General features: G+C 29.3%; 56 protein-coding genes, 1 tRNA gene and 1 pseudogene (1 of these 58 running past the window's edge). 44 read left to right on the top strand and 14 right to left on the bottom strand.

What is annotated here, in order from left to right; translation table 11 throughout:
- From L1S46_RS18955 to L1S46_RS18935, 5 genes are all read left to right on the top strand, one after another.
- Window positions 1–730: the 3' portion of a hypothetical protein gene (locus L1S46_RS18955; RefSeq protein ID WP_238900720.1), read on the top strand. The gene continues 344 nt to the left of window position 1, outside the view; only the last 730 of its 1,074 coding nucleotides appear in the window; its start codon lies off the left edge, out of view; the stop codon is at window positions 728–730.
- Window positions 723–938, top strand: a complete 216-nt coding sequence (locus L1S46_RS18950) for a hypothetical protein (protein WP_238900719.1) — start codon at window positions 723–725, stop codon at window positions 936–938. The genes L1S46_RS18955 and L1S46_RS18950 overlap by 8 nt, the downstream gene beginning before the upstream one ends.
- Window positions 939–1,215: 277 nt before the next feature.
- Window positions 1,216–2,238 carry a hypothetical protein gene (locus L1S46_RS18945; protein ID WP_238900718.1) on the top strand — a complete coding sequence of 341 codons (1,023 nt, stop codon included), beginning with the start codon at window positions 1,216–1,218 and terminating at the stop codon, window positions 2,236–2,238.
- A 650-nt stretch (window positions 2,239–2,888) separates the two neighbouring features.
- Window positions 2,889–3,779, top strand: coding sequence for a hypothetical protein (locus tag L1S46_RS18940; protein WP_238900717.1), 891 nt, complete (start codon window positions 2,889–2,891; stop codon window positions 3,777–3,779).
- A gap of 252 nt (window positions 3,780–4,031) precedes the next feature.
- A complete protein-coding gene (locus L1S46_RS18935; protein ID WP_174775803.1) occupies window positions 4,032–4,979 on the top strand; it encodes an IS982 family transposase in 948 nt (315 codons plus the stop codon).
- Window positions 4,980–5,154: 175 nt separating this feature from the next.
- Here the strand turns inward: L1S46_RS18935 and L1S46_RS18930 are convergent, their stop codons facing one another.
- Together L1S46_RS18930 and L1S46_RS18925 are read right to left on the bottom strand one after the other, a co-directional pair.
- On the bottom strand, window positions 5,155–5,355 hold the full coding sequence (locus tag L1S46_RS18930) for a YvrJ family protein (RefSeq protein WP_238900716.1): 201 nt from the start codon (window positions 5,353–5,355) through the stop codon (window positions 5,155–5,157).
- A gap of 94 nt (window positions 5,356–5,449) precedes the next feature.
- Window positions 5,450–5,941, bottom strand: coding sequence for a hypothetical protein (locus tag L1S46_RS18925; RefSeq protein ID WP_238900715.1), 492 nt, complete (start codon window positions 5,939–5,941; stop codon window positions 5,450–5,452).
- Between the two features lie 489 nt (window positions 5,942–6,430).
- Between L1S46_RS18925 and L1S46_RS18920 the strand changes: the two genes are divergently transcribed.
- Window positions 6,431–6,673: a hypothetical protein gene (locus L1S46_RS18920; RefSeq protein WP_238900747.1), complete on the top strand. Its 243-nt coding sequence runs from the start codon at window positions 6,431–6,433 to the stop codon at window positions 6,671–6,673.
- 59 nt (window positions 6,674–6,732) lie between these two features.
- Here the strand turns inward: L1S46_RS18920 and L1S46_RS18915 are convergent, their stop codons facing one another.
- Window positions 6,733–7,320, bottom strand: coding sequence for a sigma-70 family RNA polymerase sigma factor (locus L1S46_RS18915; protein WP_238900714.1), 588 nt, complete (start codon window positions 7,318–7,320; stop codon window positions 6,733–6,735).
- A 335-nt stretch (window positions 7,321–7,655) separates the two neighbouring features.
- Between L1S46_RS18915 and L1S46_RS18910 the strand changes: the two genes are divergently transcribed.
- From L1S46_RS18910 to L1S46_RS26405, 11 genes and pseudogenes are all read left to right on the top strand, one after another.
- Entirely contained in the window at window positions 7,656–8,552 is an 897-nt protein-coding gene (locus tag L1S46_RS18910) for an N-acetylmuramoyl-L-alanine amidase (protein WP_238900713.1), read from the top strand.
- 431 nt (window positions 8,553–8,983) lie between these two features.
- Entirely contained in the window at window positions 8,984–10,156 is a 1,173-nt protein-coding gene (locus L1S46_RS18905; RefSeq protein ID WP_238900712.1) for an AAA family ATPase, read from the top strand.
- Window positions 10,157–10,158: 2 nt separating this feature from the next.
- Window positions 10,159–10,686 carry a hypothetical protein gene (locus L1S46_RS18900; RefSeq protein WP_238900711.1) on the top strand — a complete coding sequence of 176 codons (528 nt, stop codon included), beginning with the start codon at window positions 10,159–10,161 and terminating at the stop codon, window positions 10,684–10,686.
- 346 nt (window positions 10,687–11,032) lie between these two features.
- Window positions 11,033–11,605, top strand: a complete 573-nt coding sequence (locus L1S46_RS18895; RefSeq protein WP_238900710.1) for a restriction endonuclease subunit S — start codon at window positions 11,033–11,035, stop codon at window positions 11,603–11,605.
- On the top strand, window positions 11,605–14,814 hold the full coding sequence (locus L1S46_RS18890; protein ID WP_238900709.1) for an HsdR family type I site-specific deoxyribonuclease: 3,210 nt from the start codon (window positions 11,605–11,607) through the stop codon (window positions 14,812–14,814). Before L1S46_RS18895 ends, L1S46_RS18890 begins: the two co-directional genes overlap by 1 nt.
- Window positions 14,815–14,932: 118 nt before the next feature.
- The gene (locus L1S46_RS18885; protein ID WP_238900708.1) at window positions 14,933–16,126 is read left to right on the top strand and encodes a restriction endonuclease subunit S; all 1,194 of its coding nucleotides are present in this window, start codon (window positions 14,933–14,935) and stop codon (window positions 16,124–16,126) included.
- Window positions 16,127–16,285: 159 nt separating this feature from the next.
- Entirely contained in the window at window positions 16,286–17,875 is a 1,590-nt protein-coding gene (locus tag L1S46_RS18880) for a type I restriction-modification system subunit M (RefSeq protein WP_238900707.1), read from the top strand.
- A 138-nt stretch (window positions 17,876–18,013) separates the two neighbouring features.
- Window positions 18,014–18,178: pseudogene (locus L1S46_RS18875) on the top strand (PC4/YdbC family ssDNA-binding protein); the annotation flags it as partial.
- Between the two features lie 241 nt (window positions 18,179–18,419).
- The gene (locus L1S46_RS18870) at window positions 18,420–20,240 is read left to right on the top strand and encodes an N-6 DNA methylase (RefSeq protein ID WP_238900706.1); all 1,821 of its coding nucleotides are present in this window, start codon (window positions 18,420–18,422) and stop codon (window positions 20,238–20,240) included.
- A 402-nt stretch (window positions 20,241–20,642) separates the two neighbouring features.
- The gene (locus L1S46_RS18865; RefSeq protein WP_238900705.1) at window positions 20,643–22,226 is read left to right on the top strand and encodes a DUF6119 family protein; all 1,584 of its coding nucleotides are present in this window, start codon (window positions 20,643–20,645) and stop codon (window positions 22,224–22,226) included.
- 791 nt (window positions 22,227–23,017) lie between these two features.
- Complete coding sequence (locus L1S46_RS26405; protein WP_275299029.1) at window positions 23,018–23,149, top strand: hypothetical protein; 132 nt, start codon at window positions 23,018–23,020, stop codon at window positions 23,147–23,149.
- 31 nt (window positions 23,150–23,180) lie between these two features.
- On the opposite strand, the gene L1S46_RS18860 is transcribed toward L1S46_RS26405, so the two are convergent.
- Window positions 23,181–23,267, bottom strand: a tRNA-Leu gene (locus L1S46_RS18860).
- Window positions 23,268–23,638: 371 nt separating this feature from the next.
- Between L1S46_RS18860 and L1S46_RS18855 the strand changes: the two genes are divergently transcribed.
- The 19 genes from L1S46_RS18855 (at window position 23,639) to L1S46_RS18765 (ending at window position 38,498) form a co-directional block, all read left to right on the top strand.
- Window positions 23,639–24,331, top strand: a complete 693-nt coding sequence (locus tag L1S46_RS18855) for a nitrogen-fixing protein NifU (RefSeq protein WP_011968823.1) — start codon at window positions 23,639–23,641, stop codon at window positions 24,329–24,331.
- A gap of 25 nt (window positions 24,332–24,356) precedes the next feature.
- Entirely contained in the window at window positions 24,357–25,358 is a 1,002-nt protein-coding gene (locus L1S46_RS18850; RefSeq protein WP_238900704.1) for a GGGtGRT protein, read from the top strand.
- A 229-nt stretch (window positions 25,359–25,587) separates the two neighbouring features.
- Window positions 25,588–25,869, top strand: a complete 282-nt coding sequence (locus tag L1S46_RS18845; RefSeq protein WP_238900703.1) for a tyrosine-type recombinase/integrase — start codon at window positions 25,588–25,590, stop codon at window positions 25,867–25,869.
- Window positions 25,870–27,682: 1,813 nt separating this feature from the next.
- Window positions 27,683–28,015: a TfoX/Sxy family protein gene (locus L1S46_RS18840; protein WP_011968825.1), complete on the top strand. Its 333-nt coding sequence runs from the start codon at window positions 27,683–27,685 to the stop codon at window positions 28,013–28,015.
- 14 nt (window positions 28,016–28,029) lie between these two features.
- A complete protein-coding gene (locus L1S46_RS18835; RefSeq protein ID WP_011968826.1) occupies window positions 28,030–28,446 on the top strand; it encodes a hypothetical protein in 417 nt (138 codons plus the stop codon).
- Window positions 28,446–28,820, top strand: a complete 375-nt coding sequence (locus tag L1S46_RS18830) for a nuclear transport factor 2 family protein (RefSeq protein WP_087701479.1) — start codon at window positions 28,446–28,448, stop codon at window positions 28,818–28,820. Before L1S46_RS18835 ends, L1S46_RS18830 begins: the two co-directional genes overlap by 1 nt.
- Window positions 28,821–29,056: 236 nt before the next feature.
- Window positions 29,057–29,581, top strand: a complete 525-nt coding sequence (locus L1S46_RS18825) for a PadR family transcriptional regulator (protein ID WP_105412198.1) — start codon at window positions 29,057–29,059, stop codon at window positions 29,579–29,581.
- A gap of 23 nt (window positions 29,582–29,604) precedes the next feature.
- Window positions 29,605–29,889: a nucleotide disphospho-sugar-binding domain-containing protein gene (locus tag L1S46_RS18820; protein WP_039769023.1), complete on the top strand. Its 285-nt coding sequence runs from the start codon at window positions 29,605–29,607 to the stop codon at window positions 29,887–29,889.
- A 41-nt stretch (window positions 29,890–29,930) separates the two neighbouring features.
- Window positions 29,931–30,251 carry a carboxymuconolactone decarboxylase family protein gene (locus L1S46_RS18815; protein WP_039769022.1) on the top strand — a complete coding sequence of 107 codons (321 nt, stop codon included), beginning with the start codon at window positions 29,931–29,933 and terminating at the stop codon, window positions 30,249–30,251.
- 808 nt (window positions 30,252–31,059) lie between these two features.
- Complete coding sequence (locus L1S46_RS18810) at window positions 31,060–31,263, top strand: hypothetical protein (protein WP_039772891.1); 204 nt, start codon at window positions 31,060–31,062, stop codon at window positions 31,261–31,263.
- Between the two features lie 257 nt (window positions 31,264–31,520).
- On the top strand, window positions 31,521–31,730 hold the full coding sequence (locus L1S46_RS18805; protein WP_017208797.1) for a hypothetical protein: 210 nt from the start codon (window positions 31,521–31,523) through the stop codon (window positions 31,728–31,730).
- Window positions 31,731–31,785: 55 nt separating this feature from the next.
- Window positions 31,786–32,148, top strand: coding sequence for a spore coat protein (locus L1S46_RS18800; protein WP_023976371.1), 363 nt, complete (start codon window positions 31,786–31,788; stop codon window positions 32,146–32,148).
- Between the two features lie 19 nt (window positions 32,149–32,167).
- On the top strand, window positions 32,168–33,304 hold the full coding sequence (locus tag L1S46_RS18795; RefSeq protein WP_023976370.1) for a zinc-dependent alcohol dehydrogenase: 1,137 nt from the start codon (window positions 32,168–32,170) through the stop codon (window positions 33,302–33,304).
- A gap of 31 nt (window positions 33,305–33,335) precedes the next feature.
- Complete coding sequence (locus tag L1S46_RS18790) at window positions 33,336–33,554, top strand: spore coat protein (RefSeq protein ID WP_023976369.1); 219 nt, start codon at window positions 33,336–33,338, stop codon at window positions 33,552–33,554.
- A gap of 29 nt (window positions 33,555–33,583) precedes the next feature.
- On the top strand, window positions 33,584–33,889 hold the full coding sequence (locus L1S46_RS18785) for a spore coat protein (RefSeq protein ID WP_017208801.1): 306 nt from the start codon (window positions 33,584–33,586) through the stop codon (window positions 33,887–33,889).
- A 260-nt stretch (window positions 33,890–34,149) separates the two neighbouring features.
- The gene (locus L1S46_RS18780; protein WP_039772887.1) at window positions 34,150–34,947 is read left to right on the top strand and encodes a TIGR00266 family protein; all 798 of its coding nucleotides are present in this window, start codon (window positions 34,150–34,152) and stop codon (window positions 34,945–34,947) included.
- Window positions 34,948–35,208: 261 nt separating this feature from the next.
- Window positions 35,209–36,453 carry an Nramp family divalent metal transporter gene (locus tag L1S46_RS18775; protein ID WP_023976367.1) on the top strand — a complete coding sequence of 415 codons (1,245 nt, stop codon included), beginning with the start codon at window positions 35,209–35,211 and terminating at the stop codon, window positions 36,451–36,453.
- Window positions 36,454–36,807: 354 nt separating this feature from the next.
- On the top strand, window positions 36,808–37,791 hold the full coding sequence (locus L1S46_RS18770; RefSeq protein WP_087701477.1) for a D-isomer specific 2-hydroxyacid dehydrogenase family protein: 984 nt from the start codon (window positions 36,808–36,810) through the stop codon (window positions 37,789–37,791).
- A 92-nt stretch (window positions 37,792–37,883) separates the two neighbouring features.
- Window positions 37,884–38,498: a superoxide dismutase gene (locus tag L1S46_RS18765; RefSeq protein WP_011968835.1), complete on the top strand. Its 615-nt coding sequence runs from the start codon at window positions 37,884–37,886 to the stop codon at window positions 38,496–38,498.
- 92 nt (window positions 38,499–38,590) lie between these two features.
- Here L1S46_RS18765 and L1S46_RS18760 read toward each other — a convergent pair whose 3' ends face one another.
- The 9 genes from L1S46_RS18760 to L1S46_RS18720 all read right to left on the bottom strand — a co-directional run bounded on the left by L1S46_RS18760 (window position 38,591) and on the right by L1S46_RS18720 (window position 46,879).
- Window positions 38,591–39,691: a hypothetical protein gene (locus L1S46_RS18760; protein WP_011968836.1), complete on the bottom strand. Its 1,101-nt coding sequence runs from the start codon at window positions 39,689–39,691 to the stop codon at window positions 38,591–38,593.
- 129 nt (window positions 39,692–39,820) lie between these two features.
- Window positions 39,821–40,537 carry a DUF434 domain-containing protein gene (locus L1S46_RS18755; RefSeq protein ID WP_171780311.1) on the bottom strand — a complete coding sequence of 239 codons (717 nt, stop codon included), beginning with the start codon at window positions 40,535–40,537 and terminating at the stop codon, window positions 39,821–39,823.
- Between the two features lie 656 nt (window positions 40,538–41,193).
- The gene (gene ilvD / locus L1S46_RS18750) at window positions 41,194–42,864 is read right to left on the bottom strand and encodes a dihydroxy-acid dehydratase (protein WP_077869684.1); all 1,671 of its coding nucleotides are present in this window, start codon (window positions 42,862–42,864) and stop codon (window positions 41,194–41,196) included.
- Window positions 42,865–43,005: 141 nt separating this feature from the next.
- Complete coding sequence (locus tag L1S46_RS18745; protein WP_011968839.1) at window positions 43,006–43,692, bottom strand: FadR/GntR family transcriptional regulator; 687 nt, start codon at window positions 43,690–43,692, stop codon at window positions 43,006–43,008.
- 146 nt (window positions 43,693–43,838) lie between these two features.
- Window positions 43,839–44,015: a DUF1540 domain-containing protein gene (locus tag L1S46_RS18740; RefSeq protein ID WP_017208809.1), complete on the bottom strand. Its 177-nt coding sequence runs from the start codon at window positions 44,013–44,015 to the stop codon at window positions 43,839–43,841.
- A 489-nt stretch (window positions 44,016–44,504) separates the two neighbouring features.
- The gene (locus L1S46_RS18735; RefSeq protein ID WP_238900702.1) at window positions 44,505–45,443 is read right to left on the bottom strand and encodes an AEC family transporter; all 939 of its coding nucleotides are present in this window, start codon (window positions 45,441–45,443) and stop codon (window positions 44,505–44,507) included.
- 64 nt (window positions 45,444–45,507) lie between these two features.
- Window positions 45,508–46,188, bottom strand: a complete 681-nt coding sequence (locus L1S46_RS18730; protein ID WP_077869686.1) for a GntR family transcriptional regulator — start codon at window positions 46,186–46,188, stop codon at window positions 45,508–45,510.
- Between the two features lie 205 nt (window positions 46,189–46,393).
- Window positions 46,394–46,579: an asparagine synthase gene (locus tag L1S46_RS18725; protein WP_041895663.1), complete on the bottom strand. Its 186-nt coding sequence runs from the start codon at window positions 46,577–46,579 to the stop codon at window positions 46,394–46,396.
- A 147-nt stretch (window positions 46,580–46,726) separates the two neighbouring features.
- Window positions 46,727–46,879 carry a hypothetical protein gene (locus L1S46_RS18720; protein WP_238900701.1) on the bottom strand — a complete coding sequence of 51 codons (153 nt, stop codon included), beginning with the start codon at window positions 46,877–46,879 and terminating at the stop codon, window positions 46,727–46,729.
- 160 nt (window positions 46,880–47,039) lie between these two features.
- On the opposite strand from L1S46_RS18720, the gene L1S46_RS18715 reads away from it, so the two are divergent.
- The 6 genes from L1S46_RS18715 to thiH all read left to right on the top strand — a co-directional run bounded on the left by L1S46_RS18715 (window position 47,040) and on the right by thiH (window position 54,240).
- Window positions 47,040–49,082, top strand: coding sequence for a thioredoxin domain-containing protein (locus L1S46_RS18715; RefSeq protein WP_238900700.1), 2,043 nt, complete (start codon window positions 47,040–47,042; stop codon window positions 49,080–49,082).
- A gap of 255 nt (window positions 49,083–49,337) precedes the next feature.
- The gene (locus L1S46_RS18710) at window positions 49,338–50,063 is read left to right on the top strand and encodes an ABC transporter ATP-binding protein (protein WP_011968844.1); all 726 of its coding nucleotides are present in this window, start codon (window positions 49,338–49,340) and stop codon (window positions 50,061–50,063) included.
- Complete coding sequence (locus L1S46_RS18705; RefSeq protein ID WP_238900699.1) at window positions 50,056–51,693, top strand: hypothetical protein; 1,638 nt, start codon at window positions 50,056–50,058, stop codon at window positions 51,691–51,693. Before L1S46_RS18710 ends, L1S46_RS18705 begins: the two co-directional genes overlap by 8 nt.
- 202 nt (window positions 51,694–51,895) lie before the next feature.
- Window positions 51,896–52,093 carry a sulfur carrier protein ThiS gene (gene thiS / locus L1S46_RS18700; RefSeq protein ID WP_065416310.1) on the top strand — a complete coding sequence of 66 codons (198 nt, stop codon included), beginning with the start codon at window positions 51,896–51,898 and terminating at the stop codon, window positions 52,091–52,093.
- A 205-nt stretch (window positions 52,094–52,298) separates the two neighbouring features.
- Window positions 52,299–53,069, top strand: a complete 771-nt coding sequence (locus tag L1S46_RS18695) for a thiazole synthase (RefSeq protein WP_011968847.1) — start codon at window positions 52,299–52,301, stop codon at window positions 53,067–53,069.
- 10 nt (window positions 53,070–53,079) lie between these two features.
- Window positions 53,080–54,240 carry a 2-iminoacetate synthase ThiH gene (gene thiH, locus L1S46_RS18690; protein ID WP_077828792.1) on the top strand — a complete coding sequence of 387 codons (1,161 nt, stop codon included), beginning with the start codon at window positions 53,080–53,082 and terminating at the stop codon, window positions 54,238–54,240.
- A gap of 175 nt (window positions 54,241–54,415) precedes the next feature.
- Here the strand turns inward: thiH and L1S46_RS18685 are convergent, their stop codons facing one another.
- On the bottom strand, window positions 54,416–55,066 hold the full coding sequence (locus L1S46_RS18685) for a TetR/AcrR family transcriptional regulator (protein ID WP_017208818.1): 651 nt from the start codon (window positions 55,064–55,066) through the stop codon (window positions 54,416–54,418).
- A 286-nt stretch (window positions 55,067–55,352) separates the two neighbouring features.
- Here L1S46_RS18685 and L1S46_RS18680 point away from each other — a divergent pair, with 286 nt between their 5' ends.
- Window positions 55,353–56,876, top strand: coding sequence for a DHA2 family efflux MFS transporter permease subunit (locus L1S46_RS18680; RefSeq protein WP_238900698.1), 1,524 nt, complete (start codon window positions 55,353–55,355; stop codon window positions 56,874–56,876).
- A 160-nt stretch (window positions 56,877–57,036) separates the two neighbouring features.
- Window positions 57,037–57,501, top strand: a complete 465-nt coding sequence (locus tag L1S46_RS18675; protein ID WP_238900697.1) for a CBS domain-containing protein — start codon at window positions 57,037–57,039, stop codon at window positions 57,499–57,501.
- The last annotated feature ends 170 nt before the right edge of the window (window positions 57,502–57,671 follow it).

Raw genomic sequence — 57,671 nt, 5'->3', positions numbered from 1 at the left:
GATAGGCGGAAAAGAGTATGGTAAGAGCAAGAAAATTAAGGATATCCCTTTAGGCACTAAAACTATTCCAACTGATATTGCTGGAGCGATGCAATGCCTATCTATGCAAAATCAGTTAAACCAAATCGCTAATGGACTTAAGGAAATTTCAGAAGCTTGTGAATTTAATTTTGGCAGAATAATTCAAGGGCAACGCGATGACCGTCTCGCGAAACTATTAAGTAGCAGAAGTTGTTTCATTCAGGCACTTGCAATGTCAGATGAATCTCTACAACGGCAAATGCTAATACAAGCTGTTCGTGATACCAATTCTGCTCGTGCTGAACTTGCGTTTCAAATTAAATCCGATATCTCTTTGCTCGGCAGTGATAAAACACCTAAAGCCAAAGATATGGAAAAGATGGTCTGTGACATAAATACCGCCATAGTTGCAATGAATAATGCCGTTCAAATCTCCCTGTATTCGTATCAGGTTCTTGGCGAGCGTAATGCACAACTTGCGGTAGTTAAAGAACACGAGACTTTTATAAAGCAGGTATTGCTTAAAGAAATCAAATACAAGGGAAATAAACATCGTGCTTGGAAGTTAATTTGCTCCTCTGGAAATAGTGTGTTAACTTCTCAAGATTTCAGTTTACTTCCAAATAAATTACTTGTTAGCTGCAATGCTTTTATTGAAAATAAAAATAAAAATTCAGAAAATTACTTGGAGGGCAAATCTAATGACTAACGAAAAATCTAAACAATGCAAAAGCAAGGGGTGTTATAATCCTGTGCTCGACGGAAAGTATTGCGCGCGTTGCAAGCAAAAAAGAAAAGAAAAAAGAGATAAGATTTTGGCAGGAGTAGGAGGTGCTGTTGTTTTGGGGTGTGGTGTAGCAATAAAAAAAGGGCCTAAGATTGCAGCAAAAGTTATAAAAGTAATTTTGAAGAAATAACTATAAGGCTTGGAAACAACTATGCTCTGATTATCAGAAGCCAAGAAGAAAATGGTGAGCAGATTCGTTATTAGTGATATGGAGATTACTTGAGTTGATGGGAGATTATTTAAATGTTAGAGAATAATCAAAGAAGTTAATGTTTTTTCTACAAATTAGGTTTTAAATAAAGCTATAGTTTAACATAGATAAATAATATAATTCTAAATTAAAATTTAGAATTATATTATAGAGTTTATAACTAAACAGAACTAGATTAGTGATTGGAGAAGAATTTATGGGATTAAAAAATATGTTAAAAAATCCAGAACTAAAAAGTATTATAAAACCAATTTTACCTACTAAATTTACATTTACTACAAATTTAGGTTGGGATGTGGAGGCATTTTCTAAATACTATAAGCTACTTGTACCTAATGAATTGACTAATAAAAGTGATGCTAGATTAGTTGGTATAGCATTTGATTATATGGCGAGATTTATTATTGCTAATTATATTGAAAATGATAAAGAAAGTGTTTTACAAGATATGGTATGCGAAAAAGCTTTTGGTGTATTGAAAAATGTATTAAAAGATGAACTATTTATTAGACAAAAAGAAATATATGAAAATAAAAAAAAGAATATAGAGAATTATATATTTAATTGTTCTGTTGATGATTATTATACTATTATTTTAGATGTATTAACACTTGCTAGGTTAGAACAGATATATAGAACAGGAATAACAAATATTAGATCTATTATTAAAGATGCTCGTGTAAAAAATTTAGAGCTGGAAAAAGATTTAAAAAAGAATTGTGAAATTTTTAAAAAGGTTTTTATTGACTTTGGACTTGTAAGCGAAAATAGCGTTGTTGTATTTAATCCACATTTTGGAGTTTGGTCGTATAAATGCTTTGGTGCAGATGCAGATATATTTATTGATGGTGTACTTTATGATTTTAAATGTGTTAGTAAAAATAACTATAAAATTGACGATATAGCGCAAATATGTGGTTACTATTTACTCCATAGGCTAACTCAGATGAAAGACAATACAGAGGAAATTGAAGATGAAGTCAAGGTATCAGCACCATTAAAAAATATGAGTATTAAAGGTATTGCATTATATAAATCTAGATTTGGAGCTATTGAAAAATTTGATATAAATAAATTTGATAAAGAAGAGCTTGATTTAGTATTAGAAAAAGTAAGAAAATTTATAAATAAATACTATGATTATAATAGCAATATAAATCTTAATGATTTATGGCAAGAATATTTAAAAAGTAAAACTGATGAAAGTTTAAGTAATTAATGATTAATTTGTAAATATAGATTTATAAGTTAATCATATATTTTTTAAAAGAAAATATATTGGTTTGATTAATAAAGAAGGTAAAAATTATGTTTGAAAATATAGAAATAAAAAAATATTTATTATCCATATAATTAGAAATAAATCAGAATAATTATTGTGTTTATACTTTCTATTACGGATATTCTAAAGTAAAGTGTAGATAGTGAATTAAAGTTAAAGGAAGTAATAGACAAGCTTAAATTATTACATCTTTTATCTTGCGAAAAATATGTTAATATATCATAAATTAAAGTTACGTGGTAGCAGAAAACATTAAAGTCCGAGCAAGGCGAGCGTTAATTAAAAGATATTACTACTTCAAGCTGAAGATATAATCTGTGAATATGGAACGTTATATTTTAAAATTCTAGAAATCGTGCGTGTACTATTGCTTAAATAGTATTAATATTGTCCTTTTTATAAAATAAATTGCTGTAGCTGAATAGTTACTAAAAAATAATGATATAAAGAATTTTGTAGAAAAGGGAATAAACGCTAATCTTGATTATCGGTACCATAGTGTAGTTGAAATGCAAGTGGCTTTTGAAAAAGCGTTCCCAAAGCATTTAGATTAAAGAATATGATGATTTTTAGAAGGTGAGGGTACAATGAAGAATAAAAAGAAGATTGTAAATACAATGCTTAAAATAATAATTGTGTACACAGTGGTTGGAGTTATACTTCCATTTTTATTTAAATATGCAATTTTCGAGAGTGCAGCTTTTTCTAATTTGTCTAATAATGAATGGGCTGGCTTTTTAGGAAGCTATGTTGGTGGTATTCTAGGAGGTTTGGGAACTCTGATATCCGTATTTGTAACAGTGAAAGAGAGTCGTGATATACAGGCAGAAAATAAGGCAGATACAGATAAGAAAATTTTGAAGGATAAAGAGGAAAGGGAGAAAGAGAGAAAAGAGGAAAAAGAATTAGAGGAACAAAAAGAAAGAAAACAATTTGCTGATGATATATCTGTTTATGTTGGTAAGTATATCACTCATATTTCAAAATACTATTATGCAGCAAGACGGGCTGAAGATTTAGACTCTGCCTATAGAGATGCCAATGACAAGTTGAAGAAAATTGAAAATAAACTTGTTAATTTGAATAAAGAAATAGATAAAGTTAGGATTGATTCTGACGAATTTATTCAGTTGGAAAGCAAACGAGAGCGTTTGTGTGATAGTAAGGGCATTGCTGAAAGGGAGTATAGTGAAAGGATAAAAGAGAAGGAAAGAAATTCAAGGGATGGAGATCGTTTAGAAGCAAATGAGTGTTATTTCATTTTAAGAACAAAGTTATATAATATTGCGGAAGCAAACGAATTTTTAAAACAGCTGGATGTATTGCATAAAGATATATTTAAACATTTGAATCAAATAGGCATGAACGAAGACTGGCTTCAAATCAACAGCAATTTGCTTATAAAAAAATATTATGTTTTCAAAACAAAATATACTATAGAATCAACAAATAATATCCCTATACCTTTAATGATTTAATAGTTTAAATTTTGTGAAATCAATAATGTATATTAAAGTGTTTAATTTATCTTTTTTATAAATTAAAACAATACAGGGCTAATTCAAATTGTATTAACATTTAATTATCAATGAATTTAAATAGCAATATAGAAATGTAATTTATATAAATTAACGCGTTGTGCTAGTTAAAATTTAATAAAGAAAAACTCTAACAAAATTTAATCATCCCAATTATAATTAAATTAACACTAAAAGTATAATAAGGAGATGATTAAAATGTTAGAGTTCACTTATTATAATACTGAAAAAATTGCTAATTTAAAAGATTTTTTTACAGTTTCTTTTGTGTTAATCGATGATGTTTACAATGAAGTAATTCCTGAATCCATCAAAAATAGAAGAAATATTTCTGAATCTAAGCTCTCAGACTCAGAAATAATAACAATTAGTATCGTAGGCGAAGCCCTTACAATTGATTCTGAAAAAGCTTGGTTCTATTTTGTTAAAAAGAATTATTCAGATTTATTTCCTAATATTTGCGATAGAACAAGATTTAACAGAACCAAAAGAAATTTATACAAAGTAATTTTAGAAATCCAAAGATACTTTTCAAGTCTGGCAATATTTAGTGATGAAGATACTAGAATTATTGACAGTATGCCTATCCCAGTATGCAAATTCGGAAGAGCCTACTTTAGTAAATTATTCAAGGACATATCAACTTATAGTTATTGCGCTTCAAAAAAGGAAACTTATTTTGGATTGAAACTTCACGCTTTAATTACTACTGATGGTTTCATAACAGATTTTCTTTTAACGACTGCTAATACTGATGATAGAGATGCTGTATTCGAACTCATTCAAACAAACGCCAATATAAAGATACTCGCTGATAAAGGATACATCGGTAATGAGCTTAAAGTATCATTAGCTAAAGAAAAAGAAATCTTGTTTTTATCGCTGAAGAGAAAAAATAGTAAGACACCACTAGAAAAACGACTTCGTAACGCTTTATCAAAAGCGCGTCGGAGAGTTGAAACTAGTTTTTCTCAATTAGCTGGCCAATTTAATATTGCAAGAGTTCTAGCTAAGTCAAAGTGGGGGTTAATGCTGAGAATTACTCTAAAAATACTTACTCATAATATATCATTTGTACTAAATGCAATTACAGGAAATACTATTCATATAGCTCAAATTAAACATCTTGCATTTGGTTAAAATTTATTAAATTTTACTCAAGGATATTTTGCGCATTTTTATACTATAATAATTGCAATACAAAAATTAGCACAACGCGTTAAATTAATATTTTATATATCTAAAATTAAAAAGTAGAAAATGTTAATAAGTTTGAAGGCGATAAACATTAAAAATTAATGCTATCGCCTTTTTCTCAAGCTATCTTATGCGAATCATCATTAGAACTATCGGTATCAATAGCTACTCCAAGTTTAGCTGATATTATAGTATTTAACTTATTAATTGATGTTGATAAGTTAGCAATTTGTTTTTCTAAGCGTATTAGCAAATATGACGCTACAGCTATAGCAAAACCATTGGTAGTTATAAGATTAATTAAATCAGTTACTTGCATATATATCCACCTCCTCTTAATGGATATATGAATGTATATAAGCAATTCTATTTGAGTCAATAAAATTTATTAATAATGATAACTACAAAATAAATTATTGATTTCCATCTTCATTAACTATGTAATTATAATAGTGAGCTATAGCTAAATCTACTATTGTACTTACATAGGTGTTTAAATCAGGATGTATGCTTTTAAGTTCACTGATTTTCCTAACAGTAGAAGCTCTAAGCATGTATGTCCTTTTAGTATCTAGGAATTCACCATCAATAGGTGGAGCCATACCATTTGCTACAGAAGCTTTTCTGTTATCTGTAAGGATCTTATTATTAAATGCAATGGTGCCATTTTTGGATGTAGCTTTATTATTAGATGAAATATTGGGAGTAGTATTATTGGATTCAAGACAGGAATCATTATTAGAATTAGTTACAGTAATATTTTCTGCCTCTATATCATCATCAAATGAAAAAGATGAAATACACGGACCAGATGCAATTGGTTCAGATGTAAAGCCTAGTATCTCTTCATTTTCATCAGGAGCAAAATCATTTTTAGGTGGTTCATTTTGTTTTCTTTTAGACATAAGAAATCTCCTTTACTAATTTTATAGGAAACTCGACTCACATTCGTTCGCTGAGTAAGTTCTAAGAACCAAATATAAAAGCTCACAGAGAAAGTTCTGCTAACCAAATGTAAAATTTGGAGCATCACTTTTTGGATTCTCACTTAGGATATATGTAAAAATGGCGAATATTCTAATATGGTAATATTCTTCACCATATATATTCTTCAGAATATTACAATAGAAGAATATATATTCTTAAGAATATGCTTGAAAAATGCGGGCTGAAAGGATGTTAGTATAAAAAATAGTATTAATTTTAATGTTATTGTAGATGACAAACCATATATCCATAATAGCAGCGGATAAAGTTCACTTATACCCTCAAGGGGCACAATGTCCAGGAGCGTGCAGTCGTTAGCTCCCATTTGAAAAAGTGGGAGTGTTACGGATGCTAGCTATCGGATAAATTTTTTGAAGCTGAAATTAAATTATGGAGTGTGTTGTGATATGGTTAAGAATGAAATTAAAATTAAATCAGAAGAAGGAGAAATATTTGATAAAAAGCAAATAGCTCTTGCGATTAGAAATTCCACATTTGACGATGAGCTACGCTGTTCCTTATTAAATGATGGAATACTTAATAAATGTGAAGGATGTTCTCTTAAATATATTTGTGATAGCATTGATCAAGTAGCTCAAAACTATATTGATAAGACTACAGATGTTATTAATAATTTTAATTTTGAATAAGTGGATATAGATTAATATAATTATATAAAAATAAAAACTCCAAGTGAGCCTTGGAGTTTTTATGCTTTGATGCTTTTATAATAATGAGACATATTATTTAGTATTTTCTTTAGAATAGTGTTCTTTTTTAGGATAGCAGTAGAATAGCACATATTCTTTAAATGAGAGTAATCCAAAACTGTATAATTTTTAAAGAATACAAAATCTATAAATTCTTTTTCCTCTCGGGTTAAATTATCTAAAGCCAGTCTTAAATCTTCATAATCACACATTTCACATAATGATACTTCAGTGGAAATTTCTTCTGAAGGAAGATCATTTTCAAAATTATAATGTAAGCTTAATGCTTGATTACCTTCAGTGGAGCTTCTAGATTTAATTCTCTTTATAAGATCTTTGATATTATTTTTAATGGCGTTAGTAGCATAAGCAACGAATCTATGCTTTTTTATATTGTACATTGAAACAGACTTGAAAAGTGATTCAAAGCACTCTTGCTGTATATCATACATGCTATAGCCATCAATAAATGTTCTTTTAGAAATATTATAAATTAAAGGTTTAAATTCAGCAGCTAATTTTTCTTTTGCTGTTTCATCGTTATTCTTGCACTTGATAACTAAAGATTCAATATAATTAAAATCCATGTAAACCTCCTTTAATTCAGTTAAGAGTTTTTGATAAAATTCTTACAAGATTTCTTTAAAAGATTACTCGAAGAGGTTTATGTAGTTTTATTGTATTTGTTATTAAATTTACCTCTACATATAGTATATATGGTTAAAAGCCATATAACGTATATAGAAATATAAAATTAGTTAAGTTTCTGTTGTTTTAGAATATTTTTTTAAGTTTCTAATTGCAGAAAAGTTCCTTATTGTAACACAGCTACTCTTTTCATAAGTGCATAGCTGCTCCTTTTATATGTGTATAACGTATATGAGTAATTAAAAAAATTAAGAATTATAGGGAGAGATGTAAAATGAGTAATTTTATAATAGCAGTAGGTCATACTGCTAGTGGAAATGTTGGATGTGGAGTTGTTGATAAGTTAGATGAAAGTAATTGTACCAGAGCTATAGGAACTTTAGTTGCAGAGTATTTGCAGCAGAGAGGTCATGGGGGTAATTTACTTAGAATTGATAAAAGTAATAGCTATAGCTGTCAAGATTGTTATGAGAGGGCAAATCAAGCTAATGAGATAGCAAAAACAACAGATATAAAACTTTACGTAGAGATTCATATTAATGCAGGAGGAGGTAGTGGCCCTGAAGTATTAGTATTTGGAAAATCAGAAGTAGCTAATCAATATGCTACTAAAGTATGCAATGAATTATCAAATACTCTGAATTTACCTAATAGAGGAGTAAAAACAAGAAACTTAATTGTTCTTAATGAAACTGTTATGCCGGCAATTTTAGTTGAATGTTTATTTGCTGATAGTGATGATGCAGGCAAATATGATCCGGAAGTTATTGCAAGAGCTATTGTTAATGGATTGGTTGGAGCAGATGGTTCTAGTAATGGAGAATGGAAGAGTGGGTGGAATCATAATGATATTGGTTGGTGGTATTGCACGGATATAGAAAATAAATACTATTATACATCTCAAAATGGCTGGCAGGAGATTGAGGGGGAGTGGTATATATTCGATGATATGGGATATGCTTTGCAGAATTGCTGGTACCAGGATAAAAACAATAATGTCTGGTATTATTTGGATGAAAATTGTAAGATGGTGAGGGGAAGTAAGGATAAGCCTTTGTGGAAGTGGATAGATGGAAAATGTTGTGCTTTTGATCAACATGGGAGAATGTATTGTGATTGTGTAATCCCTGATGGATTTAGCGTTGATGAAGGTGGAGCTTGGTTGAGATAAAAAAGATAATATGTTTGCATTATAAGGCATGTAGAGACAATGTTTCTGCTATATAAAATTTGAAATAAAAGAAATAATAGGCGTTCTTTCAGAATCAGAACAATGATGGACTAAAGAATTAAATCTAATAGGTTGGAATGATAAAGAGGCTAAATATGATTTGAAAGTAAATTAGTGATTTAATAATTGATAGATTTATTTAGGTTTTGCATTGTTATATGAAGCAAAAATTAGCGCTTCTATTCTACAAAAGTTGATCTATTAGTAATCAAGAAATATTGTTTTTTAAAATTACTTGCCGAATTTTAGAAAATAGTATTCAAAATAAAAACGATAAACACGTTTTTATTTTGAATAAATATTGAATAAGGAGGCAATATAATATAGTATATATAGTATAAAAACAAAAATAGTGATTTTAGGAGGCAAAGATGAAATTACTAAAAATTAAAATTAAAGGTTTAAAACTTTTTAAAGATGAACTCGAAATAGACTTTTTTGCTGAACAACGTGTTGGTCCTGAAAAAAATGAAATGTTATATAAATTGTTTTCTAATATTTATATTAATAATGTTATTGCTTTAATAGGAATTAATGCTTCAGGGAAAACGTCAATTCTAAAAGCTATATCTTTTGTAATTAATATGTTAAATAATGAACCAATCAATAAAATTGATTACAACGATATTTTAAATGGAATAAATTATGATGATGAAGTTATATTTGAGACATATTTCTATTCAGAAGAAAATTATATAAACAAATTACAAACTGTTGTAAAAAGAGATGATCTATCCCCAGATGGTGAAAATAAATATACAATTAAAGAAGAAAAACTTTGGAGAAAAGACTTAAGCTCAGTAAAAACTAAAAAAAGCCTTTTTGAATTTGAGAAATTGAATCCAGTTCAAATAAGAAATGCAGATGAAGAATTTTTGATGGAAGATGTTAGTATCATTATTTCCTTAAATAAAAAATATAATTCACGCTTCTATATTAGAGATATGATAAACTTGACGAATACAAATCAAATTACTTTTACTGGAGAATTTCCTCCTCAATTAATAACTTTTTTAGATCCTGGTATTGAGTATTTAAATTTAAAACAGGATGGTAAAAAATTAGAAATAAGATTAAAATTTAGAGAAAAGGAAGAAATTATTTTATATGATCCAGTGGAACTAAATAATTACTTATCTTCTGGTACTATAAAGGGAATAAATGTATTCTTAAATGCCATGTTAGCTTTTCATAATGGAGGCTATCTGATTGTTGACGAATTGGAAAATCATTTTAATAGAGAAATTGTTTCTACATTAATCAGATTTTTTATGAATGAAAAAATTAATCATAAAGGTGCAACTATAATATTTTCAACACACTATTCACAGTTATTAGATGAATTTGAAAGAAGTGATGATATTTATATTGTCAGAAATAAAAATGGTATAAACGTTGAAAAACTTTCTAAAATATTGAAGAGAAATGATATTAAAAAAAGTGAAGCTTACCAAAGTGGTTATTTACAAGGTACTGCACCAGCTTATGAATCATATATTAATTTTAAAAATGCTATTATTTCTGGCAGAATTGATGAGGTATGATTATGGAATTAGAAGGATATATAGCATGTATTTGTGAAGGATCAGCGGAACAAGCAATAATGGACTTACTTCTTGAAAATAATAAATTAGAATTTAGTAAAGAGCAGCTGCTTGAAGAAGAGATTATTAGGTGCCGAAGTGCTAAAAACTTTGAAAATCAGTATTTACGAAAGGCTTTTGGTAAGCAAATAACTGTCCTAAGAATTTTAGATTCAAGAAGAGAAAATTTTAAATTAAGTGCTATGTATGAAGATAAAGTAAGTGTTTACAATATTGTCACAGCCCCTGAAATTGAAATGCTTATAATATATAAAGAAGTAAAATATAACGAATATAAGAAGTCGGGTAAGAAACCTAGTGAATATTGCAAAGAGAATCTTAAATATAGTGATGTTAAGAATTATAAATTTGTAGAAAACTATTTTAAGGATGTTGATGAATTAGTTAAAGCAATTTGCGAACATAAAAGGCTTGCTAAAATACCTAAGGGAGAGAAAACTCTTTTTGATTTATTGAAAAAAATTAATTAAATAATTTAATACAAGGTGTTAAGAGTTTGGATAATAAATGCGTTGATTGATAGAATTGAGGTTCTTGAAACAACGCATTTTGTTTTTGCGTGGTTGACTTTATTTAATAATGATATTTTAGAATAGAAATTAGAGGGGATGATTGAAATGGATATAGATATAAAAAGAGCTGAAAAAAGATTAAAATATTTAAGTAAATTAATATTAGAAAATGGAAAATATGATAAAATTCAAACATTAAATATGTAATTTGTTTAAATTACATATTTAATGTTTGTGATAAATTTCCTTTTATGGTATCGTTGTATTATGGTAGAAAGTTTAATTTTAGAAAGGCACAATATTTATGAGGAAATTAAATGAATTAGTTGAATTTACAAGCGGTTCACCTCAATTTAGAATTACAGAAGTTACTGACGAACATGCATCTGTATTTATTTATTATAGCCAAACAGGTTTAACAGATGATTTGGTTGGGATTATTTCTGAGGGGATAGAGAATAAACAAGTAAGAACTTATGATGAGGTAAGTACATTATGTGAGAATGATGTTATATTTAGTTTAATTACTGGAATGGCTACAATAATAAGAAAGAATCATGAAGGATATCTTTATACACAAAATTATGTCAAATTATTACCTAGCAATGATATTGATTCAAAGTTTCTGGTATACCTTATAAATGAAAATAAAATGATAAAGAAACAGCTTATGATGGGATTACAAGGATCACAAGTTTTAAAATATACATTGAAGCAACTAAAAGAGCTGGAAATACCTAAAATTCCATCTATCGATAAGCAAAGGATAATTGGACAAGTTTATTTTAATCAATTAAGACTTGAGGCTCTTAAACATCGGGCAGCTAAACTTAAATCAACTATTATTTTAGCTAATTTAGAGGAGGTTATTAAATAATGAAAGAGGATGAATTTGAAACAGAATTAATACAATATATTACTACTGGAGCGATAACAAAACCTGAACGTTTAGAGGGATTAGGGGAATTTGTTGTTGCTGAAAATAATGTTGATTATGTAGTGAAATCAAAGTTATGGACTTATGAGCCAGAGATTAAGACTACAGAACAACTTTGGAATAATTTTAAAAAAATACTTGAAAGAAACAATCAAAATACCCTTGATAATCCACTAAGTTTTGTTGAGTTTAATCAAGTTAAAAAGGTTATTTCTGCTATTAAGACACCATATGAAGCAGGACAATTCTTATATGGAATGAATGGTGTATCTCAAATTGAAATTGATTTAGATGATGGACGCCATGTATTTTTAACTGTTTTTGATCAAAAACAAATTGGTGCAGGAGATACAGTATATCAAGTAGTTAATCAGATTAATCGTCCTGCAATTATTAATGGAAAGCAAGATCGTCGTTTTGATACTACGCTTTTGATAAATGGACTACCTATAATACAAATTGAAGAAAAACGTGATACTCATGATGTTAATGAAGCATTAAATCAAATGCATCAATATTGTGATGAAAATCAATATGGTGATATTTTTTCAACACTACAGATTTTAGTGGCTATTACCCCAAATAATGTGAAGTATATGGCAAATACTACATCTGATAAATTTAATAAGGATTTTGCTTTTAATTGGCAAAGAAAAAGTGATAGTTCAATTGTACGAAGTTGGAAAGAGTTTGCTGATTCAATGTTAAGTATACCAATGGCACATCAAATGGCTACTAATTATATGATTTTAGATGGTACAAAAAATAAACAAACATTAAAGGTAATGAGACCATATCAAGTGTATGCAACCCAAAATATAATTGAAAAGATAAAAAAAGTAGATTTTGAATTTGGAACTAATAAGGTAGGATATATTTGGCACACTACTGGGTCAGGTAAAACAATTACTAGTTTTAAAACAGCATGGCTTGCTAGTCGTATGCCAAAGGTGGACAAAGTAGTTTTTGTAGTAGATAGAATAGCATTAACTAAACAAACAAATGAGAACTACAGAGCTTATGACCCAGATTCTAGTGAAGATACGATTGGCAGTATTGAAAATACTAATAGTACAACAGATTTAAGTAGAAAATTAAAAAGTAAAGATAATAATATAATAGTTACATCTGTTCAAAAGCTTGATACTTTAGTGAAGCGTAAATCTTTTCAAGCACCGGATAAAAATATAGTATTTATTGTAGATGAAGCACACCGTTCAACTGGTAGTGAAAATTTTGAAAAGATACAGAAAGCTTTTAAGAAATCTGCTTGGGTTGGATATACAGGAACGCCGATGTTTGATGAAACTACTAGTGGTTTACGAACTGAAGATATTTTTGGACCACTTTTACATGCCTATACAATTCGTGAAGCTATTGCAGATAAAAATGTTTTAGGATTTAAAGTTGATTTTGAAACAACAATTGATGAAGAACAAATGAAAAGAGAATACTTACCAGCTTTTTATAGAGAGCGTTATCCAAATTGGACAGAAGAAAAGATACAGGAAAAAATTAATAATTTAAATCAAGAAGATATGGATGATGCAATTGAACCAAGTTTTTATGATGAAAATCTTGATCATGTAAAACTTGTAGTTGAAGATATCTTTACTAATTGGAGAAATCGTTCAAACGAAGGCAAGTATAATGCGTTATTTACAACACATGTAGGTGGCGGTAAAGCTAGTACACCAATGGCAATGATGTATTTTAGAGAATTCCAGCGAGTAAATGATGAGAATAGGAAGAATGGTGGACAAGTACTTAAGGTTGCAGTTACATTTAGTTTAAATTCTTCTAATAATAATAATATGCTAGAAACTAATAAAGGTTTATTTGAAGCTATAGATATTTATAATAAAGAATTTAACACAAGCTTTGGACTGGATGATGTTGCAGGGTATACACAAGATGTTACAAGTCGTTTAAATAAAAGTGCATTAGATAAGAATTACTTAGATATTGTAATTGTTGTAGATCAGCTTTTAACTGGATTTGATGCACCAGAGCTTAATACCCTTTATGTTGACAGAACGTTAAAAGGGGCTGGGCTTATCCAGGCATATTCAAGAACAAATCGTATTGCAGATATGCAAGATAAACCTTGGGGACGTATTGTTAATTATCGTTGGCCTGCACATAATGAGAAGCTTATGAATAAGGCTTTGGCAATTTATGCAAATAAGGATTCTGCAATTTTATCAGATGAGGAGCAACGTAAAGTCAATGAAAAAGATGGAATTGTAGCAAAACCTTTTGAAGAGATATTTAATGAAGTAAAAGAGACAGTTGAAAAATTAAGTGATTTAACTAAGGAATTTCAACAATTACCACCTTCGGAGAAGAAAAAGGAAGAGATGCTTGAATTATTACGTGATTACAATGCTGGTATGGCAAAACTTAAGCAGTATAACTCTGAAGAGGTTGATGGAAATATAGTAGGATTTAACTATGATAATCCAGATGAATTAGTTGAAATGTTAGGTATGACAAGCGAGCAAGAAGTTATGCTTACAACAGTTTTAACAAATGAATTAAAGCAATTTATAGCAAAAGAAAGGAATATACCTTTGCAGCAAATTGAATTAAAGATGACGCATGTAAAATATGTTAGAATAGATTATGATTATTTAACTCAATTGGTGGAACAACTATTAAATGAGGTTCACGAAGGTAAAAAGAAACAGGCTAAGGAAACAAAGGATAAGATAGAACAATTTGCTAATGGATTAGATGATAGAAATTACGCTAATAAAATTAAGAATGCTGCAAATGCTATTATTAAAGGACATTATCCACCAGCAGGTGCTATTGTAAAATATCCAATGAAATTAGAAAGCAGTGAGATAATAATAGAGCAAGCTAATAATGTAAGTTTAGATAGAACATTTTTAGACTTTAGAGTAAAATGGGGAATTACAGATATTATAACAAGTGCTGAAATGAGAGAACTATTTAGCAAACATCATCATGGTATACAAGATTTGGATGATAATGGACAAATAAGAGATATAGTTGCAAAAGCAACATTGGATTATGTGACGCTCGCACATGACGAAGATATTCAAGGTTTATCAAAGATTAAGTATCGTAATAATTTACGTGATGCTATATATAAATTGGCAGATGAACAAGTAGAGAATTAATGTTTTTGAATTGAATCTTTAGTATTCAGTTCGGATAGGAGATAAAATGGGAAAAAATAAAGAAAATGTACCTAAAATAAGATTTCCGGGATTTACGGATCCTTGGGAACAGCGTAAGTTGGGGGAATTATTAATCTCTTCCGATAAAAGAAATAATGCAGGAAAGTATACACAAGATGATATATTGGCTGCATCATTAGGAACTGAATTGGTAAAAAAACATATATTTTTTGGATTGAGGTCAACAGAAGAGTCGGTTAAAAATTACAGAGTAGTGGATTCAGGTGATGTAATATACACAAAGTCTCCTATAAAGGGTTATCCAAATGGAATTATCAGAACAAACAAAGGATTAGAGGGAATTGTTCCATCTTTGTATTGCGTTTACCATAGCATAGCAAGTATTAATTCAAGTTTTATTCAAAGCTATTTTGAAGATAAAGGTAGACTAGATGGCTATTTGAATCCTATGGTAAATGTTGGGGCAAGGAACAATGTTAACATTACTGATTTAGGATTTCTTGAAGGTACTATTTGTATACCACAAAATATTGATGAACAAAACAAAATAGTTAACTTTTTTAATCATTTGACGAACCTTATTTCCCTTCATCAACGTAAATTAGAACACCTACAAGATAAGAAGAAGGTATTATCACAAAAAATGTTTCCTAAAGAGGGAGAAAAATTTCCGGAATTTCGTTTTCCTGGATTTACTGACCCTTGGGAACAGCATCTAATAGGAGACTACTACTACTTTAAGAATGGACTTAACAAAGGTAAGGAATTTTTTGGACATGGAGTTTCTATTGTAAATTTTACTGATGTTTTTCATAATCGTGGTATTAATGCATCAAAGTTGAAAGGAAAGGTTAATTTACAACCTTCAGAAATTGCTAATTATAGTGTTCAGAAAGGTGATATTTTTTTTACAAGAACGTCTGAAACAATTGATGAAATTGGATATCCATCAGTTATGATAGATGAGCCAAATGACACAGTTTTTAGTGGCTTTGTTTTAAGAGGTAGAGCTGTCGAAGAAGATCCACTAACCATTAAGTTTAAACAATATGTTTTCTATACAGATGAGTTTCGCAAGGAAATGATTAAAAAAAGTTCTATGACAACTAGAGCACTTACATCTGGTACAGCAATTAAACAAATGGAAATTTATTTCCCTAAAGATAAAAGAGAACAGGATAAAATAGGTGACTATTTTGAGAAACTGGATAAACTTATCACCATTAATAAGCGTAAGGTAGAACACTTACAACAACAAAAGAAAGGGCTTCTACAACAGATGTTTATCTGATGTCTAGCCACTGTAATACCCCTACTTCTTTAAGTGGGGGATAACAGTGGCACGACCCTAGATAAGTTCAACTAACCTTCAGTGGAAGATTAAAACTCCCTCTGAAGCTAATTTTCACTTTATCTAAAGCAAATTAATAAAAGAGAGGAAATAAAAATCATGAGTAATAATATACAATCAATTACAAATAAATTATGGGCAATGGCAAATGAATTACGAGGAACTATGGATGCATCAGAGTACAAAAATTATATATTGGCATTTATGTTTTATAGATATTTATCAGAGCATCAAGAGGAGTACTTGTTAAAGAATAATGTTATTGATGTTATAGAGGGGGAGTCTATTAATGAAGCCTATAATTCACAAGTAGATGAGTCTGAGTTAGAAGATTACCTGCAAGATATTTCAGCAAGTTTAGGATATGCAATTGCTCCAAAGGATACATGGCAGTCATTGATTGATAAAATTAATAATTCACAAGTTATTCCTAGTGACTACCAAACTATTTTTGATAACTTTAATAAAAATGCAGAATTAAATAAAGAAGCAGTAAAAGATTTCCGTGGAGTATTTAATGATATTAATTTAGGAGATTCTCGTCTGGGGAATTCTACAAATGAACGTGCTAAATCACTTAATAACATAGTAAAGTTAGTTGATAGTATTGAATATAAAGGTAATGATGGAAAAGACATTTTAGGCGAAATATATGAATACCTAATTGGTCAATTTGCGGCTAGTGCTGGTAAAAAAGGTGGAGAATTCTATACACCACATCAAGTAAGTAAGATTTTAGCTAAAGTAGTAACAGAAGGTGTAGAAAAATGTGATGAATTATTTAGTGTATATGACCCAACAATGGGATCAGGTTCTTTATTACTTACTGTAGGTCAAGAATTGCCAAAAGGCACTCCTATGAAGTACTTTGGGCAAGAATTGAATACAACTACATATAACTTGGCACGTATGAATTTAATGATGCATGGTATATCTTATAACAATATGGTATTAAATAATGCTGATACATTAGAAAGTGATTGGCCAGATGGTCCAGATGCAAAAGGTATTGATCATCCACGTAGCTTTGATGCAGTAGTTGCCAATCCACCATATTCGGCAAAATGGGATAATGATGAAACTAAATTAAAAGACCCGCGTTTTGGTGAATATGGGAAGTTAGCACCAGCTTCAAAGGCAGATTACGCTTTTATATTGCATAGTATATATCATTTAAATAAGACTGGAACAATGGCTATTGTGCTGCCTCATGGAGTTTTATTTAGAGGTGCAGCAGAAGGAAAAATAAGAGAAACTTTAATTGGTAAAAATTTTCTTGATACAATAATTGGATTACCAGCAAATTTATTTTATGGAACAAGTATTCCAACAGTAATTCTAGTACTAAAGAGGAATCGTGAAAATAAAGATATATTATTTATTGATGCAAGTAATGATTTTGAAAAGAATAAAAATCAAAATAATTTAAGAGATGAAGATATTGATAAAATCATAAAAACATATAAAGAACGTAAAGACGTTGAAAAGTATGCTCATTTGGCATCTATTGAAGAAATTAGAGAGAATGATTTTAATTTAAACATACCACGTTATGTTGATACTTTTGAGGAAGAAGAACCAATTGATTTAGAAGAAATAAACAAGCTGTTAGAACAAGATAATAAGGAAATTGCTGAGCTTGAAGCTGAGATTAATGAACAATTGAAGATATTAGGGGTTAGAATTTAAATTATTTTATATAGGGAAGATGGGGCAGTCATCTTCCTTGTATAAAAGATTGTTACACTAAATTAGTAAGAGATGGATAAGTAAGTTTAGTGCAAATTATTTCATGAGTTTTGGAAGCAAAGAAGGTTACAAAAATAAAAAGGATAAACTAAATAACTAAACCTAATTTCTTGGAATGATAAAGAGCCTAAATATGATTTAAGAGATTGGGATGAAGAGCATAAGAAAATCATTAAAGAAATTACTTTACCTGTAGAGGAATTCAATAAGCTTAAAGAAATATTTAATAACATAGAACTATAATATTATAAAGCACTAGATGTAAAATAAGCATCTAGTGTTTTGTTTTGGTAAAAATATTTTAATAGGTAAATTTATAGAGTCTGTTTTAAAATAAATTATATATAAATATATTAGGCTTATGTATTGACATACATAAACAGAGGTAGTAAAATAAAATTGTTCTCAGAAATGAGGCCATTATATTAAATAATTTTTTTTATAATAAAATAATTAGGTATGCAAATACCTAGGAGGAGGACTCGTGGAAAATATACAAAATAAAAATGAAGCGGTTATATTACATTGTAAATCTGAACTACAAAGTAGTCTACCGCAAGAACAAACCTTTAATATTATGCTGGGAGGATGTGTGATTAAATGGATAAGTAAAAAACATACTGAAGAAAATATTAGTTTGAAAGGAGCATTAGACCAAAACAATATTATAGAAGCCGTAAGAAGTGCTTTAAGTGATATTGAACGGAAATACTTTGAATCTAATGGAGCTTTAAGTGGATTGCTGGATGGAATTTCAGCGTCAGAAGATAGATTAATTGAAAATAAAGTGAGGCATGTAATTAATATTATAGACAGCATTGAGTTTAATTCAGTAGATGAAATAAGAAATTTTATTAACCAGGTAGCACTTAGTTCATATAAGTTTAAAACACCTAAGTCAATAATCAAGCTTACTTTAGGAATAAATGACTTTAAGAGTAAAATAGAGTTCGCTGAGTATTGTTCAGGAATATCACAAATTGCAATAGATGTGTTTGATAAATTAAATGCTAATGGAGCAGATAAGGGAACTTTTTACTATGCAGAGGAAATAAATACTAATGCATGTATAGTTGCAAAATTATTAATGGTTATTAATGAAATTGATAATTTTGAAATAATAAATAAGGATACTTTATCAACAACTGATAATAATTATAAGTTTGATCTTATTTTTTCTGACATCCCCCAATCAATGATTTGGAATAGCGAATCAGCTTATAATGATCCGAGATTTAAATATGGAGTACCCAATAAATCAAATGCAGATTGGGCATTTTATCAAAATATTTTATATCATTTAAAAGATACGGGATTAGGAATAGCTGTAGGTACAAAAGGAACTCTAGTTAGAAGCATTGATAGGGATATAAGAAGAAATGTTATAGAGGATGATTTAATTGAAGCAATTATTACATTGCCAGCAAATTTATACGAGGAAACAGGAATTGGAACTGAATTAATTATATTTAATAAAAATAAATGTGTGAGTAGAAAGAATAAAATTTTATTTATAAATGCTAGTGCGTATTATATTAGATTAACTAGAAATCAGTTAACTATAACAGATGAAGGATTAGAGAAAATAATATCAACATATAAAGAAGGAATTGAGGAATCTCACTTTAGTCAATTTGTTACTTTAGAAAAGATAAGAGAATATAACTATACTTTAAATTCTATGGAGTATTTGGATTTTGATGTGTTAAAAAACACTTTTGATAATTCGGTTATCTTAGGAGACGTAGCACAAATTACAAGAGGAGTTCAAATATCTAAGGATGATTTGAAAGTATTATCAAAAGCATCTACACATTATCTTCTAAATATAAAGGATCTTGAAGATGGAAAAATAAATTATGATGAAACTTCAAAGATTACAAGTAAAAGATTTGATTGGATAGGTAAATATGATATAAAACCAAATGACATAATTATAACAGCTAAAGGCTCATCAATAAAATTTGCTATCGTAGATGATGATTATAAACAGTCATTTATTAGTGGAAACTTAGCTATAATACGTGTTAATAGAGAAAAATATAATCCATATGTATTGTATGAATTTTTACAAAGTGAAGTAGGAAGTAAGATGCTGGAGGGAATTCAGACAGGAACAACTGTCAAAATATTAAATCCTTCTAAATTAGAAAAACTAGAAATACCTGAATTGGATGTTAATTTAATGAATGAAATTGGAGAAAAAATAAAAGATAATAAGATTCAATATGAAAGGACTATAGAGAATGCAAAAGTTAGATTTGAAGAAAACAGAGAAAATTTCAAGAATATCTTAAAATTTTAATATATAAGTAAGAGTGTTTTGCACTAGTACTTTATAGCAAATCTATATTAAATAATAAAAACATAATGAAAAATACTCTTATAGATGTTGGTAGCATCTATAAGAGCTGATTAGTAAAGCCAATCATAAGCAATATAATATTATCATAGTTTTTTTACAGATTTCAATATTTTATGGCTAATAATCTCATTGTGTTAAAAGGAGAAGAATAAAAAATATAAAATGTCCAATAGTAAAATATTTGATTGAAATTAGAAGCCATTGTTTTAATAATTTTTAGGTTTAATTTGTATAGCAAGATGAATATACAAATTAATTTCGAAATTATTTGAGTTAAATTACCTAGAGAGTAGTAAAGAGTGTGTGGCAGCAAAATAAAAAAGTTAAAGAGGGGTATAAGAAATGAGTAGAAAAAGAAAATATAATATATATAAAATTAAAAAAGAAAATGAAGTATCATTAATTAAAGAATTAACTGAAAAGAAGCTAGAAATTATAGGGGAAACAGAGATTGATGGTCATAAGTTAGAGTTGTATTTTTTACAAAAGGATAATGAAGGGAGTATATGGTGGGTAGAACAATATAAAAGCATATTTAAAGAATTAGATTCGGCAGATTATAGTAGAAGTAATTTGTATGGAGTTATTATAATTAAAAATGATAATTATATTTATGCTGTAAGTTACGGCAATTCGTACTTTTATTTGCAGAAGTACTGTGATTATAATTTTGGGTTAGATTTAGCTGAAAGACTTGTAGATTCAAGTGGTGTTCATTCTAAAGTATCGAAATACTTCAATATAAATAAAAGTAAGGAAATAGTAGTTTATAATAATAATATTAATTTAGAATTCGATGAGGGGGAAGCAACATTTTATGTACAAGCAAAACCTATTGATACAGATAAGTTCGGGAAGAACGTTAAGTTTGGATATTCTGCAAGTTTTCAGATAGATATTGAAGTTAGTGAATTGATAAATTTTATAAAGGAGATAGAATTGCATTTAATCCAACCACCTAAATTTAAAGTTCCTAGAGTAAAAGTCTTGAGCGATAAAATAGATAAAGATCTTATAAATGTATTAGATGAAGAATTGTATAATGATATAAAAAATAGAGATTTAAATGTAAGGTTTGAGTTTTTGGGATTAGTTGGGACCAATTTAATTACAGAAGACAATATCAGCTATAAACTATATGTGAAAAATAGTAGTAAAAGAGAAAAAGTAGATACTTTAAATGTGGATATAGTAAAAGATTATATTATAAAAAATAATATTGATAGTAAGAAGTTTAATGATATTAGAATTAGCTTTGAATCTGAAACTAATAATATATATAGTAGAAATTTAAAAGAAGTAATAGATTATACAATTGAAAAGAATGGAAAATATTATTGCATAGTAAATGGAAAATGGTCAGAGTTCAATGAATCTTATATTGAATATCTTGAAGAAAATTTAAATAGGATAAGTAGTGAAATAGAAAGTAACAGTGAGTATAATTTTAAGGTGGATAAAATAGAAGAATTAAAAAGGATATGTAAAGAAAAAACGGATTATAATGAATTTGTGTATAATAAGTATTATATGTGCGATTACGGGTTTGAATGTTATGATAGAAATTTTATTAAATATGGAAATGTTGATGTTGAATTAGGAGATTTATATAAAGATAATACTTTATATCATGTTAAAATAGGTGAAAATGGTAAATTGATTTATGCAATTGATCAATCTACACTTAGTGTGAAAGTGTTAAAGGATCCAAATAAAAGGGAAGAGGTTAATGGAAAGTTATTCAATAGAGAAATTAAAAGTATAGGATTATTATTTATATTTGACTCTAAAACTATAATTAAAAATAATAGTATTAACCTTAATAGTATAAAGTCCATAATTTTTAAAATGAAAATTATGGAGTGGTATCATTGTGTTAAAGAAAACAATTTCGCTCCGAAATTATTAATCAATTTTAAAGAATAGAAACAACTTTTAAGTTGTCATAAGATCTTCAATGCAAAGGTTAAGCTAACTAACTTATTATCTAGATACAAATAGAGAAAAATTGTATTTGTAAATTATTCTTTTAAGTATTGATATTACTTAACTTAAGGAATGATCGGAAGAATTAAAATTTCCACCCATCTTCCGACTATCAATAAGATATGCAATATTATTTTAAATTACAATATGTAAAGGGAAGATATTTGTAATCTGAGGTTCGATTTATTTTCAATGAGTAATAGATATGATGAAATACTCTAAATTATGATTTTATAAAATTATTCAACACGCAAAGCATGTGGAAACATATTATTAAAAATAAGTAGGTGTGGAAAGTAGAAGAAAATTATTACTTCAACTTTTCAACTTAAGATACATAATGTAAATAGAAATTTCGTTAATAAGCACTGATAGTATAATAAAAATTTCTGACATTTTTCCTATCACTGGTAAATATACTAAAACTGGAATGCGGAACTCGGCTTAAGGTTTATCTAGAACATTAGAATAAAATCAACAGCCTAAAAGATTTGAAAAATGTTTTTTAGCTTAATAGTTTTCTTCAGCTATTATTTTTATCAGAAATAATAATAAATTTTATGCAAATAGTAATTAAAAAATATTTAATTTTATGTCATAAGAAATTTGTTAATAAAGTTATCATCAATATATCTTAACAATTAATGTAAGATATAATTGCAATTATAGCTAATATTATTTAATGTCCAAAAGGAAAATATTAAGATAAGATGGATTTATTTATAACTAGAATGTTACAAAACGCTATGAATAGCATGATTACAGGGTTTAGAGGATTAATTACTGGTAAATGTAGGATTTGGTGCAGAAATGGGAAAAGAAGTGAGAAACGCATAAAAAAAGCTGTACTACAAGGCATCTAAGCCAAGTAATACAGCAATCCACCAAAACAAATGGTGCCGCTGGCCGGATTCGAACCGGCACGATATCACTACCAGAGGATTTTGAGTCCACCACGTCTGCCAATTCCATCACAGCGGCATGTAAACTGACAAAAATTATTCTACCATGTCTTAAAGAATATTTCAATAGGTATTTTTAATTTATTTTTATTTTTGGAAAATTAATTTATAATATCCATGTAGAAATACATAATGAAAGTATTAGACAATATTTTATCTAATTAAAGTTAATATAAGATTTTTATTCATTTGTAGTTCGGATTTTCAAATAAAAGTAGATAAATGTGCATAAATTTTTAAATAAAGGTTGTGGGGAATCAAATCATTTGCTAGAATAGGAATAGGGAAAAGTGCCCCACTGGGTTATTTTATGCCCAACTACAATTTTAAACTTAGAAATAAGATTTAATAATTTGTAATTATCTATTAATTAGGGAGGAGCAAAAATATATGATGTATTCAAAAGAAGTTGAAGAAATGTGTGTACTTGCTAAAGGTCCTAATCACGGATCAGCGCCAATTCCTGTAGAAGGAAGATGGGTTCAATCTAAAGAAGTAACTGATATATCAGGATTAACTCACGGAATAGGTTGGTGTGCACCACAACAAGGAGCTTGTAAATTAACATTAAACGTTAAGGATGGTATAATCCAAGAAGCGTTAGTTGAAACAATTGGATGTTCAGGAATGACTCATTCAGCTGCTATGGCTTCAGAAATATTACCAGGAAAGACTATATTAGAAGCATTAAACACAGACTTAGTTTGTGACGCTATAAACACAGCTATGAGAGAATTATTCTTACAAATCGTTTATGGAAGAACTCAAACTGCATTCTCAGAAGGTGGACTACCTATCGGAGCAGGACTTGAAGATTTAGGAAAAGGTTTAAGATCTCAAGTTGGTACTATGTACGGAACTTTAGCTAAAGGACCAAGATACTTAGAAATGGCTGAAGGTTATGTTACTGAAGTTGCTGTAGACGAAGATAAAGAAATCATCGGATATAAGTTTGTTAACTTAGGAAAAATGATGGAAAGCATTGCTAAAGGTATGGATGCTAACGAAGCATTAGAAAAAGCTAAAGGTCAATACGGTAGAGTTGCTGACGCTGCTGAATTATTAGACCCAAGACATAAATAATTATTTGTAAAGGAGGATTATTAAAATGGCATTATTTGAAAGTTATGAAAGAAGAATTAACCAAATCACTCCAGTACTAGAAAAGTACGGAATGAAAACTCTAGAAGATGCAAAGGCAGTTTGTGCTGAAATTGGAGTGGATCCATATACAATTGTTAGAGAAACTCAACCAATCGCATTTGAAAACGCTGGATGGGCATACGTTTTAGGTGCTGCTATAGCAATAAAGAAAGGTTGTACTAAGGCTGCTGATGCTGCTGAAGCAATCGGAGAAGGACTACAAGCATTCTGTATCCCAGGATCAGTTGCTGATGATAGAAAAGTTGGTTTAGGACACGGAAACTTAGGAGCTATGCTTTTAAGAGAAGAAACTAAATGTTTCGCATTCTTAGCAGGACATGAAAGCTTTGCTGCTGCTGAAGGTGCTATTAAAATAGCTGAAAAAGCTAACAGAGTAAGAAAAGAACCATTAAGAGTTATCTTAAACGGTCTTGGAAAAGATGCTGCATTCATCATTTCAAGAATCAATGGTTTCACATACGTTCAAACTCAATTTGACTACTACACTGGAGAAGTTAAAGTAGTTAAAGAAAAAGCATACTCAAACGGAGAAAGAGCAAAAGTAAGATGTTACGGTGCTGACGACGTTAGAGAAGGTGTTGCAATCATGCATAAAGAAGGAGTTGACGTATCAATCACTGGTAACTCAACTAACCCAACAAGATTCCAACATCCAGTTGCAGGAACATACAAGAAAGAATGTATCGAACAAGGTAAGAAATACTTCTCAGTAGCATCAGGTGGTGGTACAGGAAGAACTCTTCACCCAGATAACATGGCTGCAGGTCCAGCTTCTTATGGTATGACTGATACTATGGGAAGAATGCACTCAGATGCACAATTCGCAGGATCTTCATCAGTTCCAGCTCACGTTGAAATGATGGGATTAATCGGAGCAGGTAACAACCCAATGGTTGGTATGACTGTTGCTGTAGCTGTTGCTGTTCAAGAAGCTTTAGCTAAATAGTCTGAAAATCAAGGTTTTACTGGTTTAAGAGTGAATTAATTAGCTAATATAAATACTCACACTATATTAATTTAATTATTAATGGGTGTGGGTATTTTTTTATACATGATTTTAGTACCCACGACTTTAGGAAGGGGTGCTATTTTTTTATGATAAAAATGAATAGAAAATATATTGAATATTTGCCAGTAGATTGTACTTATTTATTCTCAACAGTTCAAGGTGAAAAATGAAAGAGAGAGGACTTACAAGAGCTATAGAAGACTACAACAAAAGCAAGGGAATAGAACGTACATCAATTCACGCCTTTAGGCACTGGTGGGCAAAAAAATCAGTATTAAAAGGTGTTAATATAGTTCGATTACAACATCTATTGGGACATTTAGAGATTTTAAAGCGCTACATTGAGATGTTAACAGAAGATTTGAATTACGAAAATATTGCACAAAATCCTTTGGAATCTATTAAGTTGGAAAATTCTAAAGGGAAAAATATTAAGTTAAGAAAGTAGGTGTTGATATGCAAGTAAACATTAATCATAATAAAACAACTAATGGATTTAATGAAAGAATAATTACATTAGACATATATGAATTGAAAGATTAAAAAAGATTATTAAAACTTTAAAAAACTAAAAAAATAGATAGATTATTACCATGTTATAGCCTAAGTCCTTCATAAGGATATGGCATTAGAGCGGTTTAGGGTAACTTAATCGGAGGTAGTCAAAATATTGAAAGATATGATATGTAGTAGGGAGTTGACGCATATAAAAAGACTATACATAGAGTTTTCTATGTAAATTATGTTTGCAACGGTACGTGATTCGTATACACGTCGAGGCTCTAAAGAGCGATATTGTAATTTCTTCAGTATTTTTTTGAGTTGCTGGAGAATTGCGTCTAACTCAGATAAAAAGCGTATAGTTACTTAGGTATGAAGTCAAGCTTAACTTTAAAAGTATTCAGTAAATTACAAGTCCTTTAGAAAGACTTCGAAACTGAATAAAGTTGTTTTGAATTATGTACTTCATGAATTTCCTTATTTTTATAATATGCAACAATATGTTTGTCCAAATTTTGTGATAGTATAATCATAAATTTATTACTTGGGGAGAAAAAACTTAACAACTTATTTAAAATAGATTTTCTTAGGAATATTCTATATTTTAATTGAAATAATTTAAAATTGTTCACAATAATACCTCTTTTTATTTAATTTGATTTAACCCGACTTTTACATTTTATAACATAAGAGGAAACTAATCAAAGAAAATCGTATTACAAATAATGATAATTTTTTACGATAATATTACAGGATAAAAATATAAATTAAATAGATTTATATAATTTATTTAAATGGAAAAGGATAACTTGTTTTATTAGCCAAGTTATCCTTTAAAAGATTATTATATTTTTTTAATAAGTAGAAGGACAAATATTTAATAAGAAATTATCTTACATTATTATTATAGCAAATAGTCATTACAAAATTATGTTAAATATGTTAATTAAATATAAACAATTTCTTAAATAAATTTAAGGCTTGGTAAACAATTGAAGAAAAAAACAACCTGCTTAGGGGAGCAGGTTGAACTTATAAAGGTAAAATACATTTACCAATACGGGGGTAAAATAATAATGCTTTAATTATTTTACAATTACTATTATAAAATACAAATATTAAATAATTCTTTATTACTTATTAAATTAATGTGAATAAATTAATAATACACTACAAAAAAAGATGACTTACTTTAGGGGGATAAGTCATCTTTGATAGGAGTTTTATAATATGTTCTAGTCACTTTACAATAATATTATAGGATAAAATTGTAAATTGTGTCAATATATAAATTCTATAATAAAAAATAAAAAGGATAATCTGCTAGGGTGCAACAAATTATCCTGAATACTGTGTTATATATATTTAATAGGGGTAAATATATATGAAAAAAAGTTTTATCAACCTTATGTCTTTATTATAAGTGGTATTTGTGACAGTATTATGTCAAGTTAATAAACTTAATATAAACATTTTATAAAGAAAAATCAAATAATACAAATATGTTTATATGTTCCTAGGTAAATTTATTCATAGAAATATATTTACCTAGAAACATAGATACAAAGAAAAATATATACATATATAAATATTTATAGGAAACATGCGGGTTAGAGGTGAAATTTAAAAATGGTTTTTAAATAATAGCTATCTTTTGAATTATTATTTATGCTAAAATTATACATAAAAGGTATATTTATAAATGGTTGTGATATAAGCAATAGAGATGTTATAAAATGAGCTTAACGGGAGGAAAGAAAATGGCTTCGAATATAGAGTTTGTAGAATATGTATGCGAACAGATAAGTGGTGCAGGAAGAATAACGTATAGAAAAATGTTTGGAGATTACGGAATCTACTGTAATCAAAAAATAATAGGATTAATATGTGATAATCAATTCTTTTTAAAGATAACAAAAGGAGGCAGAAATTTATTATGTGAAGTTATAGAAGCCCCTGCTTATGAAGGAGCAAAACCTTCCTTTTTAATTGAATCTTTAGATGATAGAGACTATTTAACTGAAGTTGTATCAGCAACCTATGAAGAATTGCCAATGCAAAAAGTTAAAAAGAAAATAAAAGGGAAAAAATAATAGGGGTGAGGAGTTTGAAAAGGGCGAGAGTAGCAGAAATAACAGCAGAATTTAATTCTAATATAAAATCGGTTTGGAATATAGTAACAAATAATAATGACTATAGTTGGCGTAGTGATATTAAAAAAATTGAAATTTATAATAATGGTAAAGAATTTATTGAATACACTCATAACGGGAATGCTACAAAGTTTATTATATCCAAAAAGGATGAATATAGTGAGTATGCTTTTAATATGGAAAATAAAATGTTTACTGGATTTTGGAAAGGTAGTTTTTCAGAAAAAGAAAATGGTGGAACTAAAATAGTATTTAAAGAGAATGTCTTTATTAAAAATCCTTTTATCAGGATTCTTTCATATTTTTTTATGGATTTAGGGAAAATACAAAATACTTATATTTCAGATTTAAGAAAGAAGCTGGGTGAGTAATGAATATTAGAGAACAAATAATTAAGAAATATTTTAAATCTTGGTTAGATAATAATTGTTCAGTATTAAAAGATATTTTTGATTCAAATGTAAGTTATAGCGAATGTTATGGTCCTGAATATCATGGAATAGACACAGTTACAACATGGTTTAAAGAATGGAATAAACGTGGAAAAGTATTGGTTTGGGATATAAAGCAGTTTATTCATCAGGGGAATATATCAGTGGTTGAGTGGTATTTTAAATGTAGATATGATGGAGAAATTGAAGAATTTGATGGAGTATCGCTTATTGAATTTAATGGTGATAATTATATCGTAAGCTTAAAAGAATTCCAATCTAAAATTCCACATTATTATCCTTATAGTAATTAAATTATGGTTTATATTGATAAGTTACATATAAGGAGAAGCTATGAAAAGTTCTGAAGGGCAGCTTAAAAATAGAGTTGTATGCAATTATAGAGTAGATAAATGAATATACTAATTTAAATGAAGATTAATTACTAGAATTATTGAAATTAATCTTTATTTAAATTATTTTTTATAAGTTATTGACACATTCTTCCTAAAATGCTATTCTAACAATAGAATAGGTGGGTGGAATGAATATGACACAAATTGAGGTGATACTTTTATCACTTTTATATGATAAAGATTATTATGGATACGAATTTGAAACTGTAATAGAACAAAGAAATATGAGAGGGTGGACGGATATTGGATTTTCGTCAATTTATAATTCTTTGAATAAACTTGAAAAGAAAGGCTATATTGGTTCCAGATATGAAAAAGAATATGGTTCGCCTAAGAGAAAAGTATATTTCATAAAAGAAGAAACCAAAGTGATTATTAGGAATCAGATTATAAAAATGATAAGCGAATATAAGAATGACCCTAGTGAATTTGATATAGGCTTATTATTTTCTTATTTAGTGACCAAGGAAGAATTTAAAAAAGCTTTAATTAACCATAAAGAAAATTTGAAAGATAGAAAAGAATTCTTAAATAAAAGATATGATCAGCATCCTACAGCAAAGGAGAGGCCACATATAAAAGCATTGTTTGAAAGACCAATAGCATTTATAGATACTGAGATTTCTTGGATTGAAAACTTTATTAATGAAAATTTTTAGACAAAGCTGATTATAGTGGAGGGGTGCTATATGGTGGGCAAGGAACAGTCCAAACTGCTATTGCAAGTGGTACTCCTATTGTTGGATTTGCAATGCAGCCAGAACAGCAGATAAATCTTGATAATGTAGTAATGAAAGGTGCTGGAATACGAATACCAATTAACAGATGGAATGCACCAAAAATACAATTGGCTATAAGAAATATAATTAAAGACACCTCATATAAAGAAAATATAAATACATTAAAAACTTGTTGGAATCCTCAGATGGTAAGAAAAATTCAGCACTTGCTATATGGGATTATATAATTAATAAGTTAAATTAACAAAAATGATTGGAGGATAAGAGGATGAGTGATATGTCATCAGTTAGTAATGCGTTTAAAACTTTTATGAAAGAGGCACCAGAGTATCAGGAGATATGGATGGAGACAGTTCAAAAATTAGATTCAGTGAGTAAACTTGATTCGAAAACAGAGGAACTTGCATATATTGCAGTTTTAGCGTCTTCAAGACTTGAAGGTGGTCTGCCTTTCCATGTTAAACATGCAAAATCTCTTGGAGCAACAAGGGAAGAAATAATAAGTGCTGTTTTAATCGGATTACCAGCCGTAGGTAATATAGTAATTCAATCATTACCAATAGCAATTAATGCGTATGATAGTGAATAAATATGGAGAATTTATTTTAGTTTCAAGTATTATTTTTATAGAATAAAATAATATTATATTAAAATAATAATATTTATAAAATATTACAGGTAACTAGATAATTTTTTAACGAATATTTTATGTAAATTTAGATTAATAATGATTTTAAACGACATGAAATTACAGATATATTGATGCATTTTGTTATAAAACATCAATATATAGATGAAAATGTAGTACGAAAATACGTGAAATTATGTTGGAATATGGTAGAATATAAGTGGGTATAAAAATAGGGTATAAAAATATAGTTTGTGAGAGATGGTAATCACCAAAAAAGGCTAAGTAGTTAATACTTAAGCCTTTTTTTGATATTGAATTATATGATTGTCAAATATTTAACTTACTATATGAATATAGAGTGACTTTGATATAAAAAGTTACAAAATTTGTCATGAGATTAAAGTGTTATACAATTTTATTAGAGTTATTAGTCTTATATGAATTAAATATATTAATAAATAATAAAAAGGATAACTTGTTTAAGGGAATCAAGTTATCCTGAATACTGATTTGTTGTATATTTATTTAATAGGAGAACAATTAATATAAATTGTTTATAATATTATAATAAAGGATAATTGTGGCAATATTATGTCAATTAAAAAAAGATTTCTACTAAAATTATGAGAAGATTAAGTGCCAGTGTACTCAATTTAAATAAAAGGAAAATAGTGAATAAATTGAATAATTCAACAAAATATGCTATGATATACCTATATTATGTATAGAAAATAATTACTATGTAGATGAGGAGTGTGGGTATTTTATGAATATAAACAATGAACTTAAGAAAGTTATAAATGATAAATTGAAGAGAAATTCTGAGGTTGAATTTATCGCAGGATTAAAAGATGTAACTTTATCTGATATTGATTATATTGAGAAGTTATCTGCAGTTAAAAATTTAAAATCAAAATTAAATTATCAAATTGTGGATAATACATATATAAAAATTGATTGCTCGTTGTAAAAAAATATAGAGTTAAGTATTTTAATTAATTTCATATAAATAATTATACTTATATAATAAAGGGACTTAAATAATATAAGAGAATGATTTTACCCCTATAGGATAGAAAATTAAATTTTATCCTATAGGGGTATTTAGCGTTAGTAGCTTTATCCATTTTCTTATTGATTGTATCTATTTTGTTTAGTTAATTGCATAACTAAAAGCTGCGTGTGGAAGAATACATTTATTAGTAAGGAAGTCAAGGAGGTGAATTTATGGAAAACCAACATCTAGCACCAAATGAGACAATGCAAGTTCATGAAATGTTAAACTTCAAAACTATATGCATGACTACATCAAAAATGATGGAAGGTGTAGTCTTCGATCAAGATCTAAAGGCATTATTAGAAAAGGATGTACAACAATCTATAACAGCAATAAGTAACTTACAAAATTTATTGAAAAAAGCTCCTAAAATAAGATGAGAATTTTATATATAAATTGTTTGTAAAAATGCTAGAAAACAAAGGAGGGAAAATTATGATTAATGATTATTTAGAAATAAGAAATGCAGAGGGTATGCCTAAACTTGTGGATGCAAATATGTCTCTAGGCTTTTTATTAAATGCAAAAAGTGGTGTGAGAAATTGCGCGATTGCATTGACTGAGGCGACAACTCCAGAAGTGAGAACTGTTTTAAAGAATCAGTTAAATGATGCAATTCTTATGCATGAACAAATATCAAATCTTATGGTAGAAAAAGGCTGGTTCCATCCAACAAACCTAGAAAAGCAATTTCAAATGGATATTGAATCATCTACAACAATATCTCAAATTGCTAGTTTAGATTTATTTCCCGGAGATACAAGTAGAAGTGGTATGTTTGCAACACTAGAAAAATAACAAAGGAGGTAATTGTTTAATGAAGGCTGTAACATTTCAAGGAATAAAGAATGTAAAAGTTAAAGAAGTTAGAGATCCTAAAATTCAAAAAGCCGATGATATTATTGTTAAGCTTACAAGTACAGCGATATGTGGTTCTGATTTACACTTAATTCATGATATGGTTCCAAACTTACCACAAGATTATATCATAGGACATGAACCCATGGGGATTGTTGAAGAGGTAGGACCAGAAGTTACGAAATTAAAAAAAGGTGATAGAGTAATAGTGCCTTTTAATGTAAGTTGTGGAGAGTGTTTTTATTGTAAACATGATTTAACATGTATGTGCGATAATTCAAATCCCAATGGAGAAAATGGAGGATTTTTTGGATATTCAGATACATTTGGAGGATATCCAGGAGGCCAGGCAGAGTATATGAGAGTGCCTTATGCTAATTTTACTCCTTTCAAAATTCCAGAAGATTGTGAAGTAGAGGATGAAAAATTATTGTTGATGTCGGATGCAATGGGAACTGCTTATTGGAGTGTAGAAAATGCTGGGGTTAAGAAAGGTAATACTGTTATTGTGTTAGGTTGTGGGCCTGTAGGACTATTAGCACAAAAGTTCTGCTGGATGCACGGTGCAGAGAGGGTAATAGCAGTTGACTATATCGATTATAGGTTAGAGCATGCAAGGAGACATAATAAAGTTGAAACTGTTAATTTCGAACAACATGAGAATACAGGGGAATATCTAAGAGAAATCACTCATGGTGGAGCAGATGTAGTAATAGACTGTGTTGGAATGGATGGAAAAATGACACCAATGGAGTTTTTAGGATCAGGTTTAAAACTTCAAAGTGGATCATTAGGTGGATTTGTTATAGCTACTCAGGCAGTGAGAAAAGGTGGAATGATTCAAGTTACTGGAGTTTATGGAGGAAGATATAACGCATTTCCTTTTGGAGATATAATGAATCGTAATATTAATATAAGAACAGGTCAAGCTCCAGTTATTCCATATATGCCAACACTTTACAAGCTACTTGCTGAAGGAAAAGTAGACCCAAGTGATATTATTACTCACAGATTGCCCCTTGATCAAGCGCCATATGGATATGAAGTATTTGATACAAAGACTGACGGATGTATTAAAGTTGTTTTAAAACCATAGGAAAAGTTTATTTATTAAGGAGGGTAAAAAAATGAATGATCAAAGTATTGCACCAAATGAAACTATGCAGTTGCATGAAATATTAACATTCAAAAATACATGTTTAACTAAAGCTCTTACTATGTCACCATTGGTTTCTGATGAAGAATTAAAATCAATATTGAAACAAGAGGTGTCTGTATCAGAAAAACATATTGAAGAGTTGAGAAGTCTTATGGAAAAATCTAATATTGCATCTTCAGAAGAATAAATACTTAATTTTAGAAAGGAGACGGAATTATGAATGGATTAATAGAAAGTCTTACAGGAATGAGCAAAATGACTGATCAAGTTATAGCTACTGACTTTTTAATTTCGGCCAAGAGCGGAGTACAAAATTATGCTGTTGCAATAACAGAATCAACTTCATTAGAAGTTAGAGCTATATTAAAGAAGCAATTACAAGATGCAATTCAAACTCATGAAAAAATATCAAATTACATGATGGAGAAAGGTTATTACAATGCTTATGATTTAGGCGAGCAGTATAAGGTAGATATGGAAACAACAGATACAACGTTGGGGCTTACAAAGAATTTAAAGTGATTTAGAGAACATGTGTGACTCAATATAATAAAATAGGATAGAAAAAAAGAATGACTTATTTAGGGGAATAAGCCATTCTAAAATACTATTTATAAGTATTTTTAAATTAGGGTTAATAATAATGCTTTAACTACTTTACAAATATTATTATAATAGATTTATGTTACAGAAATGTTACAGAATGATAAATTTATTATAAATAATCAATAAAAAGTTGATTAAGAAAATTAAAATTTTAGCAATAAGGGGGAGTACAACTGATGTATTCGCATGAGATTGATTATAAGATAAAAGGTGACGATATACAATATGTAGAAATTGAACTTGATCCTACAGAAACTGTAATAGCAGAGGCTGGAGCAATGATGATGATGGATCCAAATATACAAATGGAAACTATATTTGGAGATGGATCAAAACAAAGCGGCAACAGTTTTATGAATAAAATTTTTTCGGCAGGAAAAAGAGTGCTAACTGGAGAAAGTTTGTTTATGACCGCATTTACAAATTCGGGAACATTAAAAGAAAAAGTTTATTTTGCGGCACCTTATCCAGGAAAAATAATTCCTATGGACTTGAGTTTATTAGGAGGAAAACTAATATGTCAAAAAGATGCTTTTTTATGTGCTGCTAAAGGTGTATCTGTAGGAATAGATTTTAGAAAAAAGTTAAGTGTAGGTTTTTTTGGAGGTGAAGGGTTCATACTCGAAAAATTAGAAGGGGATGGCTTAGCTTTTATACATGCGTGTGGTGCAATAGTTGAAAGAAACTTATTGCCTGGAGAAACATTAAAAATAGATACTGGATGTTTAGTTGCTATGACTAAAGATGTGCATTATGATATACAATTTATAGGTGGAATTAAGAATACACTTTTTGGCGGGGAGGGAGTATTCTTTGCAACTGTAACAGGGCCGGGAAAGATATGGGTTCAAAGCTTACCATTTAGCAGGCTTGCGGAACGTGTATTTGCAGCAGCTCCAACTTCTGGCGGAAAAAATAGAGAAGAAGGCAGCGTACTTGGAATGCTTGGAAATATTTTAGATGGAGATAATTAGAAGGAAAATAGATTTATACTGATATATATATGATGGGAGTAACATAAGTTATTTATGATTTTACAACTTATGTTATTTTTTTATTAAAACAATTAGAAGTTTGTCACCGATTAGGGTTAAAAACTATATCTTTATATATTATAATTAAGAAGGGATAAATTAGGTAAATAATAATAAGTTATATAATAAAGAAAATAAAAGGCACTTTACAGTTGATAATCATTATCATATAATAAGTAGAAGAAAGGAGTGGATCTATATATGAATGAGAAAAATAAAGATTTAACTAAAAATAAATTAATCGGAAAAGATCTATTAAAATATATTGGACCAGGAATTTTAGTTACAGTAGGTTTTATAGATCCAGGAAATTGGGTATCAAACATTGCAGCTGGATCTAATTATGGATATAAGTTGCTTTGGATTGTTACTCTATCAACAATAATGCTTATAATATTACAACATAATGCTGCTCACTTAGGAATAGTAACAGGATTATGTATTTCGGAAGCAATTAATAAACATATAAATAAATTTTTAGGACGAGTAATTACAATAACAGCAATGTTAGCAGCAGTGAGTACTGCTATGGCAGAAGTATTAGGAGCTGCAATAGCTTTGGACATGTTATTTAATATTCCATTAAAATTAGGTGCATTAATTTCTGCTGTAGTAATTATATTTATGCTATTTTCCAATTCATACAAGAAAATAGAAAAAGTAATAATTGGATTTGTATCAATTATAGGAATATCATTTATATTTGAAACTTTCTTAGTGAATATAAATTGGGGAGAAGCAATACGTAGTGCAGTTGTACCTAGCATTCCAGTAAATTCCCTACCAATAATAATGAGTGTATTGGGGGCTGTAGTTATGCCACACAATTTATTTTTACATTCAGAAGTAATCCAGAGTAGAAAATGGAATTTAAAAGATAAGTCCATATTAGAGAGACAGTTAAAGTATGAATTTATGGATACAATGTTATCAATGATAATTGGATTTATAATAAATAGTGCTATGATTTTAGTAGCAATAACATTTTATAATAATAATGTTCAGGTTACCGAACTTGAACAAGCTCAAACAATGTTAAAACCATTGCTTGGAAATTCAGCTTCGATAATATTTGCTATAGCATTGCTTTTTGCTGGATTAGCATCATCAGTTACAGCTGGTATGGCTGGAGGATCAATATTCGCTGGTTTATTTGGAGAAGAATATGATATAAACAGTAAAAGCAGTAAGATTGGAGTATTAATAACTACACTGGTTGCCTTAGTTATTATATTTTTTATTAGCAATCCATTTGAGGGATTACTTTATTCCCAAATGCTATTAAGTATACAATTACCAATAACAATTTTCACGCAAATATATTTAACATCATCAAAGAAAGTAATGGGAAAATATAAAAATACTACATTAGAAAAGATTGTTTTATGGAGTATTGCAGGAATAGTTACTATTTTAAATATTATGCTATTAGTAAGTTCGTTTTAAAACAATATAATAATTCATAATTATAAGAGGAGCAGTTGAGCTCCTTTTTTGGCGTGCTATATTTTTCTTACATGAGTTCAAAAAGTAGATGCGTAAAAAGTCTACATATATGAAAAGAGTGCTAAGCACAACCACAATCGCCGTAATTTATATTAGGAGTTTACAAGAAATATAAAAATGTTACTATGAAGCAGAATAGGGAATCTGCTTTTATTAGGAAGTTTATATTTAACTTGCTTTATTAGAGGAATGATTAATTAATGAATAATTTGGAAAATAAGTTAAAAAGTATGGTAAAATTAGAATTAAATAAATATTGTAGAAATAATAATTTCTGAAAGGAACTGATATTAAATGAGAATTTTAGCATATAGTCATAGGCGTGATGAAACACAGTATTTCGAAGAATTTAGTAAAAAGTATAATGTTGAAGTTGTTTTATGTAATGAGGAACCAAGTTTAGAAACAGCACCTCTTGCAAAAGGTTTTGATTGTATCAGTATAATTACAACAAATATAAACTCAGAATTAGTTGGAAAATTTCATGAGTTAGGTGTCAAATTTATATCAACAAGGACTATTGGATATGATCATATAGATTTGAAAAAGGCTAAGGAACTTGGGGTTCGTGTAGGGAATGTGACATATTCACCAAATAGCGTAGCTGATTATACTATAATGTTAATATTAATGGCAGTTAGAAAAGTCAAACTTATAATGGAAAGAAGCAATGTGCAAGACTTTTCTTTAAGGGGTATTCAAGGTAAGGAATTACCTAACTTGACTATAGGTGTTGTAGGGACAGGGAAAATAGGGAGGACCGTTATCAAGCATTTAAGTGGTTTTGGTTGTAAGATATTAGCACATGATATATATGAAAATGATGAAGTGAAATCAAATGCTAAGTATGTAGATTTGGAAAATTTATTTAAATATAGTGATATTATAACATTGCATATGCCGGCTACAGATGATAATTATCATATAATTAATAAGAAAGCCATTAAATTAATGAAAGATGGAGTCTTTATTATTAATACTGCCCGTGGATCATTAATTAATACAAATGATTTAATACATGGAATTGAAAGTAAAAAGATAGGAGGAGCTGCTTTAGATGTTATTGAACAGGAATCTAATATTTATTATAGTGATCTAAAGGGAGAGACTTTAAAAAATAGAAATTTAGCTATTCTAAAGTCTTTTCCTAATGTAATAATAACACCTCATGCAGCTTTTTATACAGATCAAGCGGTAAGTGATATGATTGAAAATTCAATAAAAAGCTGCATATTATTCTCAGAAAATAAGGAAAACCCATGGGAGATAGATATATAATATTATAAATATAAGTTACAATACATAAATCACTCTTTCTTGCTAAAACTATTAATATTTCAGATTAATAAAATACTAAGGAGAGATGAAATATGTTTGATAAAATCCAATTACCATATGCATTTGATGCATTAGAACCATATATAGATGCAGAAACAGTTGAAACACATTATAGTAAGCATCTTCAAAAATATGTAGATAATTTAAATTCGCTTATAAAAGGCTATGAGCAGTATACAGAAGGTAAATCTTTAGATCAATTGTTAGCAAATGTGAATGAGTTGCCAGAAGAAATTAGGCAAGGAGTAATAGATCAAGGTGGAGGTGTATCAAATCATAATTTGTATTTTGCACTTCTTTCGCCAACTCCCAAGAAAGCTCCAGAAGGAAAATTATTAGATGAGATACATAATACATTTGGTGATTTAGATACTCTAAAGACCGAAGTAAGTAATGCAGCTATAGGTCAATTTGGATCGGGTTATGGTTTTTTGGTTAAAGATAAAGACGGAAAATTATCAGTGAGAAATACACTAAATCAAAATTCACCTGCTATGAATGGGGTTGTTCCAATTTTGACCATAGATGTGTGGGAACATGCTTATTATTTAAAGTATAAAAATCTAAGAGCAGATTATGTAAAAAACATATGGAACTTAATAGATTGGGAAAAAGTAGAAGGTCTATATTTAAATTATACAATTTAAATACTTTTAACGATAAAAAATAAGACTAGAGAGTTGATGTGTTTCTCTAGCCTTGTTATATTTGTAAGAAATGGATAAAATTTATTTGTTACCTAATACAATGAATCATTATAAAAATAAGGTTTCCAGTTGTTATAAATCTTTTCATGCCTTATACAATAAGTAATGTCTTCAAGGTTTATAGTGGAGTTTAAAAGGTTAAGCTTACTGCTAAAGGAATCAGAGAAAGCTTTAAAAGCATCAGGAATCGACTTAGCAGATAAATTGAAAGTTTCAAGCGGTTCAAAACTGCTTTCACCGTTTCTGTTTAAAGATATAATTTCATAAGCATCATTACTTGCTTCTTCCACTAACTTATTTATATTTCTTTTTAAGTTTATATCATAATTACTTGGATAAGTTACTTCTAAGTTAATTCTATAACAAATATTTCTGGCTTTTACGCAAGGCATTTCGCTAGTAATTTCGTTATCATCCAAATAACCTATTGTCTTAGTCATAACATCTTCTTTGATATCAGGTATATCTATTGAAGCCAGAGTTTTAGTATAGACATCCTTACTTCCATTTAATGAATATTCCTTTTGATTATTTAGTAATAATGATTTATCACTTCTGTTTAAATCTATGCAATCATTGCATTTTTCTTCTGATTCAGAATCAGATCTATAGCATATGAAAGAATCTATTCTTCTTAAATCTAATCCGAAATAGACCCAATTTCTACGGAACCATCTAAAACCAGATACTGTACGTCTGTTAACACTTAATAAGAAAGTCCAATAGTTATTTCCATTCTCTTCCCAAATATATGTGTATTTATAAAGACAAAATCTTATAGAGTTAGAACTAACAGCTTTAGCATTTACACCACCGCTAACTCCGACTTTTTGAACTCCAGAATCATTTTTTTTTGGGACATAATTAGGTGGTGGAGATTTAGGTGCTCCAGGAGGATTGAATACACCACCGCCAGGGTAATTAAAATTTGGAGAATTATCATAATCAAAATTAGGAGGATTAAAATTAAAGTTAGGAGGATAGTTTCCTGGAGGCGGAAAACCTCCACTATTTGGTGTAAAAGGTGCACGTTTTTTATCAGCAGATTCATCTAAAATTGGTGAAAATTCAAAGCTATTAAAGTCTTCGAAGTTCATAGTATCGTCACTAATGAACTCATTATCAATTAACATTTATATTTTACTCCTCAGAAATTAGTTATAAATAATATATTCATCAGAGTTTCAGATTGTTATAATTTACGTTAATATAATTCTTGAACTTTTATATTCTTACATAAATTGGTTGTATTCTTAAATATACTAGAATCTAATTTCAAAATCAATATAGGACGTACTAGGTAATTCTGCTTCAACAATTTCATATGCTAAGTTTATCCAACTTTCACATGTGTTAAGAATTATCCCATCGCTAGTTACAACATGATCCAATTTATTTAGAATAACATCTGCATTTGGAATAAGAATAACTTCTATATCGAAGTTGTATTTATATAGAAGTTCTAATAGCCTTGATTTTAATCTTCCTGTGTTAGAAACAGGAGAGTCAAGATAAAAGATAGCCTTACGTATCTTCATTTTATCCAATCTTTTACCAATCAAGTCTATTGCTGTATCTGTTTTATCAATTAACTTATATGTTCCACGAAGTCCAGCCAAATCTCGGAGAGTTCCGTCCATACATTTAATTAGTGTTGAGTTAGACAAAGCTACTTCAAGAGTAATGATTATATTAAGACCATCAATATGTAGTGTGCTATTTTCGTATGTATCTAATATTTTACGTTTCTGCCTGCTAATAATATCTTTATAAGAAGATGTGCTTCTTTTTAATGCTAATCTTTGCCTAGCAGAAAATAAAAAATGATTTCCTACAAATTCAACACTTTTATCTATACTATAACCTTGATTTATTAAGTAATAGATATCCTTTTGAGCTTTTTTTAATAATGTTAGGTTTTCTTCATTAAATTCAATTTCGTCAGATGGAACAAAGCCTCTTTTAACTATTTGTGTCATATAAATATACCTCCTAAAGTAGCATCTATATCTATATAATTATTAATATCTCCATAAATATACCTTGAATTATAACATACTTATGTAAAAATAATACAAATAAATCATATGTGATATAATGAAATAATTACTTTTATGGAGAGTATAGTAGAGAAGCAATTAAAAAATTATAGGAATTATTATATTAGGTAAAGGCAGGAAATTATAACAATGTAACATTGTATTTATGTGATAGGAATAAAATAAATTCATTGAGAATAAAAAATATAGCTACGGAAATTTTGTTGATAGGAATCACTCCTAGATCAGAAATCTGTAGCTATATTATAGTTAAATAAAGTGGATTAATATCACTATTTTGTTTATAGATATCCAATTTAAGAATTTAACTTATTAGATGAATGTATTTACAAATTTGCTAAAACTTTAAGTTCATATCTTCACTAGAAATCATAAATATATTTTCATAGATTTTCGGAACAAAATATTTATGATTTCGGTAAGTTACCACATAAATTTAGTTTTAGATTTATACTATGAAATATATCCCAACTAGAAACTGGAACAAAAGTATGTTATTCATTTCGGCGAGTTATATTCATAAGTTCAGGTTTTAGTTGGGTTATCTATAAGTATATAATTAACAATTAGTTTAATTAAAATTTAGGAATGTCTAAGATAGCACCTCTATTTCCTGACGTAACAAGAGCAGCGTATCTTGCTAGATAACCTGTAGTTATTTTTGGTTTTCTTGGTTTCCAATTTGCTTTTCTTCTTGCTAATTCTTCATCGCTAACTAAGAAGTTAATAGTGTTAGCGTTAATATCAATTTGGATCATATCTCCATCCTCAACTAATGCTATGTTACCACCTACTGCCGCCTCTGGAGAAACGTGACCGATTGAAGCACCTCTGCTAGCGCCACTAAAACGTCCATCTGTTATAAGAGCAACGGAACTTCCAAGACCTCTTCCTGCAATTGCAGAAGTTGGATTAAGCATTTCTCTCATGCCAGGGCCTCCTTTAGGTCCTTCATATCTGATAACAACAACATCTCCAGCAACAATTTTTCCTGTATTTATGGCTTCAAGGGCATCTTCTTCGCAATCAAACACTTTAGCTGGACCTTCATGCTTTAACATTTCTGGTACAACGGCTGAACGCTTAACGACACATGAATCAGGTGCTAGATTTCCTTTAAGAACTGCAATCCCACCAGTTTGACTATATGGATTTTCGACTGGTCTAATAACTTCAGGATTTTTATTTGCACATCCTTCAATGTTTTCACCAACAGTTTTTCCTGTACATGTTATAAGGTTAGTTTTTAATAAACCAAGCTTACTTATTTCATTCATAACAGCGTAAATTCCACCAGCATCATTTAGATCTTCAATATAAGTGTGTCCTGCAGGAGCAAGATGACAAAGATTAGGTGTTTTTGAACTAATTTCATTAGCTATATCAACATTTAAATCAAAGCCAACTTCGTGTGCAATTGCAGGTAAATGTAACATACTATTGGTACTACAGCCAAGAGCCATGTCCATAGTCATAGCATTCATAAATGCATCTTCCGTCATAATATCTCGTGGTCTTATGTTCTTTTCAAGTAATTCCATGATTTTCATGCCAGCATGCTTTGCAAGTTTTATTCTTTCCGAATAAACTGCAGGGATTGTGCCATTCCCTTGAAGGCCCATACCAAGTACTTCAGTTAAACAGTTCATACTATTTGCAGTATACATTCCTGAACAAGAACCACAAGTAGGGCATACGTTGTTTTCATATTCATCTAATTTTTCAGCTGTAATTTTTCCAGCATTGTAAGCGCCAACAGCTTCAAACATACTTGATAAGCTTGTCTTACATCCGTCAACTTTTCCAGCAAGCATTGGTCCGCCACTTACAAAAATTGTAGGAATATTAACTCTTGCTGCAGCCATTAGAAGGCCAGGAACATTTTTATCACAATTAGGAACCATTACTAATGCATCAAAGGCATGAGCCATTGCCATAGCTTCAGTAGAATCTGCAATTAAATCTCTTGTAACTAATGAATATTTCATTCCTTCATGTCCCATAGCAATACCGTCACAAACAGCAATTGCAGGAAAGACAATTGGAGTACCTCCAGCCATTGAAACTCCCATTTTTACAGCTTCAACTATTTTGTCTAAATTCATATGACCAGGAACGATATCATTTTGTGAGCTCACGATACCTACAAGAGGCCTTTCCATTTCTTCTTTTGTTAAACCTAAGGCACTAAGCAATGAACGTTGAGGTGCACTTTTAGATCCTTTTGTTATTACATCACTTCTCATAGTATATTCTCCTTACATATATTTATAATTATCGCGTTGTATGTTTTAATTATAAGTTGTATGATGTCTGTTGTCAATTGTAACATAAGATTAAAATAAAAAAGTGCTATTTCTATAAATATAAAGAATTAGCACTTTATCTTATTCATTTGGTATACCTAAATCTTTCATTGCTCTAATAATATGAATTTTCATGGCAGTTTTTGCACCTTCAGCATCTCTAGCCTCCAGAAACTCCATTATCATGCGATGATCATTTAAAGTATTTTGAAGAATTGATTTATTTTCATCGGATAAAATAACACCATTATCAATTGCTTTGTATAATATAGGCATCAGCTTGTTCATAAATTCATTATGAGTAGCTTTTGCGATAGATTTATGGAAGGATCTCTCTACCTCGGTTCGATCTTCATTATTTAAGATCATTTCTTCTTCAAGTCTTCCGTAGTACAATATTCTTTCTAATTCCTTATCAGTGGCGCGTTTAGCAGCATAGTAAGCAGTCTCTGGTTCGAAAATTAATCTCATCTCATATAAATCTTTAACATCTAATTTTTGAGTAGAAAGATTTTCTAACCCCATGCTTTCAGTAATGTTTTTTATTTCTGATACAAATGTGCCTTTGCCTCGCCTAATTTCTAAAATATTGTGAGCAACTAAAATACGAATGGCTTCTCTTAGAGTAGTTCTGCTTACTTTTAATTCAGTAGAAAGCTCATTTTCATTTGGTAGTTTATCACCAATATTAAATTTTTTATCTATAGTAATCATCGCTAGTATATCATCAGCAACACTTTCCGATAAGCTTTTTCCTTTTCGTGGCATAAACAAACCTCCTTTTAGGTTATGTTTATATAATATAATAAAAGAGTCTAGCTTTCAATAGTGATGTCTGATGTCTTATGATTAAAGATTCCTATAAATACAAAATAAAGCTCGTTGAAGTGAATCCAACGAGCACATACATAAAATTAGATTTGGTTTTCAGGGATAAATGTAGCACAGTCTGTTTCTTGAGTATCGCTAGCATTTTTAGGTTGTACTTCTATTTGTTGTGCACAACAGTGATCACCTGACATATAATATTGACATGTATTAACAACGCATTTGATTCCTTGGTTTGGTGAACTCATTTTTTCTGGTTTCATAGTTGTTACCTCCTAATAATATTATTTTAATTAACAATAATATTATTAGTTAATGGAATTTTTTTATACGAAAAAATGTAAGTTATATTTTTCAAAAAATGACTAAAGATATTTTGTTTATTACTTTAAAAATGTATTTTTTATCTTTTCGTGCCACTAATTGTCCATTGATACGATTACATGATTATAGTAATATATAATTAACAAATAGATTAGGGGGGGTACAAATGACATTTGTAATAATAACAGTATTTGTGATTTATTCGATGGTGCGTAAACCAAGTACCGCATCCAATAAAGAGAAATAGATTTTTATACAATCAAAATTGTAAAGTTTAATAAAAAATAAATATATAATTTATATTAGAAAGAGTAGCTTAAACGCTGCTCTTTTTTTAGTGTTAAGGAATAAAGTTTAGCATTAGCAATTTTTGAAATGCAGGAGTTATATATTAAACTCATATAATGGCTTAACAGATGCTTATGAGTTCAAGCTAGTAATAACATATAAATTGGAATGACAATTAAGCTAAAAATAGTTGTTATGATTGTATTTATCGTAGCATATTCGTAATCTGCATTATAACGTTTAGATACTATTGCTGTATTAGTCATGACTGGCATTGCTGCTTGAATAACAAATACTTCTTTCATAAGTAAAGGGGTATTTGCAAAATTACACAATAACAAAATTAATATAGGAGAAATGACAAACCTTCCTAAAAGTATTGCTAGCATGTCCCAGCTAAATCTAAATTCTTTGAAATTAACAGAGTGAATTGTTATCCCTATAAACAACATAGCTAATGGTGTTGTTAAATTACCGAAATATTTGCAAGTATCTAGAACAAACTTTGGAAGATGAATATCTAGTAATATAAGTAAAACAGCAAAAGTAAAGCTTAATAAAGGAGGTGACATGATACGTTTTATTGTATCAAAGGAAAAGATATTGGCATTGGTAGAGTCGCCATCACGACTAATTTCATATACACCAAGTGTCCAGAAAAATGTAGTATTTGCTATGTAGTATAATAAAACATTCGGGATGCTTTTTTCACCAAATAAAGCCATATTCACTGGAAGACCAATAAATATAGAATTTGATACAAAAAACATTGATCTAAAGGTACCAATTCGTTTCTTGTCCACTTTAATAGCTTTAGAAACAATTACGGCAATTATATAACCAATAGCCATGGATGTAAATGGAGCGAATAATCCATCACTAAGACTCAATAGTTTCTCTTTATCAAAGCTTTCTGTAAATTGTGAAATCATGAGGCAGGGGATAGCAAGATTGCACACTAATCTTGAAAAAAGCTTTGAAGTTTTTTCATCAAACCAGCCTTTATGAGATAAAAAGAATCCAGTAGAAATCATGAGAACTATACTAAATACACTTCCTAATGCATTAAAAATAATCATTATAAATTCTCCTTTAATATATTTTTAACTAATTGAATTAAAGAATAATGGATTACACTTTGACTTATATAATGCAATCCTTTGATAAAATGTTTTTCAAATGTTTTAAATCATTGTCTATGTGGTTGTACATTGCTTTATATGCTTTTTCTTCATCTCTCTTTTTAATATAATGAAATATCTCAAGATGATGATTGAAAATATCCATATTACGCTCAGGTTCATAAACATCTATAGATCTATAAAAATAAGTGAGAGAACTCAAATCTTTACTCAACTTTTTTAGATGATTATTTTGGCTGAAATCTAAGATTAAATCATGAAATTTAGTATTTAGTTCAATAATACTTTTAGTAAGTGTATCATCAAATCTTTCTATGTTTTTTTGAATTTTTACTAATACCTTTTCAATTTCATCTAATTCTTTATCAGATGCTTTAAGAGTAGTTAATTTTGCAGCCTGAGATTCTAAAGCTTGGCGACATTCATAAATATTTTCTATGTCTTCTTTAGTTGGCTTATAAATTGTAATTTTTGATTTATCTCCAATAACAAGTAGTCCATCTTTTTCTAAAGAACGTATGGCTTCTCTTACTGGACTTCTGCTTATTTGAAATTCGCTGGCAAGTTTGGATTCATAAATCCTATCTCCGGGTTTTAAAATACCGTTAAATATCATAGCTTTTATAGAATTGTAAGCTTGATCATAGTAAGAAGGCGCTTTTTCAATTTTATATTTTTCCATTACTTTATCCTCCTATAGATTGTGTTAAAACGATTAATTAATTTCAATATTTATACAATGTATACTGTCGACAAATTAATTTTAGTATAATCTACAAATACCAAATAATCAATATAATTGAAATCAAATTGTACAAATAAATAAAAAACCTGGTGAATTAAATTTATAATCTACCAGGCCAGATAATTATATTAGTCTATTTTATTTATCTTCTTCTATGATGTTTCTTATGTTCAACTAGGTCGATAGCGCCAAGAACCATGTGAGCTGCACCGAACCCAACAACTCCAGCAGCGATAACTGGTGTCATTTCTACTGCCACCATAGCTGCACCTACACCTGTTACAACTGTACCTAATGCAGTTGGTATTGCTCCTTCTCGAATTCTCATATTTATTCCTCCTTTAAACTAATAGAGTTTAATAATAGTATGTTTTTATCTAAAATTTATTATTTGCATTAGTAACTTTCCACTTAAAATAATTTTTATGCTAAGTAATAATTTATAAAAAATATTAAATTATCTGCTTTATAAATTTTACTTATCTTCGGTTTGCTTATCATATGCTATAAGGCATACTGGAGGATTATGGTGTTCATTTATTCTGTTTTCCATTTGTCTTATGAAATATATATCTTCTGTAGATAAATCACTGAACTGATTATCAAATTTATTACTATCATTACTCATATCATCACTCCTTTCATAAGTATAGTATGGATAGGTAGAAAGATTTTAATCTGAAAATAATAAAGTAATAAGCTTTTTATTGTATGTATTATATAAGTGTATATATTTTTTAAGCGTGGCAAAGATAATTTTAATAAAGTATAAAAGGAGTGTTGTTTATATGTTATCTACAATGAAAGTCAACAATTTAATAAATGAAAAATCTCCTTATTTATTGCAACATGCTAATAATCCAATAAATTGGTATTCATGGGGGGATGAAGCATTTGCAAAAGCTAAAGAGGAAGATAAGCCTATTTTTTTATCGATTGGGTATTCAACTTGTCACTGGTGTCATGTAATGGCCCATGAATCATTTGAAGATGAGGAAATTGCAGAAATTATGAATGATAGTTTTATTGCAATTAAAGTGGACAGAGAGGAAAGACCAGATATTGATAGTGTATATATGACAGTTTGCCAAGCCTTAACCGGCCATGGAGGCTGGCCGCTTACAGTGATAATGACTCCAGATCAAAAACCATTTTTTGCAGGTACTTATTTTTCTAAAAAGGCTAAATATAATATGCCAGGACTTATGGATATTTTAAATTCAATAAATAAGCAATGGAAGGATAATAAGGATAGGCTTATATCATCTGGTAATAGTATTTTATCAGAACTTGGTGGCTATTTTGATGGTGAAACAAGCAAATTGAAGTTGACATCTAAGACATTAAAAAATGGGTATAATCAAATTTTACACGCTTTTGAGGAAAAGTATGGAGGCTTTGGTGATGCACCTAAATTTCCGACGCCTCATATAACAATGTTTTTGCTTAGATATTATAAATCTCATAAAGAAATTAAAGCTTTAGAAATGGCTGAAAAAACCTTGATTTCTATGTATAGAGGTGGAATATTTGATCATATAGGTTTTGGTTTTTCAAGATATTCTACGGATAGTAAGTGGCTGGTACCACATTTTGAAAAGATGCTTTATGATAATGCTTTGCTTGTCATTGCATATTTAGAGGGATATGAGGTCACAAAAAATGAGATTTACAAAGAGGTTGCAACAAAAGTGCTAGAATATGTATTTAGAGAGCTTACTAGTAAAGAGGGTGGATTTTACTGTGCTGAAGATGCAGATAGCGAAGGTGAAGAGGGAAAATATTATGTTTTTGAACCTTTAGAAATTTTAAGTGTTTTAGGAGAAGAAGATGGTACGTATTTTAATGATTATTTTGATATAACTTCTGATGGGAACTTTGAGGGCAAGAGCATTCCAAATTTAATAAAAAATAAAAACTTTCATAAGCCAGATGATAGGATAAAGTTACTTAGTGAACAAATACTTCAATATAGAAGTGACAGAACGGAATTACATAAAGATGATAAAATCTTAACTTCATGGAATGGACTTATGATAGCTGCACTTGGAAAAGCCTATAAAGTTATTGAGGATGAAAGATACTTTGAATATGCTAAGAAAGCAGTAGAGTTTATTTTCAATAACTTGATGGACGAAAATAAAAGGCTTCTTGCAAGGTATAGAGATAAGGATTCGCGTCATAAAGCTTATTTAGATGACTATGCTTTTCTTTGTTTTGGACTTATAGAGCTTTATGAAAGTAGCTATGATATTGAGTTTTTAAATAAGGCGATTGAAATAAATAAGGATATGATTAACTTATTTTGGGATAATGAAAAAGATGGATTCTTCCTTTATGGTGAGGATAGTGAAAAATTAATTGCTAGACCTAAGGAACTTTTTGATGGTGCTATGCCTTCAGGAAATTCTGTTGCAGCTTACAATTTAATAAAGCTTGCAAGACTTACTGGAGATTTAACTCTTGAAGAAATGGCAGAGAAACAATTTAATTTTATTTGTGGCTCAGTATTTAATGAAGAGATAAATCATTCATTCTTTTTAATGGCTGCATCATTTGCTTTAAATGAATCAGAAGAATTAGTATGCGTTACTAATGATAAAGGTGAAGAAGAAAAAATCAAAGATTTATTAAGTGAAAGGTCTATTTTTAATTTAACAACAATAATTAAGAATGATGAAAATAGAAATAAAATAGAAGATTTAGCACCATTTCTTAAGGAATATGATCTTATAAATGAAAAATCTACATATTATTTGTGTAAAGGAAAATCATGTATGGCTCCAGTAAATGATATTGATGAATTGAGAAAAATGTTATCAAAATTATAAGGCAGCGTAGTATTTAGTAAATATTAAAAAGAGTTTTTCTGTAGGATTAAATTTATTTAAATACATTTTTTAAGGATGTATATAATAATTTTAGAAGTTATATACTCCTTATTAAATTCTCAATAATAGCTTTATTAATTGTAGGATTATGGATGCATATTAAAAGGAGATGAATAATTAATCTAAAATTAAGATTTATTTAAGTTGTTATAAGACCGAGTTTTAGTATAATAATTCCAAGGAGAGGATAAATTTATGATAAATATAAGCAATATAACAAAAAGTTATAATGGAAATTATAATGCAGTAAGCAATTTAAATTTGGAAATCAGGGATGGAGAAATATATGGATTATTAGGGCCTAATGGGGCTGGAAAAACAACAACTATTAAAATGATAACTGGAATAATATCGCCTACATCGGGAAAAATTGAAATTAACGGAATTGATATTAGTAAAGAGCCAGTTAGAGCAAAAGAGCAATTTGGTTATGTTCCAGATAGCCCGGATATGTTTTTAAGATTAAGTGGAATGGAATATTTAAATTTCATGGCTGATGTTTATGGGGTTTCAAAGGAAGAAAGATTGTTAAGGATAAAAGAAATATCAAAAAGGTTTGAAATGGAGTTGGCATTAGGAGATAAGATACATTCATATTCTCATGGTATGAGACAAAAGGTGGTTCTTATGGGAGTTTTGATTCATAAGCCAAAAGTTTGGATTTTAGATGAACCAATGACAGGTTTAGATCCAAAATCAGCATTTACATTAAAAGAAATGATGAGAGAACATGCTGATGAAGGAAATACCGTGATTTTTTCTACACATGTGTTGGAAGTTGCAGAGAAAGTCTGTGATAAAGTCGCGATTATTAATAAAGGGCAATTAATATTTAATGGAACACTAAGCAATATGAGAAAAGAGTTTAAAGAGAATGAATCCTTAGAAGAGATGTTTTTGGAGATGATTCAAGATGAATAGGCTTAAGATAATAACAAAATATTTTATAAGAAATGCATTTGAGGAAATGTTTGCTAGTAGTAAGAAAATGAAACCTGTATTCGCAGTGATGCTAATGATATTTATTGTAGTAATGTTATCTATGCCTTTTACTGTAATAATAAGTGAAGGCTACGGACCGCTTCATGCTATGAGACAGGAAGGAATATTATTATCAATAATATTGTCAATTGGGGAGAGTGTTTCTTTCATCTTTGGAATGTATACAATAATAAATATCTTATACTTTTCAAATGATATTGAAGTTATATTACCACTTCCTTTTAAAAGTAGTGAAATAGTATTTGGAAAGTTTATGGCAGTGTTAATTAATATGTATGTGTATACATCAATGTTAATTTTGCCACTTATAGTCTATGGATTTGTGTCAAAGGCAAGCTTCTTGTATTATTTATATGGAATTATAGTGTTATTAATAACTCCTATTATACCGATGGTATTGGCATCGTTAATATGCATGATTCTTATGAGGTTCACTAGCTTATCTAAGCATAAAGATGCATTTAGAGTATTTACAGGGTGTGCATCACTAATATTGATAGTAGGATTCAATTTTTTTACATCAAGTTCTGGAAGAAGTACAAATTCACAGCAAATGATTCAAAGATTTTCAGATGGAAATAACAGCGCGATGAGTACACTAAATGATATTTTCATAACAAGTAGATTTTCTTCAAATGGGCTATTATATAATAATGACATTAGAGGCTTACTTAATATACTTATGTCTTTATGCCTAAGTTTAATTATTTTCATAATATATTATTATATAGGAGGAAAGTTATATTTAAAGGGAGTAATAGGTATTTCTGAAACTTATAGCAAGAGGGAAAATATTTTAGAAAACGGTAAGGCAGATAAAATAATAAAAGAAAATTCAAAGTTAAAAGCATTAATTATAAAAGATATTAAAATCTTATTCAGAACTCCTCAATTCTTTATTAATTGCATAGCGATGATGTTTTACATGCCGGCAGTAATGGGTGTTGCATTTTTTTCCGGTGGTAAACTATCAGAGTATAGGTATTTATTAAATAGTAGTCCCAAATGGAATGCGATTACCATAGCAATTGCATTTGTAGGTGGAACGGTATGTATAATGTCAGGTGGAGCAGGTGCAAGTGCACTTTCAAGAGAGGGGAAAGATTTTATTGTATCGAAGTATATTCCTGTGGAATATAAAACTCAGCTATACTCTAAGATTCTTTCATCATTATTTATAAATGAATTTGGGATGGTTATAGTTGTCTTAGGACTCTTATTAGTAAACGTAAGTCCTATCATAATATTGCTCGGAACAATATCTTCATTTGGATCAATACTTATGGTAACTTTATTGGGATTATATATAGATTTTAAATCACCAAAATTGGAATGGGAAAATGAAAAAGCTATGTTTAAAAATAATTATATACCTCTATTAATTATGCTTATTATATTTATATTAGGAGCTGGTTTAGTAGTAGTTGCCATAATCTTGAGGAATTATGTAATTATATTTGGAATTTGCATTATTACTTCACTTGTTGGAAGTAGTCTTTTATATAAAGGCTTATTAAAGAATGCTTATAAAATATATAATGAAAAATAGTTAGAATAAGATAAAAATGCATTACAAAAATTTGTTTTTTGATTTTGTAATGCATTTTCAATTAAAGTTAATTTGACACTAAATTACTGTAATGATATAATTATTTACAGAGTGTGAAGGTCACACGAAGGGGTACACCACCTTGGGTGTATTTTTTCGTGTGGCCTTTTTTAGTTATATTAAATATTTAAGAGGTGATTAAATGGTAAAAGTGAATGGAAAAGAGGTAGATAATGCAACTGGATTATCGTTAGAGGACTTTCTTATCAGTGAAGGATATTTAATAGATAAGATTGTAGTTGAGCTAAATGGTGAAATAATGCCAAAACCCCAATATAAGCAGACAAATATTAAAGATGGTGATTCTTTAGAAGTAATTAGCTTTGTTGGAGGCGGCTGATGCATTAATAAATTCAGAAATATCACTAATGTATATTATCAACAATAAAAATAATAATTTTACTGCAAGATCTAGATTAGAAAAGGACAAGCTTTTAAATTAAGTTATTTATTTAATAATTTGGTTATACATATTAATTTATTTTAATAATCGAATTTTATATACTGCTAGTTCTTGCTGAAAAATGCTAAAGGAGAGTATTGGAATGAAAAAAGATGTATTAACACTTGGAGGACATGAATTCTCATCAAGATTCATACTAGGTTCTGGAAAATATAATTTGAATTTAATTAAGGCTGCAGTTGAGAATGCAGGCGCACAGATGATTACTTTGGCATTAAGGCGCGCTAATACAAGCGGAGGTGAAAATATTTTGGATTTTATTCCAGAAGGTGTTACATTGCTTCCAAATACATCTGGGGCAAGAAATGCGGAAGAAGCAGTTAGAATTGCAAGACTTGCAAGAGCAATGAATTGTGGTGACTTTGTAAAAGTTGAAATAATTCATGACTCAAAATATTTGCTTCCAGATAATTATGAGACTATTAAAGCAACTGAAATTCTTGCTAAAGAAGGCTTTATAGTAATGCCATATATGCATGCAGATTTAAATGTGGCTCGTGATTTAGTTAATGCTGGAGCAGCGTGTATTATGCCTCTTGCATCACCGATTGGATCTAATAAAGGTTTAGCCACAAAAGAATTTATAAAAATATTAGTAGATGAAATAGATCTTCCAATTATTGTGGATGCAGGGATTGGAAGACCATCTCAAGCTTGTGAAGCTATGGAAATGGGAGTGGCAGCTGTTATGGCTAATACTGCAATTGCGACAGCTGGTGATATTCCAGCTATGGCAGGAGCATTTAAACAAGCAATTGAAGCAGGACGTGCAGCATATCTTTCAGGACTAGGTAGAGTTCTAGATAAAGGTGCTTCTGCGTCATCACCATTAACTGGGTTTTTAGAAGATTAGGAGGCAGACTATGAGCGAAGAACGTATAAATCACATGGAATATATGGCTGGGATGGAAGTATTAGAATCCGATGTAATGGATAAAGTAATTAATCATATGGAAGCTTATGATTATAATAAGTATACAGAAACAGATGTTAGAGTAGCTTTGGACAATGATTATCGTACGATAGAAGATTTTGCAGCATTATTATCACCAGCAGCTATGCCGTTTTTAGAGGAGATGGCTCAATTAGCTAAAGAGGAAACAAGAAAGCATTTTGGTAACTCAGTTTACATGTTCACACCACTATATCTAGCAAATTATTGTGAGAACTATTGTATTTATTGTGGATTTAACTGTCATAATAAAATACGCAGAGCGAAGTTAAATTTCGATGAAATAGAGAAAGAAATGCAAGCAATAGCTAAAACAGGTTTGGAGGAAGTGCTTCTGCTTACTGGTGAAAGCAGAAAAATGTCAGATGTAAAATATATTGGAGAGGCTTGTAAGATAGCACGCAAGTATTTTAAGATGGTAGGATTAGAAGTATATCCTATGAACTCTGATGAATATGAATATCTTCAAGAATGCGGTGCAGATTTTGTAACTGTATTCCAGGAAACTTATAATTCAGATAAATATGAAACACTTCATCTTGAAGGGCATAAGCGCATATTTCCATATAGACTTAATGCGCAGGAAAGAGCTCTAAAAGGTGGGATGCGTGGTGTTGGATTTGCAGCATTACTTGGCCTAGATGACTTTAGAAAAGATGCTTTTGCGACAGGGGTACATGCATACCTTCTTCAAAGAAAGTATCCGCATGCAGAGATAGCATTTTCATGTCCAAGGTTAAGACCAATTATTAATAATGATAAAATTAATCCAAAGGATGTGCATGAGAAACAACTCTTGCAAGTCATTACAGCGTACCGTCTTTTTATGCCTTTTGCTAATATTACGATTTCTACAAGAGAATGCGAAAGATTTCGTAATAATATAATTGGCTTAGCAGCTACTAAGATTTCAGCAGGTGTAAGTACAGGAATAGGAAGCCATGCGGAAGATGCAGAAGACAGGGGAGATAATCAATTTGAAATTGCAGATAACAGATCAGTAGATGAAGTGTATGAAGCAATTAAGTCTAAAGGCTTACAGCCTGTAATGAATGATTATGTATATTTATAAGATTAATAAGATGTTTATATCTTTAAACATAGGCAAAGATAGATAAGTTGTAATCTAAATATATCTTAATACTGAAATAATTTAGTAGGAATCTCTAATTGATTCCTACTTTTTTTTAGATAAATTATTATACTAATTATAGTTTGACTTATATATAAGAATTATAAAATAAATATTATTTATTTTTCGCTTGAAGACCCAATATAATTACTTCAAGATATCCTGCAAAACGCGAAACAAAATCAGGTGGGGCTTCTAGTAGTGAAACAGTTTGAAATTCTTGACGTTGGTTTTTAGAGGATACTGCTGGAGAATATAAACTAGCGGCATAATAAATCTGATATTCATTAAAAAGTTTAAGCTCATCGTCTGTCAGGTTAGGAATAAATTTTTTAGTAATCAAATTTAATTTACCAAAGCTATTAGCAAGATCTTGCTTCAATATCTCCAGTGATTTTGTTGTCACATTACTTCTTAATACTGAAACTAAAATTGAGAACAGCTTTAAAAAACGCTGATTTTCATACATTTGTTCTGACCATAACAGACAAAAAGTTTTAAGTTCTAATTGATCATAATCTCTAAGTTTATCATATGTCTTTTTTACCCATTTTTCTAAATCTGAACTTAATATCCATAGGAAAATCTCTTCCTTAGTGGAAACGTATTTATATAAATTTGCTCTTGAAAAATTTAACTCATTAGCAATTGAAGCAAGTGTGATTTTTTCTAAGGGCTCTCTTTCATATAGCTTTAATGTAGCCTCTATGATTTGTTCACGCCTAATGCTTTTTTGTTCTTCGTTTCGAGCGCGTTGAAATTCCATTTCTTTACCTCCTCACTAATTGACAATTACATCATAGCAAATGAATCATAAACTTACAAGTTACTAAATGTTACTCAAAATTCATTGACAAGTTACGCGGTGTAACTTATACTTAAATAAGTTTCATAGTGTAACTTATATTTTGAAAATCGCAGATATGATAAAAAGTTATAAATTAATGAGAAGAGACGTATAAGGAAGCTTAAGTAACTTAGAAGCAGGAGCATGTAAATGTTTTAGCTTATTTAATGCCTAGTAATATGTTAAATAATGGGGTGAATAAAGAATGAAGGATAATGGTAATGAGCAGGCAAATCCATGGTTAGCAATGATAGTTATCATAGTTGGTACATTTATGTCAGTACTAAGCAGTAGTATAATTAATGTTGCATTAACTAAAATGATGTCTGTATTTGGCGTAGGATTGGATGATGTGAAGTGGGTAATGACAGCTTATACATTAGCACTTGGAGCAATTATTCCTTTAACAGGATATCTTCAAGATATTTTTGGTGCTAAAAAAGTATATATAGTTGCATTGGCGATATTTACAATAGGGTCCGCGCTATGCGGATTCGCATGGAGCAATTCTAGTATGATAGCGTTTCGTGTATTTCAAGCTATTGGAGGAGGGATGATGCAGCCTGTTGGCATGAGTATAATATATTCTGTATTTCCAAGAAAAAAGATAGGACTTGCACTTGGAGTTTATGGAATAGCAGCTATGGCCGCACCTGCTATAGGACCAACTCTTGGTGGACTGATTATAGAAAAAATGGATTGGAGGCTAATCTTTACAGTAAATATCCCAATAGGAATAATAGGAGTATTGTTGGGGATGATTATTTTAAAAGGCCAACCTATGAAACCATTTAAGGCATTTGATATAGTAGGATTTTTATCATCTACAGTAGGTTTGGTAAGTTTGTTATATGTACTTGGAAAAGGATCCTCAATTGATTGGGGTGATATGATAAATCCAATGTTAGTAGCGTTGGGGAGTTTAAGCCTCATATTATTTGTGGTTAATGAACTTACACATCCAGACCCACTATTAGATCTGAGAGTTCTCAAACTATTTGATTTTAGTATGAGCTTAGTTATAATAACTGTGTTAACTATAGGATTAATGGGAGGGTCATATGTATTGCCTTTATTTCTGCAGAATGTAAGGGGATATACTGCGATGCAGGCGGGACTTATCATGTTTCCATCAGCACTAGTTATGGGGGCTTTGATGCCATTAAGCGGAACGCTTTATGATAAATTCGGAGCTAAACCTGTAGTTATACCAGGTCTTATTATATTAGCACTAGCTACATTTAAGTTGTCAACAGCTATAAGCATGAATTCTAGCAAGGAATCAATAATATTTATTAACTGTATAAGATCTATTGGATTAGGAATAGCTATGATGCCTATTAGCACTGCTGGTATGAATGTAGTAAAAGGCGAAATGATTCCAAGAGCATCAGCATTGAATAGCACTATAAGACAGGTGGCAAGTTCTCTTGCTGTAACCATAATGACAGTAATAATACAATCGAAAACAAGTTATAATTATTCAAAACTTGCAGAGCAAATAAATATCTACAATAAAACAGCAGTAGGAACTATAAATTCACTAACAAAATCATATATGTATGAAGGTTTTTCACAAGAAACTTCTAAAGTTATGGCACTATCTCAATTGGCAAAAATTATTCAAGGACAAGCATCTGTAGATGCTATGGCATATTCTATTTCTGTAACTGGAGCTATAGCCGTTATTGCTATATTTTTAACATTATTTATGAGAACTAGAAGATGATATAAAAAATTAAACTATAATAGAGGAATGTGTTATTTAATAATAGATATATATAAATTAAAAAGATATTAATATAAAAATAATATAAAATTTTACTAATGAATTTGATAGACAAATAAGAAAATACTTATAAAGTAAATTGATTAAAGGGGATAGAATAATGAAAGTAAAGGATTTTATGATTACTGATGTAATTTCCGTAAGTAAAGAAAATACTATTAAAGATGTCATGAGGGTATTAGTCACCAATAAAATAGGCGGAGTACCAATAGTAGATAACAAGGGAATACTTTCGGGTATTGTAAGTGATGGCGATATAATAAGAAGTATAAATCCTAAAGAAGGAAAAATGTATGATTTGATTTCATATGTATTTTATCTTAAAAAGGAAGAATTAGAAGAAGAAATTGGATTGATAAAGGATACTAATATCATGACTATTGCAAAATGTAAAGATATTTGCTGTGTTTTTCCAGAAGATACTATGGAAAAGGTTTTGTCTATTTTCTCAAAACATAACCTTAAAAAGATACCGGTTATAGATAAAGACAGAAGAGTAGTTGGAGTTATTAGTAGAGGAGATGTAATTAGATATATACAGAAAAAGATTATAGATAAGTTGTAGATAATAGTAAAAAACTTATCTAAATAATTATATGTTAAGATAAGTAAAAATAAAGGTAGCAATTAATCTAGAATAATAGAATATAAAAATAAAAAGTGAGAGTGTAAAATAGTCTGTGTAAACTTCATTAGGATGATATAATAAATTATAAAATGAAGGGAGCACAGGCT

Origin of the sequence: Clostridium sp. YIM B02500 (assembly GCF_022324665.1) — a bacterium.
GTDB lineage: Bacteria > Bacillota > Clostridia > Clostridiales > Clostridiaceae > Clostridium > Clostridium beijerinckii.
The sequence above is the reverse complement of the archived record's forward strand: the minus strand, read 5'-3'. Positions and strand labels throughout refer to the sequence as shown.

Excerpts from the sequence above, each read along its gene's own strand:
- L1S46_RS18950 (WP_238900719.1), top strand. The coding sequence starts at position 723 with ATGACTAACGAAAAATCTAAACAATGCAAAAGCAAGGGGTGTTATAAT.
- L1S46_RS18945 (WP_238900718.1), top strand. The coding sequence starts at position 1,216 with ATGGGATTAAAAAATATGTTAAAAAATCCAGAACTAAAAAGTATTATA.
- L1S46_RS18940 (WP_238900717.1), top strand. The coding sequence starts at position 2,889 with ATGAAGAATAAAAAGAAGATTGTAAATACAATGCTTAAAATAATAATT.
- L1S46_RS18930 (WP_238900716.1), bottom strand. The coding sequence starts at position 5,355 with ATGCAAGTAACTGATTTAATTAATCTTATAACTACCAATGGTTTTGCT.
- L1S46_RS18925 (WP_238900715.1), bottom strand. The coding sequence starts at position 5,941 with ATGTCTAAAAGAAAACAAAATGAACCACCTAAAAATGATTTTGCTCCT.
- L1S46_RS18920 (WP_238900747.1), top strand. The coding sequence starts at position 6,431 with ATGGTTAAGAATGAAATTAAAATTAAATCAGAAGAAGGAGAAATATTT.
- L1S46_RS18915 (WP_238900714.1), bottom strand. The coding sequence starts at position 7,320 with ATGGATTTTAATTATATTGAATCTTTAGTTATCAAGTGCAAGAATAAC.
- L1S46_RS18910 (WP_238900713.1), top strand. The coding sequence starts at position 7,656 with ATGAGTAATTTTATAATAGCAGTAGGTCATACTGCTAGTGGAAATGTT.
- L1S46_RS18905 (WP_238900712.1), top strand. The coding sequence starts at position 8,984 with ATGAAATTACTAAAAATTAAAATTAAAGGTTTAAAACTTTTTAAAGAT.
- L1S46_RS18900 (WP_238900711.1), top strand. The coding sequence starts at position 10,159 with ATGGAATTAGAAGGATATATAGCATGTATTTGTGAAGGATCAGCGGAA.
- L1S46_RS18895 (WP_238900710.1), top strand. The coding sequence starts at position 11,033 with ATGAGGAAATTAAATGAATTAGTTGAATTTACAAGCGGTTCACCTCAA.
- L1S46_RS18890 (WP_238900709.1), top strand. The coding sequence starts at position 11,605 with ATGAAAGAGGATGAATTTGAAACAGAATTAATACAATATATTACTACT.
- L1S46_RS18880 (WP_238900707.1), top strand. The coding sequence starts at position 16,286 with ATGAGTAATAATATACAATCAATTACAAATAAATTATGGGCAATGGCA.
- L1S46_RS18865 (WP_238900705.1), top strand. The coding sequence starts at position 20,643 with ATGAGTAGAAAAAGAAAATATAATATATATAAAATTAAAAAAGAAAAT.
- L1S46_RS26405 (WP_275299029.1), top strand. The coding sequence starts at position 23,018 with ATGTTACAAAACGCTATGAATAGCATGATTACAGGGTTTAGAGGATTA.
- L1S46_RS18855 (WP_011968823.1), top strand. The coding sequence starts at position 23,639 with ATGATGTATTCAAAAGAAGTTGAAGAAATGTGTGTACTTGCTAAAGGT.
- L1S46_RS18850 (WP_238900704.1), top strand. The coding sequence starts at position 24,357 with ATGGCATTATTTGAAAGTTATGAAAGAAGAATTAACCAAATCACTCCA.
- L1S46_RS18845 (WP_238900703.1), top strand. The coding sequence starts at position 25,588 with ATGAAAGAGAGAGGACTTACAAGAGCTATAGAAGACTACAACAAAAGC.
- L1S46_RS18840 (WP_011968825.1), top strand. The coding sequence starts at position 27,683 with ATGGCTTCGAATATAGAGTTTGTAGAATATGTATGCGAACAGATAAGT.
- L1S46_RS18830 (WP_087701479.1), top strand. The coding sequence starts at position 28,446 with ATGAATATTAGAGAACAAATAATTAAGAAATATTTTAAATCTTGGTTA.
- L1S46_RS18825 (WP_105412198.1), top strand. The coding sequence starts at position 29,057 with ATGACACAAATTGAGGTGATACTTTTATCACTTTTATATGATAAAGAT.
- L1S46_RS18815 (WP_039769022.1), top strand. The coding sequence starts at position 29,931 with ATGAGTGATATGTCATCAGTTAGTAATGCGTTTAAAACTTTTATGAAA.
- L1S46_RS18810 (WP_039772891.1), top strand. The coding sequence starts at position 31,060 with ATGAATATAAACAATGAACTTAAGAAAGTTATAAATGATAAATTGAAG.
- L1S46_RS18805 (WP_017208797.1), top strand. The coding sequence starts at position 31,521 with ATGGAAAACCAACATCTAGCACCAAATGAGACAATGCAAGTTCATGAA.
- L1S46_RS18800 (WP_023976371.1), top strand. The coding sequence starts at position 31,786 with ATGATTAATGATTATTTAGAAATAAGAAATGCAGAGGGTATGCCTAAA.
- L1S46_RS18795 (WP_023976370.1), top strand. The coding sequence starts at position 32,168 with ATGAAGGCTGTAACATTTCAAGGAATAAAGAATGTAAAAGTTAAAGAA.
- L1S46_RS18790 (WP_023976369.1), top strand. The coding sequence starts at position 33,336 with ATGAATGATCAAAGTATTGCACCAAATGAAACTATGCAGTTGCATGAA.
- L1S46_RS18785 (WP_017208801.1), top strand. The coding sequence starts at position 33,584 with ATGAATGGATTAATAGAAAGTCTTACAGGAATGAGCAAAATGACTGAT.
- L1S46_RS18780 (WP_039772887.1), top strand. The coding sequence starts at position 34,150 with ATGTATTCGCATGAGATTGATTATAAGATAAAAGGTGACGATATACAA.
- L1S46_RS18775 (WP_023976367.1), top strand. The coding sequence starts at position 35,209 with ATGAATGAGAAAAATAAAGATTTAACTAAAAATAAATTAATCGGAAAA.
- L1S46_RS18770 (WP_087701477.1), top strand. The coding sequence starts at position 36,808 with ATGAGAATTTTAGCATATAGTCATAGGCGTGATGAAACACAGTATTTC.
- L1S46_RS18765 (WP_011968835.1), top strand. The coding sequence starts at position 37,884 with ATGTTTGATAAAATCCAATTACCATATGCATTTGATGCATTAGAACCA.
- L1S46_RS18760 (WP_011968836.1), bottom strand. The coding sequence starts at position 39,691 with ATGTTAATTGATAATGAGTTCATTAGTGACGATACTATGAACTTCGAA.
- L1S46_RS18755 (WP_171780311.1), bottom strand. The coding sequence starts at position 40,537 with ATGACACAAATAGTTAAAAGAGGCTTTGTTCCATCTGACGAAATTGAA.
- ilvD (WP_077869684.1), bottom strand. The coding sequence starts at position 42,864 with ATGAGAAGTGATGTAATAACAAAAGGATCTAAAAGTGCACCTCAACGT.
- L1S46_RS18745 (WP_011968839.1), bottom strand. The coding sequence starts at position 43,692 with ATGCCACGAAAAGGAAAAAGCTTATCGGAAAGTGTTGCTGATGATATA.
- L1S46_RS18740 (WP_017208809.1), bottom strand. The coding sequence starts at position 44,015 with ATGAAACCAGAAAAAATGAGTTCACCAAACCAAGGAATCAAATGCGTT.
- L1S46_RS18735 (WP_238900702.1), bottom strand. The coding sequence starts at position 45,443 with ATGATTATTTTTAATGCATTAGGAAGTGTATTTAGTATAGTTCTCATG.
- L1S46_RS18730 (WP_077869686.1), bottom strand. The coding sequence starts at position 46,188 with ATGGAAAAATATAAAATTGAAAAAGCGCCTTCTTACTATGATCAAGCT.
- L1S46_RS18725 (WP_041895663.1), bottom strand. The coding sequence starts at position 46,579 with ATGAGAATTCGAGAAGGAGCAATACCAACTGCATTAGGTACAGTTGTA.
- L1S46_RS18720 (WP_238900701.1), bottom strand. The coding sequence starts at position 46,879 with ATGAGTAATGATAGTAATAAATTTGATAATCAGTTCAGTGATTTATCT.
- L1S46_RS18715 (WP_238900700.1), top strand. The coding sequence starts at position 47,040 with ATGTTATCTACAATGAAAGTCAACAATTTAATAAATGAAAAATCTCCT.
- L1S46_RS18710 (WP_011968844.1), top strand. The coding sequence starts at position 49,338 with ATGATAAATATAAGCAATATAACAAAAAGTTATAATGGAAATTATAAT.
- L1S46_RS18705 (WP_238900699.1), top strand. The coding sequence starts at position 50,056 with ATGAATAGGCTTAAGATAATAACAAAATATTTTATAAGAAATGCATTT.
- thiS (WP_065416310.1), top strand. The coding sequence starts at position 51,896 with ATGGTAAAAGTGAATGGAAAAGAGGTAGATAATGCAACTGGATTATCG.
- L1S46_RS18695 (WP_011968847.1), top strand. The coding sequence starts at position 52,299 with ATGAAAAAAGATGTATTAACACTTGGAGGACATGAATTCTCATCAAGA.
- thiH (WP_077828792.1), top strand. The coding sequence starts at position 53,080 with ATGAGCGAAGAACGTATAAATCACATGGAATATATGGCTGGGATGGAA.
- L1S46_RS18685 (WP_017208818.1), bottom strand. The coding sequence starts at position 55,066 with ATGGAATTTCAACGCGCTCGAAACGAAGAACAAAAAAGCATTAGGCGT.
- L1S46_RS18680 (WP_238900698.1), top strand. The coding sequence starts at position 55,353 with ATGAAGGATAATGGTAATGAGCAGGCAAATCCATGGTTAGCAATGATA.
- L1S46_RS18675 (WP_238900697.1), top strand. The coding sequence starts at position 57,037 with ATGAAAGTAAAGGATTTTATGATTACTGATGTAATTTCCGTAAGTAAA.